The sequence below is a fragment of the Paenibacillus sp. FSL H7-0714 genome (assembly GCF_038003765.1).
Taxonomy (GTDB): domain Bacteria; phylum Bacillota; class Bacilli; order Paenibacillales; family Paenibacillaceae; genus Paenibacillus_AQ.
This window is the reverse complement of the sequence record NZ_JBBOPT010000001.1, coordinates 1,672,125-1,729,795: the sequence shown is the minus strand read 5'-3', so window position 1 is coordinate 1,729,795 and position 57,671 is coordinate 1,672,125. Positions and strand designations below refer to the sequence as shown.

54 protein-coding genes and 1 riboswitch (2 of these 55 cut by a window edge) are annotated in these 57,671 nt (G+C 44.9%); of the genes, 11 read left to right on the top strand and 43 right to left on the bottom strand.

What is annotated here, in order from left to right; all coding sequences use genetic code 11:
• The 8 genes from NST34_RS07655 to NST34_RS07620 form a co-directional block, all read right to left on the bottom strand.
• Positions 1-520, bottom strand: partial view of an alpha-L-fucosidase gene (locus NST34_RS07655; protein WP_341127507.1) — the start only. It extends 758 nt beyond the left edge of the window; the window shows 520 of its 1,278 coding nt (coding positions 1-520); it begins with the start codon at positions 518-520; its stop codon lies off the left edge, out of view.
• Positions 521-637: 117 nt separating this feature from the next.
• Positions 638-2,035, bottom strand: a complete 1,398-nt coding sequence (locus NST34_RS07650; RefSeq protein ID WP_076300067.1) for an ABC transporter substrate-binding protein — start codon at positions 2,033-2,035, stop codon at positions 638-640.
• A gap of 141 nt (positions 2,036-2,176) precedes the next feature.
• On the bottom strand, positions 2,177-3,013 hold the full coding sequence (locus tag NST34_RS07645) for a carbohydrate ABC transporter permease (RefSeq protein ID WP_341127506.1): 837 nt from the start codon (positions 3,011-3,013) through the stop codon (positions 2,177-2,179).
• Positions 3,014-3,028: 15 nt separating this feature from the next.
• Positions 3,029-3,958, bottom strand: a complete 930-nt coding sequence (locus tag NST34_RS07640) for a carbohydrate ABC transporter permease (protein ID WP_042125419.1) — start codon at positions 3,956-3,958, stop codon at positions 3,029-3,031.
• Positions 3,959-4,127: 169 nt separating this feature from the next.
• Positions 4,128-5,711 (bottom strand): response regulator transcription factor, encoded by a 1,584-nt coding sequence (locus NST34_RS07635; RefSeq protein ID WP_042186011.1) that lies wholly within the window; start codon positions 5,709-5,711, stop codon positions 4,128-4,130.
• Positions 5,704-7,434: a sensor histidine kinase gene (locus tag NST34_RS07630; protein ID WP_341127505.1), complete on the bottom strand. Its 1,731-nt coding sequence runs from the start codon at positions 7,432-7,434 to the stop codon at positions 5,704-5,706. The genes NST34_RS07635 and NST34_RS07630 overlap by 8 nt, the downstream gene beginning before the upstream one ends.
• A 67-nt stretch (positions 7,435-7,501) precedes the next feature.
• Positions 7,502-9,664 carry an alginate lyase family protein gene (locus tag NST34_RS07625; protein ID WP_341127504.1) on the bottom strand — a complete coding sequence of 721 codons (2,163 nt, stop codon included), beginning with the start codon at positions 9,662-9,664 and terminating at the stop codon, positions 7,502-7,504.
• Complete coding sequence (locus NST34_RS07620; protein WP_341127503.1) at positions 9,654-10,775, bottom strand: glycoside hydrolase family 88 protein; 1,122 nt, start codon at positions 10,773-10,775, stop codon at positions 9,654-9,656. The genes NST34_RS07625 and NST34_RS07620 overlap by 11 nt, the downstream gene beginning before the upstream one ends.
• Positions 10,776-10,984: 209 nt before the next feature.
• Here NST34_RS07620 and NST34_RS07615 point away from each other — a divergent pair, with 209 nt between their 5' ends.
• Entirely contained in the window at positions 10,985-12,247 is a 1,263-nt protein-coding gene (locus NST34_RS07615) for a TraB/GumN family protein (protein WP_341127502.1), read from the top strand.
• 210 nt (positions 12,248-12,457) lie between these two features.
• On the opposite strand, the gene NST34_RS07610 is transcribed toward NST34_RS07615, so the two are convergent.
• Entirely contained in the window at positions 12,458-13,744 is a 1,287-nt protein-coding gene (locus tag NST34_RS07610; protein ID WP_076284303.1) for a Gfo/Idh/MocA family protein, read from the bottom strand.
• A 146-nt stretch (positions 13,745-13,890) separates the two neighbouring features.
• Here NST34_RS07610 and NST34_RS07605 point away from each other — a divergent pair, with 146 nt between their 5' ends.
• Entirely contained in the window at positions 13,891-14,718 is an 828-nt protein-coding gene (locus NST34_RS07605; protein WP_341127501.1) for a helix-turn-helix transcriptional regulator, read from the top strand.
• A 3-nt stretch (positions 14,719-14,721) separates the two neighbouring features.
• Here NST34_RS07605 and NST34_RS07600 read toward each other — a convergent pair whose 3' ends face one another.
• The 4 genes from NST34_RS07600 to NST34_RS07585 are packed head-to-tail and all read right to left on the bottom strand — an operon-like array spanning position 14,722 to position 19,074.
• Positions 14,722-15,150 carry an RbsD/FucU family protein gene (locus tag NST34_RS07600; protein WP_341127500.1) on the bottom strand — a complete coding sequence of 143 codons (429 nt, stop codon included), beginning with the start codon at positions 15,148-15,150 and terminating at the stop codon, positions 14,722-14,724.
• Between the two features lie 12 nt (positions 15,151-15,162).
• Complete coding sequence (locus NST34_RS07595) at positions 15,163-15,813, bottom strand: class II aldolase/adducin family protein (protein ID WP_076298138.1); 651 nt, start codon at positions 15,811-15,813, stop codon at positions 15,163-15,165.
• A gap of 18 nt (positions 15,814-15,831) precedes the next feature.
• Positions 15,832-17,277: a rhamnulokinase gene (locus tag NST34_RS07590; protein ID WP_341127499.1), complete on the bottom strand. Its 1,446-nt coding sequence runs from the start codon at positions 17,275-17,277 to the stop codon at positions 15,832-15,834.
• Between the two features lie 30 nt (positions 17,278-17,307).
• Positions 17,308-19,074, bottom strand: a complete 1,767-nt coding sequence (locus NST34_RS07585) for an L-fucose isomerase (RefSeq protein ID WP_076284307.1) — start codon at positions 19,072-19,074, stop codon at positions 17,308-17,310.
• A gap of 238 nt (positions 19,075-19,312) precedes the next feature.
• On the opposite strand from NST34_RS07585, the gene NST34_RS07580 reads away from it, so the two are divergent.
• Entirely contained in the window at positions 19,313-20,083 is a 771-nt protein-coding gene (locus NST34_RS07580; protein WP_042193458.1) for a DeoR/GlpR family DNA-binding transcription regulator, read from the top strand.
• 43 nt (positions 20,084-20,126) lie between these two features.
• Here the strand turns inward: NST34_RS07580 and NST34_RS07575 are convergent, their stop codons facing one another.
• Positions 20,127-20,795: an SGNH/GDSL hydrolase family protein gene (locus tag NST34_RS07575; RefSeq protein WP_076284308.1), complete on the bottom strand. Its 669-nt coding sequence runs from the start codon at positions 20,793-20,795 to the stop codon at positions 20,127-20,129.
• Positions 20,796-20,904: 109 nt separating this feature from the next.
• Between NST34_RS07575 and NST34_RS07570 the strand changes: the two genes are divergently transcribed.
• Positions 20,905-21,879: an aldo/keto reductase family protein gene (locus NST34_RS07570; RefSeq protein ID WP_076284309.1), complete on the top strand. Its 975-nt coding sequence runs from the start codon at positions 20,905-20,907 to the stop codon at positions 21,877-21,879.
• A gap of 59 nt (positions 21,880-21,938) precedes the next feature.
• On the opposite strand, the gene NST34_RS07565 is transcribed toward NST34_RS07570, so the two are convergent.
• Positions 21,939-24,614: a YhgE/Pip domain-containing protein gene (locus NST34_RS07565; RefSeq protein WP_341061495.1), complete on the bottom strand. Its 2,676-nt coding sequence runs from the start codon at positions 24,612-24,614 to the stop codon at positions 21,939-21,941.
• A gap of 236 nt (positions 24,615-24,850) precedes the next feature.
• Between NST34_RS07565 and NST34_RS07560 the strand changes: the two genes are divergently transcribed.
• Complete coding sequence (locus tag NST34_RS07560; protein WP_339269667.1) at positions 24,851-25,378, top strand: hypothetical protein; 528 nt, start codon at positions 24,851-24,853, stop codon at positions 25,376-25,378.
• 92 nt (positions 25,379-25,470) lie between these two features.
• On the opposite strand, the gene NST34_RS07555 is transcribed toward NST34_RS07560, so the two are convergent.
• Together NST34_RS07555 and NST34_RS07550 are read right to left on the bottom strand one after the other, a co-directional pair.
• Positions 25,471-26,430, bottom strand: a complete 960-nt coding sequence (locus NST34_RS07555) for a glycoside hydrolase family 43 protein (protein ID WP_076284311.1) — start codon at positions 26,428-26,430, stop codon at positions 25,471-25,473.
• Positions 26,431-26,445: 15 nt separating this feature from the next.
• A complete protein-coding gene (locus NST34_RS07550; RefSeq protein WP_445667687.1) occupies positions 26,446-27,708 on the bottom strand; it encodes a glycoside hydrolase family 27 protein in 1,263 nt (420 codons plus the stop codon).
• A 326-nt stretch (positions 27,709-28,034) separates the two neighbouring features.
• Between NST34_RS07550 and NST34_RS07545 the strand changes: the two genes are divergently transcribed.
• Together NST34_RS07545 and NST34_RS07540 are read left to right on the top strand one after the other, a co-directional pair.
• Positions 28,035-28,991, top strand: a complete 957-nt coding sequence (locus tag NST34_RS07545; RefSeq protein WP_042131966.1) for an ArsR/SmtB family transcription factor — start codon at positions 28,035-28,037, stop codon at positions 28,989-28,991.
• A gap of 130 nt (positions 28,992-29,121) precedes the next feature.
• On the top strand, positions 29,122-29,280 hold the full coding sequence (locus NST34_RS07540) for a hypothetical protein (protein ID WP_036675694.1): 159 nt from the start codon (positions 29,122-29,124) through the stop codon (positions 29,278-29,280).
• Positions 29,281-29,543: 263 nt separating this feature from the next.
• On the opposite strand, the gene NST34_RS07535 is transcribed toward NST34_RS07540, so the two are convergent.
• From NST34_RS07535 to spoVAC, 15 genes are all read right to left on the bottom strand, one after another.
• Positions 29,544-30,314 (bottom strand): class I SAM-dependent DNA methyltransferase, encoded by a 771-nt coding sequence (locus NST34_RS07535; RefSeq protein ID WP_339801722.1) that lies wholly within the window; start codon positions 30,312-30,314, stop codon positions 29,544-29,546.
• A 100-nt stretch (positions 30,315-30,414) separates the two neighbouring features.
• Positions 30,415-31,335 (bottom strand): CvfB family protein, encoded by a 921-nt coding sequence (locus NST34_RS07530; protein ID WP_042185974.1) that lies wholly within the window; start codon positions 31,333-31,335, stop codon positions 30,415-30,417.
• Positions 31,332-31,679 carry a ribosome silencing factor gene (gene rsfS / locus NST34_RS07525; protein WP_042185972.1) on the bottom strand — a complete coding sequence of 116 codons (348 nt, stop codon included), beginning with the start codon at positions 31,677-31,679 and terminating at the stop codon, positions 31,332-31,334. Before rsfS ends, NST34_RS07530 begins: the two co-directional genes overlap by 4 nt.
• Positions 31,676-32,254 carry a bis(5'-nucleosyl)-tetraphosphatase (symmetrical) YqeK gene (gene yqeK, locus NST34_RS07520; protein ID WP_042185970.1) on the bottom strand — a complete coding sequence of 193 codons (579 nt, stop codon included), beginning with the start codon at positions 32,252-32,254 and terminating at the stop codon, positions 31,676-31,678. Before yqeK ends, rsfS begins: the two co-directional genes overlap by 4 nt.
• Entirely contained in the window at positions 32,226-32,828 is a 603-nt protein-coding gene (locus tag NST34_RS07515) for a nicotinate-nucleotide adenylyltransferase (protein ID WP_341127498.1), read from the bottom strand. The genes yqeK and NST34_RS07515 overlap by 29 nt, the downstream gene beginning before the upstream one ends.
• Positions 32,829-32,862: 34 nt before the next feature.
• Positions 32,863-33,156 (bottom strand): ribosome assembly RNA-binding protein YhbY, encoded by a 294-nt coding sequence (yhbY, locus tag NST34_RS07510; protein WP_076284314.1) that lies wholly within the window; start codon positions 33,154-33,156, stop codon positions 32,863-32,865.
• Between the two features lie 57 nt (positions 33,157-33,213).
• Positions 33,214-34,089, bottom strand: coding sequence for a shikimate dehydrogenase (aroE, locus tag NST34_RS07505; RefSeq protein ID WP_341127497.1), 876 nt, complete (start codon positions 34,087-34,089; stop codon positions 33,214-33,216).
• A 15-nt stretch (positions 34,090-34,104) separates the two neighbouring features.
• On the bottom strand, positions 34,105-35,232 hold the full coding sequence (gene yqeH, locus NST34_RS07500) for a ribosome biogenesis GTPase YqeH (protein WP_042185965.1): 1,128 nt from the start codon (positions 35,230-35,232) through the stop codon (positions 34,105-34,107).
• Positions 35,233-35,234: 2 nt separating this feature from the next.
• Complete coding sequence (locus NST34_RS07495; RefSeq protein WP_042193454.1) at positions 35,235-35,756, bottom strand: YqeG family HAD IIIA-type phosphatase; 522 nt, start codon at positions 35,754-35,756, stop codon at positions 35,235-35,237.
• A gap of 88 nt (positions 35,757-35,844) precedes the next feature.
• The gene (locus tag NST34_RS07490; RefSeq protein ID WP_341127496.1) at positions 35,845-38,082 is read right to left on the bottom strand and encodes a DUF4129 domain-containing transglutaminase family protein; all 2,238 of its coding nucleotides are present in this window, start codon (positions 38,080-38,082) and stop codon (positions 35,845-35,847) included.
• 1 nt (position 38,083) lies between these two features.
• On the bottom strand, positions 38,084-39,328 hold the full coding sequence (locus tag NST34_RS07485; protein WP_341127495.1) for a DUF58 domain-containing protein: 1,245 nt from the start codon (positions 39,326-39,328) through the stop codon (positions 38,084-38,086).
• Between the two features lies 1 nt (position 39,329).
• Positions 39,330-40,286, bottom strand: coding sequence for an AAA family ATPase (locus NST34_RS07480; protein ID WP_341127494.1), 957 nt, complete (start codon positions 40,284-40,286; stop codon positions 39,330-39,332).
• Positions 40,287-40,477: 191 nt separating this feature from the next.
• Positions 40,478-40,828, bottom strand: a complete 351-nt coding sequence (spoVAE, locus tag NST34_RS07475; RefSeq protein WP_036675923.1) for a stage V sporulation protein AE — start codon at positions 40,826-40,828, stop codon at positions 40,478-40,480.
• 2 nt (positions 40,829-40,830) lie between these two features.
• The gene (spoVAD, locus tag NST34_RS07470) at positions 40,831-41,862 is read right to left on the bottom strand and encodes a stage V sporulation protein AD (protein WP_076284319.1); all 1,032 of its coding nucleotides are present in this window, start codon (positions 41,860-41,862) and stop codon (positions 40,831-40,833) included.
• The gene (gene spoVAC / locus NST34_RS07465) at positions 41,859-42,362 is read right to left on the bottom strand and encodes a stage V sporulation protein AC (protein ID WP_076284320.1); all 504 of its coding nucleotides are present in this window, start codon (positions 42,360-42,362) and stop codon (positions 41,859-41,861) included. The genes spoVAD and spoVAC overlap by 4 nt, the downstream gene beginning before the upstream one ends.
• 548 nt (positions 42,363-42,910) lie before the next feature.
• Here spoVAC and NST34_RS07460 point away from each other — a divergent pair.
• The gene (locus NST34_RS07460) at positions 42,911-43,984 is read left to right on the top strand and encodes a M42 family metallopeptidase (RefSeq protein WP_076284321.1); all 1,074 of its coding nucleotides are present in this window, start codon (positions 42,911-42,913) and stop codon (positions 43,982-43,984) included.
• A gap of 79 nt (positions 43,985-44,063) precedes the next feature.
• Here NST34_RS07460 and NST34_RS07455 read toward each other — a convergent pair whose 3' ends face one another.
• The 4 genes from NST34_RS07455 to NST34_RS07440 form a co-directional block, all read right to left on the bottom strand.
• Positions 44,064-44,963: an aldo/keto reductase gene (locus tag NST34_RS07455; RefSeq protein ID WP_341127493.1), complete on the bottom strand. Its 900-nt coding sequence runs from the start codon at positions 44,961-44,963 to the stop codon at positions 44,064-44,066.
• Positions 44,964-45,097: 134 nt separating this feature from the next.
• A complete protein-coding gene (locus NST34_RS07450; protein WP_042125359.1) occupies positions 45,098-45,412 on the bottom strand; it encodes a DMT family transporter in 315 nt (104 codons plus the stop codon).
• Positions 45,413-45,757 carry a DMT family transporter gene (locus tag NST34_RS07445; protein WP_042125357.1) on the bottom strand — a complete coding sequence of 115 codons (345 nt, stop codon included), beginning with the start codon at positions 45,755-45,757 and terminating at the stop codon, positions 45,413-45,415. It abuts the gene before it with no gap.
• 86 nt (positions 45,758-45,843) lie between these two features.
• Positions 45,844-45,952, bottom strand: a riboswitch (guanidine-I (ykkC/yxkD leader).
• Positions 45,953-46,073: 121 nt separating this feature from the next.
• On the bottom strand, positions 46,074-50,144 hold the full coding sequence (locus tag NST34_RS07440; protein WP_341127492.1) for an S-layer homology domain-containing protein: 4,071 nt from the start codon (positions 50,142-50,144) through the stop codon (positions 46,074-46,076).
• A 273-nt stretch (positions 50,145-50,417) separates the two neighbouring features.
• Here NST34_RS07440 and NST34_RS07435 point away from each other — a divergent pair, with 273 nt between their 5' ends.
• Entirely contained in the window at positions 50,418-50,753 is a 336-nt protein-coding gene (locus NST34_RS07435; protein ID WP_341061480.1) for a hypothetical protein, read from the top strand.
• Positions 50,754-50,822: 69 nt separating this feature from the next.
• On the opposite strand, the gene NST34_RS07430 is transcribed toward NST34_RS07435, so the two are convergent.
• The 7 genes from NST34_RS07430 to NST34_RS07400 form a co-directional block, all read right to left on the bottom strand.
• A complete protein-coding gene (locus NST34_RS07430; RefSeq protein WP_341127491.1) occupies positions 50,823-51,236 on the bottom strand; it encodes an HIT family protein in 414 nt (137 codons plus the stop codon).
• 37 nt (positions 51,237-51,273) lie between these two features.
• Positions 51,274-54,105: a glycoside hydrolase family 3 C-terminal domain-containing protein gene (locus NST34_RS07425; RefSeq protein ID WP_445667686.1), complete on the bottom strand. Its 2,832-nt coding sequence runs from the start codon at positions 54,103-54,105 to the stop codon at positions 51,274-51,276.
• A 152-nt stretch (positions 54,106-54,257) separates the two neighbouring features.
• Positions 54,258-54,683, bottom strand: coding sequence for a hypothetical protein (locus NST34_RS07420; RefSeq protein WP_341127489.1), 426 nt, complete (start codon positions 54,681-54,683; stop codon positions 54,258-54,260).
• 96 nt (positions 54,684-54,779) lie between these two features.
• A complete protein-coding gene (locus NST34_RS07415) occupies positions 54,780-55,457 on the bottom strand; it encodes a hypothetical protein (RefSeq protein ID WP_341127488.1) in 678 nt (225 codons plus the stop codon).
• Positions 55,458-55,718: 261 nt separating this feature from the next.
• On the bottom strand, positions 55,719-56,081 hold the full coding sequence (locus NST34_RS07410) for a rhodanese-like domain-containing protein (protein WP_341127487.1): 363 nt from the start codon (positions 56,079-56,081) through the stop codon (positions 55,719-55,721).
• Positions 56,081-56,500, bottom strand: a complete 420-nt coding sequence (locus tag NST34_RS07405; RefSeq protein ID WP_076284329.1) for a rhodanese-like domain-containing protein — start codon at positions 56,498-56,500, stop codon at positions 56,081-56,083. Before NST34_RS07405 ends, NST34_RS07410 begins: the two co-directional genes overlap by 1 nt.
• Before the next feature lie 4 nt (positions 56,501-56,504).
• A complete protein-coding gene (locus NST34_RS07400; protein ID WP_341127486.1) occupies positions 56,505-56,825 on the bottom strand; it encodes a rhodanese-like domain-containing protein in 321 nt (106 codons plus the stop codon).
• Positions 56,826-56,926: 101 nt separating this feature from the next.
• Between NST34_RS07400 and NST34_RS07395 the strand changes: the two genes are divergently transcribed.
• Both NST34_RS07395 and NST34_RS07390 read left to right on the top strand, forming a co-directional pair.
• Positions 56,927-57,211 (top strand): ArsR/SmtB family transcription factor, encoded by a 285-nt coding sequence (locus NST34_RS07395; protein ID WP_042185935.1) that lies wholly within the window; start codon positions 56,927-56,929, stop codon positions 57,209-57,211.
• A gap of 6 nt (positions 57,212-57,217) precedes the next feature.
• Positions 57,218-57,671: the beginning of an FAD-dependent oxidoreductase gene (locus NST34_RS07390; protein WP_341127485.1), read on the top strand. 2,117 nt of this gene lie beyond the right edge of the window; only the first 454 of its 2,571 coding nucleotides appear in the window; it begins with the start codon at positions 57,218-57,220; its stop codon lies off the right edge, out of view.

Below are 57,671 nucleotides of genomic sequence, written 5' to 3'. Positions count from 1 at the left end.
CTGCACCGTCGAACCAAATCTCCGTAAGTGGGCCATAGCCCGTAAGTAGCTCCTGCAATTGCAGACAATAGAAATCATCATACGCTTGCGGATCCGCATAACATGGCTCATGTCTGTCCCATGGAGACAAATAAATGCCGAAGCCTAGTCCAAATTCACGGCAAGCCTCCTCGCACTCCTTGACAACATCGCCTCGCCCTTCTTTCCATGGGCTGGAGGCAACAGAATAAGTACTCGTTGCAGTCGGCCACAGGCAGAAGCCGTCATGATGCTTAGCGGTCAGTATAAAATAACGGAATCCAGCTTCTTTAGCTGCACTAACCCATTGGCGGGCATCCAGTTGAACTGGGTTAAAGACCGTAGGTGAATCGCTACCTTCTCCCCACTCCTGATCGCAAAACGTGTTCATTCCAAAATGGCAGAACATCCCCAGCTCCAGATCCTGCCACTCCATCTGTTCCTTAGAAGGCAAAGGTACTTGCTCTTCGGACTTGTTCTTTGAAGAAATGCTTTCCATCATTTTTATACTCTCCCGTATATTTGTGTAAGCCCAATGTATAAATAAGGGCTTTGGAAAGCCGGTTGATGACCTTCCAAAGCCCCGTCCCCAACTTGGGATACCTCGCTTATTGCCTATTTACTTGATGACACCTTTTTCGTTGATAATTTTCGTTGCTTCATCAACCATCCATTGCTGCACCTTATCAATCGATTCATTTCCAAGCATGAATCTGCTGAAGCCGTCATCGATAATTTTGGTCAATTCGGAAGTTGCCGTCGTCATCACCTGCGCACCGTCAAGGAACTGAATTTCTTTATCGAAAAGTGTGTATTTGAGTGAATCCATATCATACATATCTTCTTTGCCAGCGACCAATTTAGTCAGCAAGGTCTCATTGTCAGCTTTTTTATATCCGGAGAATTCCAGTCTGTTATCACTAACAGCCGTCGACATAAATCTCATCAATTTGAAGGAAGCCTCTTTGTTCTTTGAAGTTGCGCCCATCGCCAGCATGTTGCCGCTGGTGAAGTATTTGCCTTCATAGTCTTTCGGTTCCGATCCTGCAGGAGGCACCGGTACCGGAGCAAAGGCTGTCTTGAATTCATGCGGATACTGCTCGGTGTTACCTGGATCAGCAATCGTCCAGTTGCCAGCCAAGATCATAGCAGCTTCTTCATTGAAGAATTCGGTACGATAGTTAAGCTTAGCGGCAAGAGCATCTGCATAAGATTTCGCAGATTTATCAGCAGACTCCATATCTTTACGCAGCTGGAAGAAATACTTATAAGTCGGATCCGCGAAGATCGTCGTCCCGTCATCATATACGAACGGGTCTTTCATCATCGTTTGAGCTGGAGCGTTCATGTACAATTCCCAGGTGTGGAAATATGTGCCGTAACGTTTGTCCACGCCTTCGCCTTTGGTCAGTTTTTTGGCATAGTCGCGGTAGTCATCCCATGTCCAGCCAAAAGTAGGTACAGGCAGACCCGCTTCGTCCAGTGCATCTTTATTCAGCATCACGTAGTTGCTGCTCTTCGTATATTGCAACCCATAATAGTTGTTGTCGACCTTAGCATTCACATAATATTCATCCTCAGGAACGAGGTTATCTTTCTCATAGAATTCATTCAGCGGGGCAAGCGCTCCCCGAGTCGCCCGTTCAAGCACGCCTCCCAAGCTTGGCACCTGAACAACATCAATCGCTTCACCGGAAGATATCAGGAAGTCGAGTTTCTTCAGCATCTCCACAGAATCACCGGGAACGAGTGTCACATGCTCTACTTTGATGCCTGGGTTCTGATCCATAAATTCCTGCAGCATAGCATCGGTACCAGCCGACTGGGCTTCATTATCCCAGTTATAATACTTGATGGCGACTTGCTTATCCACCTTGGTGTTCCCGGCATTCGTGCTAGCTTCAGCATTCCCGTTCTTTTCCGAGTTTCCGGAATTTCCACAGGCGCTTAGCGTTAAGGAAACCGCCAGCATGGAGCCCAGTACAACGGATAATCTTTTCTTGCTCTTTGTTTTCATTTTACTTCCCCCCGCACTGAATTTTAAGTATAGTGCCTTGTTCATTTCTTATTATAGGCATCCGCTTTACTGGCCAAGTGCACAATTTTGCTGTTGTAGGATCACATTTTTGACTTTTACTATCTATCGTACACCCGCAGGTCAGCCCTTTACGCCGCCAAGGGAGATTCCGTTAATGACTTGCTTTTGCAGGGCAATGAACACGATGACGAGCGGGATGATCGCCGAAACAGCTGCCGTCATCATAATCGCATAGTTGTTCGAATAATCGTCCCGGAACAGTGTCATACCGAGTGGGATAGTGTACAAATTCTTATTTAGTAAGAAGATCAGCGGATTCTGGTAATCATTCCAGGTCCAGATAAATTTGATGATCGCCACCGTAGCGAGCACCGGCTTGCAGAGCGGAACAATGATAGACCAGAATATCCGTAAATGGCCTGCACCGTCAATTCGCGCCGCTTCAATGTATTCGTCGCTGACACCAATCATAAATTGCCGCAGCAGGAACGTGAAGTAGATGGAGAACATACTCATTAAAATAATTGCAGCATGAGTATCATAAAGACCGAACCAGCGAATCAGCAGAAAGCGCGGAATCAGTGTGGCCTGGTCAGGTATAATCATGAATGACAGCAGCGCCAGAAACACCATATTTCGTCCTTTGAACTTGATTTTGGTCAAGGCGTACGCCGACATAGATGAAATGATAAGTGTAATTAAGGTTGTAATAATCGCAACTTTAAAGGAATTTAAATAGAAATGAGAAAAAGGTACTCGTCCCATCCAAACCATCTTGAAATTATACGCTACATTGATCTTCTCGGGAATCCATTGGATCGGAAAGCGCATAACATCTTTCTCATATTTAAAGGCTGCGGAAATCATCCAGATCAGAGGAATAAGAAATACAATGGACAAAGCCCCCATGATGCAGGTAGTGATCACTCTGGACATATTTTTTCTAATCAGTTGCATGTTAATCTCCCCCCTTTATTCTTCATTTCTCATTTTCCAAGTAGCTGCGGTGATCAAGCCTATGACGGCGAATAGCAGCCAGGAAATTGCAGAAGCGTAGCCCATGTTGTAGTATTTGAACCCTTCCTCATAGATCCTGAACACAAGCACGGTAGAAGAATTGTTCGGGCCACCTTCGGTCAAAAAGGCGATGATGTCGAACACCTTAAACGAGCCAATCAGCATGGTTATAAGCAAGAAGAACGTGGTTGGACGCAGCATCGGAACCGTAATGGCAAAGAATTTCTTCAGTGCGCTGGCTCCATCTATTTCGGCGGCTTCGTAGATTTCATCGGAAATATTCGTCAAGCCGGCCATATAGATAATAATGGTGTAACCCAGACTCGCCCAAGAACTGATAATGGCAATCGATAACAGCGAGGTCTTTGGATCCACCAGCCATTTTGGAGGACTGGAAATTCCAAGCTCCATCAAGAACTGATTGATCGGTCCAAGGGATGGATGGAACAATGCGCTCCATACGGCGGCAATTGCAATAATCGAAGAAATATAAGGGATAAAGAAGGCAACTTTGAAATAATTTTTAAGAAATACACTATTTTGAATCAATGCCGCCAGCACCAAAGCAATCGCAATCGGTATCGGCACGGTCATAATCATATAAATAGCATTGTTCTTCAAAGCTTGAATGATGCTCGGATCATGGAACATTTTGATATAGTTATCCAATCCGATAAACTCGATCCCTTGAACTCCCGACAATAGATCCCATTTCGAGAAGCTTAAATAAAGTGAGAATCCAAGTGCAAATACATTAAGAAAAAGCATTCCGACAATTTCCGGAGCTAGAAACAGCCACCCGGTCAAAGCCTCTTTCCGTTGCGGAGTCCAGAACTTCCGCTTCTCCTGCAGAATTTTTGGCACAGGTTGTTTTGCAGCCTCCACGTTGTATCACCTCGACAATTTGATTTGTCATTATAGTAATATATCCGCCTCCCGTATGAAGGAGTGATTATGACCCGAGATGTGCAAGATTTTGACCTTTGTCTTTCGACAACAAAAAAACCGCCCAAGATGGGCGGCGGGTTTATTCGGTAGGTTGAGATTTGCACTCTCAGCGTACCGAGTGTTTGGATTTATATTCGCTCGGCGTTGTTCCCACATACTTTTTAAATACTTTTGAAAAATAGGTTCTGTCCGAATATCCCAGACCAACGGCTAGTGATTCCAGATTCTGGCTGGAGATTTTCAGCATTTTGGTCGCAACCTTCATCTTGTGCTGATGCACATAGTCCGTAAAGGTCAGACCTGTCATGCGTTTGAAATAACGCGAGAAATAGCTCGGGTCCAGAAAGAGATAACGTGCCATATCGATTGAAGTGATGTTATCGCCAAGATGCTGATCGATAAATTGCTGGATAAGCTGCAGCTTGGGCTCCTGCGGGGGAGTTCCCGCCACCTGCTGTTTGTTGCCTGTAATCTGCACAAGCTTTCTTTCCACCAGTTCCATCGTATCCTCCAGTGTGCGGGTTTGCACGAGATAGACGAACAGATCCTCATCGAATGTTAGGCTAGTGAACATCAGCTCGATACCTCGGAGCATAAAGGATAAATCCCGGACGAAATCGCCCGGATGGATAGCCATAACTTTTGCAGTCCTAGCGATTTCCTGAAGAGTGCCACGGATGGCTTCAAGATCATTTTTAATCACGGCCCGTTCCATCTGCGGGATATAACTATCCAGAAATCCTTGAGGAGCAGGCTGGAAGCGAGGGGTAGCGATTTGCAGAGTATCCAGAACTGTGTATTCCGCACTCGCATAGAACTCGCACTTGTCCTGGACAATTTGCCGATGAATCTGTCCAATCGCCTGCAGCTCTATTTTCTCAGTGACTGCGATGATGCCCGGTTGAATCTTAAGGAGATGGGAGCACTCGGAACACAATCGCTGTAAATAATCATGAAAATAAAGACTGGCATTCTGCGCCAGATTCACACGGTAATTATACAGAATCACAATATTCTTCTGCTCCAAAAAAGGCGTAATCCCCTCACACGCTTCGGACAGCTCTAGGGCTATATTGTAGATGGCATATAAAATAAGTGGATACTCGCTCTGCTTGTACCTCTTCTCGAAACTGGAAAAGTGAATGCTGACCGTGCCCAGCATGAACCACGGATACGTCCAGGATATGCCGATTTGCGTCGCATAGGCTAGCGTGGTTTCGGGCGGAGCGCCGCCAATCACCCTTTGCAGCAGATTCTGCCGGAATAACTGGCTATTGTATCCCGTTTCCCCATGCTTGATTAGCCCGATCTTCGATTTAAGCAAGCGTACAGACTTGGCAAGGCTTTTCTCCAGTTGCTCGTCCGTAAGCTGGTCCTTAATTAAATAGTCATCCACCTTCAGCTTTACCGCTTGCTGAGCATAATGGAAATCCTCATGACAGGTCAGGAAAATAATTCTGACCTCCGGCTTCATCCGGGTAAAGTAATCGGCCAGCTCAATCCCGTTCTTTTGCGGCAAGCCAATATCTGTGATCACGATATCAGGTTGTACTTCCTCAAACATTAATAACGCCTTGGCACTGGAATAGGTGCTGCCGACAATCTGCAAGCTATGTGCTTCCCAGTCAATCATCTGCTGAAGCACCTTGAGCATAGGAACATCATCATCTATGAGCATCACTTTATACATCAATATCCCTCTCTCTCTCCGACAGATTAACCTGATGATTGCCTTGCGGCAAATACAGAGAAACGGACACCCCACCTTGCGGCAAATTATGCAGCGACAAGCGGGTATCCTGACCATAGGTCAGCCTCAGCCTTTGAACCACGTTAATTAAACCGACCCTTTGATAAGTTCCATCCTGTTCATCGTCCTTGTAGAGCAATCTGCGGTTCAGTCCTGCCAGAATTTCTGCCCCTGCTCCGCAGCCATTGTCTTCGACTTCAATCATAATCCCATCAGGGATCGTTCGCGCACGGACGACAATACGCGGTGCCGGGTGGTCTACTAGACCGTGAACGATAGCATTCTCTACGAGAGGCTGCAGAATAAGTTTAGGTACGATGAGCTTCTCTGTATCCGCTTCCAGATCGACCTCCAGTTCAAGAGGGATTTCGTTGCGGATCTTCATGATGTCGATATAATGACCAAGCAGTCTGCATTCTTCCCGTAAGGTAGCCGGTTCATTGACCTTCAGATAGGCACGGAGAAGACTCATTAGCGAATCAATGATCCCGCTGTGCAGCTTATCTTTAACCAAAATAAGGCTACATTTGATCGAATTCAACGTGTTGATCAAAAAGTGGGGACGAATCTGCATAAACAGCGCCTCAAGTTCCATCACTCGCTTCTGTTCTTGCTCCAGCTCGATGTCGTGAATCAATCCTTGCAGTTGATCCAGCATAGTATTCAATGTCTGCCCTAGCTCAGCGATTTCATCCTTGCCCTTGACCTCCAGCCTGACATCAAGATTCCCCATCCCGAACTGGCGCACAACGCGCTGCAGCTTCATGATCGGACTATGCAATCTTTTGGCAATCAGCATGGAAGTAGCCGAAAAGACAATAAACAAGAGAAGCACTAAACCAATGCCACTATAAAAAGTTCGCGAAATCTGGCCCGACCATTCTTTCTCTGAAGCTTCATAGACCAGCTCCCAATTGGATTTGTCGATGGCTCTGGCCGTACGCACGCTCCCTCTAGCTTCCTTGCCATCTGGGGCTAGCTCTGAGTTCCCGGCGATCAGACCTCCTCTGGAATCAAACAACGCCAGCTTGCCAAACTCGACCGGCCCGAACAATTTGTTGAAATAGGCATCGGGAATCGAGATGAGAAGCACGGACACCTGCTGTTTCTCCCGGCTATCATAGATTACTCTGGCAATATAGTAGCTACTGCTTTTACCGGAACCGCTGTCAGCCATCCCAAGCCATTGCAAGGTCTCCGGTTCGTGAATATTGACACGTCCCATCAGCTTGTCCATGTTGGCATTAATCACGGATAAATTCTCAGTCCCAGAGGAGATCACAAAGTGTTTCCGGTTAACCAAATACATGCGAATGTTATTATTTAGCGGCTTAGAGTTGATGAGCGAAAACACATCCTGAATTTGCGTAAAATGTACGTAATCCTGATAGGTGTTCAATCGCTCGGTATCTGCAAAGACCTTCAGATTGGCGCGAAAATTGGTATCGTTTACAATAAAATGCGATGCAAATGTCACATCATCAATGGTCTTGTTTAGTTCGTCAATCATAACGTTCAGAAAGTTATCGTTGCTGAGCTGCAACTTCTCTACCATCGTATCCCGAATAAGCACAAAGGAGATGATCGATACTGCAATCAGCGGAATAAAAATCAGCAAAAGAAATGAAACCTGGATACGTCTATAGTAAGTGAATTTGAACATGTTTTCTCCGCGCCTCTCTCATGCTCTTTTCTTTTATTCTATCAGCCCGTTATCCAGTATACATGCATTATCTGATTACCGTGACTTTCTTTTGACCGTTTGCGAAAACTATAAGCACCACTTCACCAAATATTTGTACACCTTCCACTACATAGGAATCCAAGTGGCTGGATGGAACCTCATGGCTGATCACGATAATATGCTCCTCATTCCTTTCAGGGAAGCTGATGCGGCATGCCTCCGCCTGCACGGCATCCACAGGTTCACCCGTATGGCGGTAAATCGGCACCTGTTCAACCAGTGGACAGAACGGCTCACCGGAAGGCTGCGGGTACAGCATCTGCATCATCGATACCGTTCCTTTTCCCGTTCGAGCGTAAACGGCATGCTGATTAGGTTCCAGCAAATTGTATTCGCGGGAAATTACCCCGTCATCAATCTTGCCCTGAAGTCCTTTAACATTAACGGGAATGATGCAAAGATTGGCTTCCTGCTCATTTTTTGTACGGCAAATGAATGTCTCGTCTTCCATCTGAACCGCTCCGGGTGCAAAATGAAAATGCTGGGAAAACGTATGCTCCTGACGGCAGCTAAAGCTGTCGACCAGAAGCCAGTAATAAGGCTTGATGAATATGATCCTCCTTAGCAGGTGTACCGGATCATCCAAATGACGGTAGCCATCATGGCTGCCCTCAACATAATCAAAGTCCGGATTGCTGATCCATTTGCTGCCTGTCGGTTTCGCAATTTGGGAGAAGGACCATGTATCCGTGATTTCAGTGAATCCAATTCCGTCAACAGTAGTCGTATTATGGGCAGCGCTTTCTTTTAACGCTTTTCTAAGTGGTGTGTGATCACTATAGTTGTATCTGCCCAGATCGGTAAGCATATCCCGCCCAAAGGCATGCAGATCGAAATGTAGCAAATCCGCGTGACCATGTCCACCACCAAGCGGTCCGCAGTGGAAATATAGGTACAAGTCCTGCTCGTCCCAACCCGTTCGCATCATATAATGACCGGAATGTGTGAAAGAGCGCGACAAGTAAGGCGGTTCCTCCGCAATCAGCTGCTCGTAGCCTTCAACTCCATTCATTCCGAACAACCAGGCATTGTCATAATCCATATGATCATATCCGCCAAAGCGGAGCACAGAATCCTGGAACAACCAACCTGCATAAGTCAAAATCGAACGGACATCGCTGTCATCGCTATCCCCGAGCATCGGCTGCCGATGATTCGGTTTGGCCCAATACAAGGAAGCGACGGCCATTTGATGAACTTTTTGCTGAAGTTCATCCTGTAGCTCCAGTCCATTCATGCGAGCCAAGCGGATGCAGTCGAGAAAACATACCAGAACCTCATGGTGATAGGTAGGCGATTGCTCCCAATGGATACCGTCCGCCATGACCTGGATTCTAGCCGTCTCCCCCAATCTCTCCTCACCTAGCTGTCGCCAAATCTTTGCCCTAGTGAACTCAGGGAAGTAGAGCGCGGTTTGGAATAAGCCACAAGTCTCCAGAACGCCCCAATTGCTGATATTCTTCCAGCCCGTAAACGATAAAGCTAAATATTCGCTGTGTTCATGAAGGGATATCATCACTTTCGCCAGAAGCGTCGGTGTGAGCAGCGGACTATCCTGTATATAGGACAACGCTTTGATCCAGTTCGCACAGCGAAGACCTGCTTCAATGGTGCGCCAAGTCAACGTATCTTTCGTAGGCATGTCTGGAACAGGATTACGGTCCATCCAATCTTCAAGTTGACAGCAAAATGTTCTCGCATACTCCTCATTACCTGTTATCGCATACGCTTGTCCTAATGCCACCCAGTAGCGGTGGCGATTCAGCATATAAGCCCATTCTACATCCTTGTCCGGAACATAGCCCCAGTCAATTTCTTCCTCAAAGGTAACCGGAATGCGGCTGCGTTCCATGTCCCAGGGAAAGCGGAAGAGAAACGTCTGCTCCACAACTTCATCCGCTGTCTTCAATACGGCTTTCAGCTCATCTGCGCAATATTGCTGTATATAGTCGATATGCTGCTGTTTCCGTCTATCCTCTGCCTGCCAGCCCGGCGTGCTCCGACTAGTCATATACCGATGTAATTCAGTCAGCGCATCGTCCTGCCGCACTTGACTGAGCGCATCCTTCACGGAAGCTAGAGCGGGTAACTCAAGGTCGAGTAGCGTAAAGACAGCATAGGGAGAGGTTGATCGGCAATCAGCGTTCATACCAGTACCCCCTAGTGCCTTTTTGCAGCCGCAGCAACGCTTCGAGGTAGAAATAATCTCCCCAGATCATGAAATCATCCGGAGACAGACCGCCGCGTACATGGTAAGAGCCGTGCTTCAGCAGCCCCTCCGCGTCTTCACCGATCGTGGAATAGTTCTGCACAAGTGAAGTCATCGACTGTATTAACCCCTGCTGAAAATAAGCCCGTTCGGGATCTTCCTCCTCCATTAGCTCCAGCAGTTCCTGTAGTCCAGCCGCAACAATTGCAGAGGCCGAGCTATCCCGGTACGTATCCGCAGCCACTGGAGCATTAAAGTCCCAGTAAGCGACATGATCCTGTGGCAAATGCTCCAGAAAATAGCGGGCCATCCGCTTGGATGTTTCCAAATACAACGGATCCTTAGTATAGCGGTAAGATAATGCAAAACCGTAGACGCCCCAGGCTTGCCCGCGTGTCCAAGTCGATCCGTTAGTATAACCTTGGTGTGTAGCACCGCCAATCGGCTCTCCGGTCTTCTGGTCGAAGAAAAACGTATGGTAGGAGCTGTCATCTCCCCGCACCAGATAACGTTTCGTTTTATCCGCCTGCATGACCGCTACCTGCCGATATAGGGAATCACCGGTCTGTTGTTCCGCCCAATACAGAAGAGGGAGATTCAACAGACAATCAATAATGATGCGCCCTCCTTCCTGGGTATCTCCCATAGGTCCCCAAGCCTGAATATAACCGCCGCCTGTGCGCCAGCGCTTCAGTAATAAGTCTGCCGCCTGCAGTGTCAACTGACGCGCGGATTCGTCTTTATCTATAATCCACTGGGCCTTGGAGGATAACGAATACAAAAATCCGATGTCGTGATGATCAAGCACCGTCTTTGCCGCGAAACGGCGGCGGAAATCCTCTACGGTATGAGATGCCGCGATACGAAAGCTGTCATCCTGCGTATATTCATAGCACAACCACAACATGCCGCTCCAGAATCCATTGGTCCAGTCGTCATTGTTATTGAGCTGGTAAGTTCCATTCATGCTCACATGAGGGAATCTGCCCCCGAATCGGTCTATATTCTTACGTACCTTCTCTATCGCATCTTCAATCGCATTGCTCCACATAAGTTCCTTGCTCCCTTCGGGCTCTTCGTTTCTTATGTTTCATGATAAGGAGAGTCAACAGGATCTAATAGGGGCGATTTTTGCTTTGATGTGCATTATTTTGACTTTTGTACGAAGTAACAAAACGTATAACTATTTATGGAAAAATACGTTAGAATCAGAAAGTGACTTACAACTTTCATTTTTTTTAGAAACGGAGTGTCCTATTAATGAAAAAGCTAGGTGCATTATTTTTATCCATTTTCATGGTTATGTCTGTCTTTACCACTGCCCATGCGGCTGAAAAGCCTGTCGGTGTGTGGATTGATGGAACAGAAGTAAAGTTAGGCAATTCTAACCCTGTTGTAGAAAAAGGAACTACCTTGGTTCCTATGCGTCCACTTCTAGAGAAGCTTAATGTAAATATGAATTGGAATAAAAAGACCCAAACCGTAACGGGGACCAAAAATGGACTAGCTCTCTCACTGACTATCGGCAGCACCACAGCAACGGTAAACGGGGAGAAGAAAAAACTAGAGGTGGCTCCTAAAACCATCAACAATGTCACCTATGTTCCTGTCCGCTTTATCGGTGAAACGATCGGCTATAAGGTAGAATGGAATGCGGCGCAGCGCACCATCACCTTTGTAGCTAATAACGAGGCTGCAGGGAGTACCGGATTCTTATGGAAAGTGGAGAACAACGGTAATACCGTCTATCTACTTGGCTCTATCCATGTGGCTAACGACAAAATGTACCCGCTACGCCCAGAAATTGAAGCTGCTTTTGAAGCGTCTCAGTATCTTGGGGTCGAGGTTGACTTAACCAAGGTTGATCAAACGGAGATGCAAAAGTTCCTTACGGAGAAAGGTTCTTATACAGATGGGACCAAGCTCAAGGATCACGTATCCGCTGATACCTATAACAAAGTTGTTGCGCTTCTGAAAGCGAATGGTCTTGCAGGAAATGCATTCGATTCCTATAAGCCATGGGTCGTTACTCAAGGTATCTCAAGCCTACAAATGCAAACAACAGATTATACACCGGATACAGGTATCGACCTATATTTCACACAGAAGGCAGGCAAATTGAATAAACCTATCATTGAATTGGAAAATATGCAATTGCAGCTGAACATGTTCAATCAATTCTCAGATGGATTGCAAGAAAAGCTTCTCCTTGATACACTCGATAGCCTCAAGCAAACGGACAATGCTGCAGCAACGGCTTCGCTGGATGCATTATCCCAAATGTGGATGCAGGGGGATGAACAATCCCTCGTAGCTATGACACAAGCGGTCGCTAAGGAGCCAGAATACTATAAGGGTCTTGTTTCGGATCGGAATGCCAACATGGCGAAGCATATAAAAGAGTATTTGAATAGTGATAAAAAAGCGACTTATCTTGTCGTTGTTGGTGCACTACACATGCTGGGTGATGATGGCATTGTGACTCAATTGCAAAAAGACGGCTTTAACGTCGTCAAACAATAAATACTAGTGTCAAAATAAATACTAGTGTCAAAATAAATAAGGCTGTCTCTTAGTCATCTACAATGACTTTGAGGCAGCCTTTTATTTTTACTTTTTTAGCTCAATCTAAAAATAGTAGTAAATTGACGTGAAGACAGAGCGGAGGGGTGGAGGGATTCTGGAGAAACGCCAGTGTTCGCCTTTAAAGACCCATTTCAACTGCTAATCTTTCTACCACTTGATTAACTGATCCACCTTCACCGGAAGTCCAGTAGCGATCGAACGATTAGCTGCAATCCCGGTCATAATAGACAACGCCCCATCCACATGGGAAGCTGCACGATTAAACCGATCCTCCACAGGTCGTTCAAAAATATCACGGAGCATGACCGGATCTCCACCCCCATGTCCCCCAACGCCTTCTTCAATTTCAACTTCATAAGGCGGCGCAAAATGAGGGAATACAGTGATTTGCTTGTCCTTTAGTGCCCCTTCATCTTCTTTCTTCCCCCCGGCGTTTACATAGGACTGTTCAACAACCTTAACTTCCATCCGCCCCTTCGTCCCATTAAATACTACAATGAAGCCTTCCCAAGGCAAATAAGCATTAAGTGAATAGTTCATAATCGTCTTGTTTTTGTATTTGACCATGACTGCCATCGTATCCTCAATGCTGATATTATCACCGAATACACTTTGATCTCGCAGGTACCCATCTTCATGCTCGGCATCCAGATACATTTGCTTAAGCTGCTCGTTGTCTTTTAGATGAAGCGCAAAGGGATCATTTTCCGCTGCACTACTACCATGGGCACGCTGATAAAACTCTGTCACCCCGCGCTTCTCCGCATTCTCTCTGCCATAGAACCTTAAATCTCCCATGGCATAGACCGTATCCGGACGAGAGCCCAACCAGAAATTCATCAAATCGAAATGATGTGTTGATTTATGAACCAACAGCCCTCCGCTGTTCCGTTTATCCCGATGCCATCTGCGGAAGTAATCCGCCCCATGCTGTGTATTTAGCAGCCACTCAAAATTAACGGATAACACTTCTCCAATCGCCCCATCCATGATCAATTCACGGATTTTGGTATTGTGCGGGGCATAGCGGTAATTGAACGTAACACGCAGTTTTTTCCCCGTCCGCTCAATCGCTTCAAGAATTTCCTGACATTTCTCTTCATCTACCGTCATTGGTTTCTCCGAAATCACATCACAGCCAAGCTCCATCGCCCGGATAATATAATGGTGATGTGTGCGGTCAATACTCGTAACGATAACTACATCCGGCTTAGTCTCTTCAATCATACGATCAAACTCATGTGCTTTATAAGTAGGAACCGCATGATACTGATATTTCCCTTTCAGTAATCGATTCGCATAATCCATTCTTGCCCCATTCACATCGCAAAAGCCTACAATTTCTGAAGTTTCACGATAATTCGTAGTTATCTCACCATAGAAGAACTCCGCTCGGCCACCGGTACCTACGAATACATATTTCTTATTCGACACAAGGATCACTCCATCGCTATTGATTTTGATGCCGTTTCTTCTTATAGTTTATAGTATAAAATACATTCAAATCTAAGCGATTATTAGCAAAAATAGCGAAAACTTTGCATATATTAGCTTCATTATCTGAAAGGGGCAAATCTACAATGGAACAGGAGCTAGAACCTCCATTTATCATTGAACAAATCAAAAGAGCCGGCCCATTCAGCATGGATTCCGACCATTATCACGATACATATGAAATTTATTATTTACTCGCAGGTGAGCGCAGCTATTATATCAACAATCTGATTTATACCTTACGCAAAGGTGATCTGATATTTATTAACAAAAATGAACTCCATCGCACCACTTCTAAGGGCTCAGTACGCCATGAGCGAATATTGATTAACTTTGAGGAGGACTTTCTGCAAAAAACGTTGGCGAACTACGACCTAAATATTCCTTTTTTAACTACACAAAGCTTACTTCTGCGTCCCGGAGTACATGAACAAGGAGCCATCGAATCTATCCTCTTCTCCATGCTAAAAGAACAGGAAGAACATCGATCACAGCAAATCCCCTATCTTCAGACACTTCTCATCCAGTTATTTATTGAAATGAACAGAGTACAAGAAATAAGCCGCGAGCCCATCGCTCCTGAGAGCAGTGAGAAGCAGCTTAAAGTCTACGAAATGATCGATTATTTACAGGCACATTATGTTGAAAAGCTTACATTAGAGCAGCTATCCGAAACTTTTTTCATCAGCAGTACCTATCTTTGCCGTTTATTCAAACAGACCACTGGCTTCACCATTGTTGAATATCTAAACTACATTCGGATCAAGGAAGCCCAACGACTCTTGCAGAGCACTAACACTAAAGTCACTGCCATTGCAGAGAATACAGGCTTTGACAGCATCGCCCACTTTGGGCGGGTATTTAAGCAAATCGCGAAATGCTCACCTCTGCAATACCGCAAGCAGAATCGCTGATCATCAGGCCTTGATTACACCTTTTTTGATAATAATATTTCCATAAAGTGCTTCTTCACCTGTGACTACAACAGCATAACTTTGCTTAGAACGATTGTAGAAATCAAACCGCTCCTCATATTTAATCGTCGCTTCAGCGTCATGTTTGGCGATTATCGACTCGTACGTGGACCAGATCACCGGCACCGTAGGATCTCCCTCAACCACAGTCATAAACGCCACCTGATGTTCCACATAATGATCAAGGGGCAGCAGTTCCAATATTGCATCCAAAAGATCAGGTATCCCAATACCATCATATCTTAGTACTTTTGAGTTTAAGGAGTGTCCTGGATAATTAGCATCTGCCAGTACAAGCTCATCACCATGACCCATTTCCATCATCACACGTACCAGTTCCGGAGATAGTAGCTTAGGAATTTTTTTCAACATCCAAGCACCTCATTACTTCCCATAAAAAGATCTCAAAGCAACCAGCTCATCAATCCGATGCTGTGGCAGCTCTCTCTCCCCATCAATCATACGTGTAATAAAGGTAATCTTGGCTGTATATTCGAGTCTCTCCATATTCAGATAAGCCTCCATAACATCCGTTCCCCAAGTAAGTGCTCCGTGATTTTCGAGCAGGACTGCTGTTTTTTTGCCAAGAAAAGGCATCAGTGAGTCCGGGATTTCTTCTGTTGAAGGTGTTCCGTATTCCGCCAAAGGAATATCCCCGATCATGATAACCGACTCTGGCATCATCATTTTATCGAGCGCCTCACCTTTAATGGCAAAAGCGGTAGCATACGGGGGATGTGCATGAACCACTCCATTCATCTCAGGTAGCTCATTATAAATTCTCAAATGCATTTTGGTTTCCGTTGAAGGTCTGTATCCTTCCGCCGCTTCAAGAACTTCACCTTGCAAGTTTACTTTTACAATCATATGTGGCTCTAAATATCCCTTGCTTACCGCTCTGGGGGTAGTGAGAATTTCATTCTCTGATAACCGTGCTGAAATATTCCCATCATTTGCGGCAATGAAATCTTTATTAAACAAATTCCTGCCAATATCACAAATCTGCGAACGTAGTTTTTGTTCCAAGTTATCCATAAGTTCTCTCCTCGTATCCTATTTTTTAGAGTTTTTCACCAAAGAAGGCTGGTATGTCTTAAAGGTAAAAGATCGTGCCACGAACTCTTTCGCCTTAGAAACTTCCAATTTCCCCAGGGCAGCCAGCTGGACAATGATATTGCCAATTCCGCTGGCCTCCACTGGCCCTGCAACGACTTCTCTACCCGTAGCATCAGCGGTGAGCTGGCATAATAGCTCATTTTGAATCCCACCGCCAACCATATGAATGATAGTGATTGTCTTGCCGGTGATCTCTTCCATTTCTTCAATCGTTCTACAGTATGATTGCGCAAGGCTCTCAAGGATAACGCGTATAAACTCAGCTTTCGTATTAGGCGGCTGTTGCCCCGTTCGCTCACAATATTCCTGAATCCGCTGCATCATCACACCAGGTGTGCTGAAAAGCTGGTCATTCGGGTCAATGATCGCTGGCGCCCCATTAATCGTTTGGGCTAATTCAACCATTTCACTTTGACTAAAATTCTCTCCTGCTTTCGCCCAATTCCTCTGGAGCTCCTGTAGAATCCATAGTCCCGTTGTGTTTTTTAGCAAACGATTAGAATTGCCGTAGCAACGTTCATTTGTGAAACCATATTCATAGCTTTTCTCTGAAATGACCGGCTCAGGCGTCTCCATACCAACCAACGACCACGTACCACAGCTTAAAAATGCTGCTTCATCCTTACGAATATAAGGGATTGAAGCTACTGCTGAAGCCGTGTCATGTGAAGCGCCGGCTATCACTTTCATCGGGCCTATATTAAGCTCCTCTTGAATAATCGGCAGGATAGATCCAATAACTGTTCCCGCATGAACCTGTTGTGGAACTAGACTACTCGGAATCCCAAGTCTGTTAAATAATTCAGAGGAGAGCTCTCCCGTTACAGCATCCACTAAGCCGCTTGTACTCCAGATCGTGCTTTCTGCTGCTTTTATACCAGAAAACAGGTAATGAAATAGATCTGGCATCATTAAAATCGTATCCGCGGTCTCCATAAGAGAATCATTATCCTGAAAATCAGAGAACAGCTGATAAAGTGTATTAATGACACTTGGCTGAAGACCGGTCATACGGAATTGCTCTGCAGGTGACAGTAGCGCTTCCAATTTAAGAAGGTGAGCCTCCATCCTCCGATCCCTGTAATGATGGGGGGAATAGAGCATCATTCCTTTTTTATCAATAAACCCGTAGTCGACTCCCCATGTATCCACACTTAAGGACGTCAGTTCTCCATGTTGCCTAAAGGCTTTTTGAACCCCTTGCTTCATTTCATGGAAGAGCCTTAGAGTATCCCAATATAAATGCCCGTTGACCTGTACCGGCGTATTCTCAAACCGATGAATTTCTTCCATTTGCAGCTTATCGCCATCATATATCCCCAGCATAACTCTTCCGGAACTGGCGCCGAGATCTATGGCTAGAAGCTTAATCGTATCACCCATTGTTCACCACACCTGCTTCACAGGAAGATTTTAATAGAGGGGTCCAAAGTTCTGACATGCTCTGTAATCTGCTCCCTCCAGATCTTCGGTACCAAATAACGACCATACCCGAGGTCTAAAAATACGTGATTCCTCAACGTTATGCATGCTGACCGGAATGCGCAGAATAGACGCCAGCGTAATCAAATCTGCCCCAATATGCCCATAACTGATCGCTCCATGATTTGCGCCCCAATTATTCATGACATCATACACTGATTGGAAAGAACCACTATTGGTTAACTTAGGTGCAAACCAGGTTGTTGGCCAAGTCGGATCTGTTCTTTGATCCAGTGTATGGTGAACATCTTCAGGCAGCTCAACCGTGTGCCCCTCTACAAGCTGAAGAACAGGTCCAAGCCCTTTAACCAAGTTCATCCGTGCCATAGTAACTGGCATCCCGCCTTTAGTTAAATAATCCGTAGAGAAGCCGCCCCCACGGAAATATTCTTGAGAAGCCGGGCGGAATTGGGTATGGCTCAAACAAGCTTCTACCTCATCCTCCGAAATTTCCCAAAAAGGTTTAATCGCAGGTTTACCGTCTATCGTCTGCTCGCCCGTCCCATCCAGAGCAGCCGAACCAGAGTTGATCAAGTGTAGTATTCCGTGTGCTGCTTCACCTTCCAATTGATGACCCGTTACTCGCTTAACAGCATCTGGACTCCAAAAGGTTCGGACATCCGCAAATATTTGTGCAGTATTCGTAAGCAAATAATTGAACAGCATCGTTACTCCGTTCAGGCTATCATTCTCTGTCGCTACGATATAAGGTGTACGTTTGCCGTTCCAGTCAAAAGAGGAGTTCATTATCGTCTCCATGAAATCTCCGTTAGGAAAATGATCCGTCCATTGGCGCTGCCCTTGGAACCCACCCACAATCGCATTATGACCATTGGCCTCTTCCTCAAAGCCCAGCTCAGCGAGAACAGGATTGCCGATCATCAAATCACGGGCGATCAAGGTCATTTTCACACAAGTCTCCCACTGCTTCTCTTTCTCATCATCACTTATTTGCAGATGCTTCGGATTATTATCGGCACCAACTTGGCAGTTTTCTTTGGTCCACGCGAGTGCTCGCTCATATTCCTCTTTATCATAAATCTCCTCTTCAAAGCGGCGTACATATTCTGACATATCTATATATTCATTACGCATTCCCAGATACTCTTGGAAGAACTGTTCATTCACAATCGATCCAGCAATCCCCATCGAAACAGAACCCATTGATAAATAGGATTTACCTCTCATTTGAGCGACAGCCAACCCAGCTTTGGCGAACTGCAGCAATTTAGTCTGCACATCCGCTGGAATCTCCTCACTGCTAGACTCCTGAACATCCTCACCATAGATACCAAACGCCGGAATTCCTTTTTGTGCATAAGCAGAGAGAACAGCAGCTAGATATACCGCACCTGGGCGTTCCGTTCCGTTAAATCCCCAAACCGCATGTGGGATTGAGGCATCCATATCCATCGTTTCAGAACCATAACACCAGCAAGGGGTCACAGTAATCGATACGCCAACATTAGCCCCAGCAAATTTCTGAGCCGCAGCAGCAGCTTCTTTAACACCACCAATCGTAGAATCGGCAATGATGCACTCTACGGGGCGGCCATCCGGATAAAATAAGTTCTCTTCAATAAACTTAGCTACCCGCTGAGCCATACCCATGGTTTGAGCTTCTAACGATTCGCGCACCCCTCTTCTTCTGCCATCAATGGTCGGGCGGATGCCAATTTTCGGATAGTTTTCTATCACTGCTGTTCCTCCTCAAGATCATCTTAGTATCATCGGTAATGGACCTATTTCTCCTTCATCATAAAATATGGAAACGCTTTAGTCAACATAAAACAACATATTTATAGATAAATTATGTGGTTTTATGTGGTATTGATACTATTATACTGTGGTATTATGTGAATATGAGGTTATTTTTTTGATTTATACAACAATGTAGTAAACTAGGAAGTAGATGATGATTGAGGTGAGTGAACGGATGAAAGCATTTGAACGGCGGGATCTAATCATTAATGAGCTGTATAGACAAAAGAAAGTCCATGTCGCTCAGCTGGCGCAAAAATTCAATGTCTCGGAAGAGACCATTCGGCGGGATCTGGATAAATTGGACAAGGAAGGACTTGCCAAGAAAAATTATGGCGGTGCAATCCTTAATGCCCACACGAATGAGGACCCTCCCTATGTGAGTAGACATCAGGTAAATATAGAGGCCAAACGTACGATAGCTGATCATGTTCTCCAATTAATTAATGATGGGGACAGTTTGGTGACGGATACGAGTTCAACAGTTTTTGAGGCTTTACGGAGAATTATAGAGGAGAAAAACAATCTTACGATTATTACGAATTCTTTGGTTGTATTATCCGAATTTCAACATTCTGGGCAAAAGCTAATTTCCACTGGTGGAATACTAGGCCCCGAGACTAGCTCCTTCGTTGGACATACCGCCTCACAGACTATTCAAAAATATAATGTGGACGTAGCCATATTCAGCTGTAAAGCGTTGTCTATGACTGGTGGGCTCAGCGATTCGAATGAAGAAGAAAGTGAACTAAAGATTCTGATGCAACAGCAGGCGAATAAAGTAGTTTTGCTCGCAGATCACTCTAAGTTCGATAGGACTGCGTTCATTAAATTATTTAGTTTCGATCGAGTGGATTATATCGTTACAGACGAGAAGCCTTCTGAGGAATGGATCGAGTTTCTGAATAACTATCATATATCTCTTATCTATGCACCCGCTGAGTAATCAGTAGGTGCATAAATAAAGATAAGGGGGAATCTTTATTTCACTAGTCGTTTAAAAGACCGCTTTTCTCTACGATCTTCAGCCATTCCCCAGCAATAAGATCATGCCCAGCCGCTGTCGGGTGAACGCCGTCCCACAGCCAGTAGGCTGCATCTATTCTACGAGTACCTGCATCAAATGCTTCCTGTAAAGGAACAAACACAGCATTAAATTCCTCTGCAAGCTGCTTAACAACACCCTGATAATGAGTAATCCGCTCTTTCCATTCGTCCCATTGTTCTGCCGGAGCTCCGGTATTTAGAATAAAAGGCTCACACAAGACCAGCTTCGTTTGCGGAAGTACTTCCCCAGTTTCTTCAAGCACATGACGGTACGCACGTTCAAAGCGGTCCGTTATACCACTTGGTTCCCCTTTCATTGTTCTCCAAAGATCATTTACACCAATTAAAATACTGATGATATTCGGCTGAAGGTAAATCGCATCCTCATTCCAGCGTGCATATAAATCGGAGATCCGATCCCCACTAATTCCACGGTTATAGAACACGAGATTCTGCTCAGCCCGTTCGTTGCCTAGCTTGCCGCCAATGATATATGCATAGCTATGTCCTAGAATATGATTGGGATCTTCATCACGACCACGGTTTCCATCCGTAATAGAATCACCCTGAAACAAAATCACTTTTTTAGCTTTAGAAGTTGGAATAGTCATTACTACGATTCATCTCCTTGATCTCGTCTTTTACATGAAACATTCAAGTTGAATGTTCCATAGGATACAAGTAAAGTTAACATATACAACTCAAGGAGGGAAGAAAATAATGAAATACAGAAGACTAGGCAATTCAGGACTAAAAATCAGTGAAATCGGCTTAGGTAGCTGGCTTACATATGGAACAGCAGCAGAGCAAAAGGCAGCAGACGCCTGCATCAGCAAAGCTTTTGAATGCGGTATCAATTTCTTTGATACTGCTAATGCTTATAACCGTGGTGAAGGCGAAAAAGCAATGGGCGCTGCTCTTCGTGCTTATGAAAGATCATCTTATGTGCTGAGTACAAAGGTATTCTTCCCCATGGGGGATGATGTGAATAATCGTGGTTTATCACGTAAGCACATCATGGAGCAATGCGAAGCTAGCCTTCGCCGTTTAGGAACCGATTATATTGATGTTTATTTTTGTCATCGCTTTGACAGAGAGACGCCTGTGGAGGAAACTTTACGCGCGCTGGACGACCTAACTGCACAAGGTAAGATTCTGTATTCGGCAGTGAGCGAATGGAGCGCAGCTCAAATTTCTGACGCCACCGGCATTTCGCGCAGACTAAATCTGCGTCCGCTTATTTCCAATCAGCCTATCTATAACATGTTCGAACGTTACATTGAAGATGAGGTACTTGAGGTATGTCAGCGTGAGGGCCTCGGACAAGTGGTCTTTTCCCCACTCGCTCAAGGTATTCTGACAGGTAAATACAAACCTGGACAACAGCCTCCGGCAGGAACCCGCGCAGCTGATGATTCGGTAAATGGCGTCATTCGCAGCTACTTCCGCGATGATGTACTGACTGTTGTCGGACAGCTGGATGAACTAGCTAACAGTCTTGATTTGAAGCTGTCGCAACTAGCGTTAGCTTGGACCCTACGGCAACCTGGTGTAAGTTCTGCAATTATTGGGGCCAGTAAGCCAGCGCAGGTGGAAGAGAACGCCCAAGCTGTTGATGCCGTTCTATCTCTAGATACTTTGGAGAGAATTGAAGAGATTCTAAAGCCAGTAGCCGATTTCGCTCCAGCGAGATAATCTAAAAGAGGTTGTACCAAAAGCCACAGCAATTGGCTTAGGTACAACCTCTTTTTTTCTTAAGAAATCAATTTGGATTCTTCGGCTTGTTCAGCCGCCTTTTCGATATAACGCTCCAGCGGCTTTTTGAGCGTTAGCGCCAGTAAGAGTGCTATTACACCGAATAGGATCAAATAAAGACAATCGCGAATCGCCACTTCCGGCAGAATCCCCCCTACCGCCTCCCGCATCAAACTAATCGCATAAGTAAATGGCATAAACGGATTCAACATTTGAAAAAAATGGCCTGTTGTACTGATTGGAAACGTACCACCAGAGCTTGAGAATTGAAGCACCATGAATACGATTGCTATCCCCTTCCCAACATTGCCGAATACGGAGACAAGTGTAAATACAATCGTCACGAATACGATACTAATTAATACTGCAAAAAGGACAAACCACACCTTGTCCACCACATAACATTTCAGAATAAAGATATTACCAAGTACAGCCACCAACGCTTGCAGAATCCCAACCGTAAGAAACGTCAGCAAACGTCCAAAATACAATTGATACCGCTTGTACACAATTCCCTCAGTGTCCACTCCCGTACGGAGAAGTGAGATTAGGAGTGTGCCACCTACCCATAAGGAAAGTACAACATAAAAAGGAGTCATAGCCGAACCATAATTCGGAATAGGATATAACTTATTCTCTTTTAATACTACCGGATTGGCTAAAAAATCACTTTTGCTCTTAATATCCCCTCCGAGCAGCTCAGCAATCTCACCCAGATCCACCTCATCTTTGATCTGACGGATGGTAGCTGCCGCTTTACGAATCGAATCTTCCAGTATCGGAAGATCATTTCGCACCATATCCGCTGCGACCGCTACTCCCTTATCCGCACGGGGGAGACCTGTACGTATCAGATCAGAAATCTGGTGCACCCGTTCCTCGACAGCCGGCAGATCCTGACGGACGAAATTTGCAGCTTGTTGTATTTTTTCTCCTGCAACAGGCAAGCTGCTCTGAATTAGCGGAAGTGTATCACGAACAAAAGTACCAAAGCTCTGTGTCTTATCTGCGACACCGCTAGCTGCTGTATGTACCGCTTCACGAATAGCTGGTAAGTCTTGCTGTAGACTAGCCAAGCTTGATTGTCCGAACTCAATCGCTGCCATAGTCTCCTCAAGAAGGGTACCCAGCGCCGATAGACGATCCGGAACTTGATCCAGGGCAGTGGCTGTAGTCTCAGCAGCAGTGGATATTTGCTCTAATGTATTTTTTATAGCAGGGATAGTTGCCGCTTCATATTCGGAAATAAGCTTCGAAATGGCTACGTTCCCTTCGCCAGATTTAAGACCCAATTGCTTAACATTACTCGGATCAGGCTGACCCTCATTTTGTAGATCCGTCGCCAGTGAGTTTACCAAAGAAGTCTGTCTGCTTAAGGCATTGTTTACAGCCTTCAAGGTGCCAATCTCAGCATTAGTTACTGTTCCTGGTGAGAATGTATTCAGTGCCGATAACAAAGAAAGCGTATGATCCATCACGTTACTTCCCGACACCAGCTGAGCGGAAACTGACTCAAGTTGCTCGCGTACCGCTTGCGGGTCAAGATCTTCTCCCTGCAGCAGTTCAGCAAGCTGAACTACTGCGTCCTCCGTATTTTGCAGCAGGTATATATTTTGTTTGAGGGCGGCAGGTACCGCTTCAAATGCAGCATTACTCTTCTCTAAGAACTGTTGAAGCTCTAGAACAAAATCATTTCCAGCAGTTACAATTTTGTCGGCCTTAGGTAGCGCAGTTAGGGCAGTGTTAACAACTTTATTTGCTTCCGCAAGACCTTCCGACGCCTTGTCCATGATTTGTTCAACTTCACCAAAATGATTATCAAGTTGAACGATTAGCTGTGCTGCTTGTTCAATTTTGGGTAGCTTATCCTGCAGCTCCCCTAAATGATCTGCAACATTGGCAATTTGAGGCCAATGTTCAGCTATTTTTTCTAAAGCCAATCCCGCCTTTTCCACCTCAGGCAGCTTATTCTCCAGCTTAGAGATGCGCGTTGCCGATGCATGAATTTGCGGCCATTGCTCCTCAATTTTCAATACATGTTGCCCTGCCGTTTCAATCTCGGGGAGACTTGCCTCTAACTTAAACAACCCTTTTTCAACCTTGCGTATAATAGGCAATTCAGATTGGAATTTTGAATCAATTTGCTTTAAAGCCGTAAATACGGTTTCGCTAATGGTTTCCGTAAAATTCTCACTGATCTGTGTTGTAATTGAAGAGGCACCTTTATCTGTGATTTTAGGGGCAATCGCATTTATCTTCTCATTGACGGTATATTCAATCTCTGGTTTCACGATCCTGCCTTCGAGGATTCCTGTCATTCTTTTGGAGAAATCAGCAGGGATAACAATACTAGCATAATAATCTCCACGCTTCACACCGTTGTGTGCAGCTTCTGCATCTACGAAGGTCCAGCCTAAGCTTTTATTATTCCGAAGACTTTCCATGACATCATTGCCGATATTGAAGCTCTTATCCTTCACAGTGGTCCCTTCATCCAAACTGGTTACAGCAATCTTAATGCCAGAGGTATTACTGTAGGGATCCCACACCGCCGCAACGTTAAACCAATCATACACAGAAGGTAACACCACCAAAGCAGCGATCAGGAACACGGCCACAGGAACCTTAAATACGTTGCGCCAGTCGTTCCTATAAATCCGTAGTATTCCACCCATTCGTTGCTCCCCCTAATCTGTATGTTTTGACATTTTAATATGCCCGAGGAGACAAACTTTTACTATCATTTTTAGTGGATTCATGACCGGCATCGTTTTTCAGAAATATTTTTTTTAAAATTGCAACAAAACCTGCTCGTTTAACGTAATAGAAGTATATAGCCCGTTTAGGAAAAAACGTAGCGGGTAATAAGATATATACAACCTTTTTACATATCTCAAGGGGGAGATTTCTAATGTTTAAGAAAAAGTCAGCGTATGTGTTACCGGTTGTTGTTCTATTGTTTCTTTCCCTAATTACTACTGCTAGTACCGTTGGAACACGAGTAGATGCGCAAGATAGTGGCAAGACTCAGCAACAGACGGTATATATCCATACTATTCAATCCGAGAATGGCAAGCTTTCCATTACAGCCGATGAAATAAACTGGTATCAGGGTGCTGATGCTGACCGAGTCTTTGCTGAAAGAGACCCAGAAGGTGCAGCAGAAATTGGCGGGGCTCCAGACGGATATTATGTTGTTAATGATGTTGATACACTGACAACCTATCCGATCGCGGATAACGCAAAAGTCACCATGCAGATCTTTGATCACACTGGTAACATTGAGGACTTAGACATTCAGTGGAACGAAGCTATCACCTTACAGCAATTTATCGATCAATTTAATAAAACGGATATTTTCGATCTAAGCCAGTTCCCTTATCACCTTACGATTCAGGACGGCGTAATCACTTCCATCGTGCAACAATATATACCTTAAGCAGCAACACGTAACATATGAAAAAGAGGGTTACCCAGCGGCCATTTACGTGGCTAATGGGTAACCCTCTTTTTTTGCAAAATGGACTATTTTTATTGCGCATCCCTAACAGGAACTCCAAAATTCGGCGTGCCATCTTCATTCCAATGGAAGATCTGAGCACGAGTATGACGGTTTGGATCATAAAGAGGATCGCCAGTAATTTCTTTATAATTGCGGCAGTGGTAGATGAGCACATCTTCCCCATTTTCATTGACAGTGAAGCTATTATGGCCTGGACCGAATTGTCCATTTTCTTCATTCGTTTGGAATAAAGGATTTGGTAGTTTAGTCCATGAAGCTGCCTCCAGAAGTTCGCTGTCTTCATCCGCTACTAATAGTCCCATGCAATAATTGAAGTCTGTAGCACTCGCCGAAAAGCTGATAAAGATACGACCATTTCGTTTCAGTACTGCTGCGCCTTCGTTTACTTTGTACCCTATAATTTCCCAGTCATGCTCTGGAGTAGCAATCATAGTCTGAGGACCTGTAAGTGTCCACGGGTTGCTCATTTCAGAAATATACAGATTAGAATTACCCTCAATATTCAGGTCCTTCTGAGCCCATACGTAGTACAGTTTTCCTTTATGCTGAAACGTTGTCGCATCCAAAGCGAACGATTCCCAAGCAGTCTTCACTTGACCTTTTTCTACCCATGTTCCTTCTAAGGGATTAGCAGATGCATTCTCGAGCGCAAACATACGGTGATCGAACAAACCATCCGTCGTCTCCGTAGTCCGTGCTGCAGCAAAGTAAATGTACCATTTTCCGTCTATGTAATGAATTTCCGGCGCCCAAATGTTAGCACTAAGCGGCCCCGTCTCATACTTGCGCCATGCTACAACTGGTTCTGCAGTAGTTAATCCTTCGATGGTTGTCGATCTTCTTACTTCGATCCGGTCGTATTCTGGAACAGAAGCTGTGAAATAATAATATCCATCCGTATGTTTATATACCCATGGATCAGCACGTTGCTCCACCAATGGGTTGTTGTACTCTCTACTCGTATCCATAATCTCTCTCCTCTATTAAAGCTTTAACAATGCAGAACCATGCGGTGGAAGAACCTGCGTAACCCCTTCATTAGTAACTTCCAGGTCATGGCTTTGCCACAGATTACGTATCGTTTTTGGAACTGAAACATTTAGCTTTTGGAACGATACCTGAAGTGTCGACTCTTTGTCACTGAGATTAAACAACGCTACATAGTGGTTACCCTGTTCATCCTCAGAAGTCCAGATTGCATACTCTTCGTTCCGCTCTACTTGTCTACCACCCTTACCAAAATGATGCAGGTGAAGCACTTCCCTATTGGTTAACAAAGATAATGTCCACTCATCATTGTCTCTAAGCTCTCCCCCGAACATTAAAGGCGAACGGAAAATAGTCCAGAGCGTCATCATGGTAACCTGTTCGTCAGGAGTAAACCTTGTAAATCGGTCTCCCCCGCCATCAACGGAACGAATCCCAAGATGACCTAGCGGCAGCATATCACAGTCTGACCAATGGCCAGGCTGAACGTAAGGAGCCCATTTTTCGCAGCGCTCGAACATTCCACGCAGCAAATGCCAATGATCCCAATAATCGTCGGTCATTCTCCACAGGTTAGCATGTTCAGCTAAGTGTTCAGCCTCTTCTACCGGAGCAGGTCCAGGTGAAAGACTAAGCACCATTTCACGACCACAGCGGTCGATAGCCTTACGGATCATGGCAACTTCGTCTTTGTGGTATCCATAAATACGTGAAGCGGCAATATCATCCACCTTCACATAATCTACACCCCAACTGGCATACAGCTGGAAGAGAGAATCATAGTAAGCCTGACTGCCTTCTTTAGAAGCATCTACTCCATACATATCTGTATTCCACGGACATATAGAATTGGGATGTGCGATATCACGTGCGGTTTGCTCAGATTCTAGAATGGAACTTGCCGCATGAACGGCCTGTCGAGGGATTCCACGCATAATATGGATGCCGAATTTCAACCCTAATCCATGCACATATTCAGCGAGTGGGGCAAATCCTTTGCCTCCCTTTGCGGAAGGAAAACGATTTTCTGCCGGTTGAAGTCTGGAATACTCGTCCATGACCAACGGTACAAAGTTACGATATTGCGAAGAGTTCGCTCCAGGCTCATACCACTGAATATCCACAACAACATATTCCCAGCCAAATTCCTTCAAATGAGCAGCCATATATTCGGCGTTGCCTCTTACCTCTTCTTCATTAACACTAGCTCCGTAACAGTCCCAGCTATTCCAGCCCATCGGGGGCGTTGCAGCTAACATAATGATTTTCACGTCCTTTTCTAAGACTTTCAGTTTAAAAATAGCATAGACAAAAAGACTTGTAAACATATTTATTTAAACCTTTTAATACTTTTATAAAATAAATAGTGAAAGTAACATGATTCTGCTGTAAAACCATCTTATTTCGTGAATTAGTTTCATTAATTTTTAAATTAAATTAGATTAAATGCAAAAAAAGGAAAAAAACCCCCTTATTTTTATCATTCTACAAAATAAGGAAGGATACTTTATTTATATGCTATATTAGTTTATAATTTCATAAAACAGTATTCATTTATGACCATTTGGAAGAAGGTATTGATAAAATGATCTATATTAAAGATTTAATGAGTGGTCTTGAAATATTCAAGGCGCTTAGTTCTGAAATCAGAATCCTCATACTCGAACTTTTAGCTACCAATCAAGCACTGAATCTGAATGAAATTGCCAAGAAGCTGAACCTCAGCAATGGCGCAATCACGATGCATATTAAAAAGTTAGAAGAAAGCGGTCTCATCGAGATAAACACATCTGTGGGTAAACACGGTATTCAGAAGGTCTGCTATTTAAATAAGGATAAGCTTATTGTTGATCTTCGCAGCAAGGATGTTGATAATCTCTACGAAGTAGAAATCCAAGTAGGACATTATAGCAACTATCAGGCTGTTCCGACCTGCGGACTTGCTACCAAAGACAGCATTATCGGCGACTTCGACGAACCCCGTTATTTCGCTGATCCTCAGCGGATTGAATCCGAGATCATTTGGATGGCTGAAGGCTTTCTCGAATATAGAATTCCGAACTATCTTAAAGCAAATCAAACGTTCCGCGAAATCCAATTCTCGATGGAGATTGGCTCTGAGGCCCCTGGATCTAACGATAACTATCCCTCCGATCTTTATTTCTACTTAAATGGAATTGAAATCGGCTACTGGACTAGTCCTGGAGATTTCGGAGACACGCGTGGAACGTTTAATCCAGACTGGTGGCCTCCACATTTAAACCAATATGGTATGCTCAAACTGATCCGTATTAATAATGAAGGTAGCTTTATTGACGGTTGCCGGATTTCTGACGTGACCCTGGATGATATTCAGCTTGATTACAAGAGCGAGCTTACTTTCCGGATAGCCGTAACGGACAAGCCAGTAAACAAACGCGGGCTCACCATTTACGGCAAACATTTCGGCAACTATAGCCAGGACTTACTGGCGCGTGTACTATATGATGTTCATGAAGTTGAAATTGGCGCTTCTCGTACTGCCGTTACCTTATCAGAGTAAAACATTCCCTAAACAAAAAGACCTTAGAACCAGCAATAACTGGTCTAAGGTCTTCTTTTTCTTTGTATATTTTTTTGAGTTTGACTCATAATAACCTTGTCTCCCAAACCACCGAGAAGGAGTGTTTCGAATGCGTGAAGGTCTAATTCCCGCTGTTCTTGGAACCGTCGTAACCGCTTCTAGCGCCGCTTTTCTTGGAAGCAAGTATAAGATGGCAGCAACAGGCGTACTTGGATTTGGTCTGGCTCATGTCGTATTGGGTGCCATTGATCTGTTTGAGCATCGGTAAGGATTGGAAGATGCCGGGTGGCATAAACACTACCCGGTTTTTTTGATATACATATTGGCGCAATTGCAGCTACTTCTTCATACACGAATCATGAATCATGAATCCAACATTCTATGAAGCATACGGACTCAGATGACGTTATTTGCTTATTTTTAGCCTCTCGTTTTCAATAGCAGGAACCACACCAAACTCATAAAAAGAAGGGCTGTCCCATCAGCTATTTTCATAGCTTTTGGGACAGCCCCTCTTAGTATGTTGAATATTTATTTTATAGCAATATAAAATAAACGTTCCGCATCATCATCCGCCTCTATCCACTCGAAATCGGCGTAAGTCTTCACATCACTAAATCCAGCCTTAAGCAGTTCATCCTTCATCCACTGGGGATCGTAGGCACGCTGAATATGTGTCTCTTCGAAACGGCGATATACATCACTCCGTCCCTCTTCGCGAGCGAAAATGGACAGATGATGTTCTATTTCGCGGCGAGGAACATCCATCTCACAAGTCCAAATATAAGACACCGATGGTTCGTCCAGAATAAAGGGCTGCTCTTCTTCATAACGGATCAGTGTGTTTGGGTGATGCACATCGAACAGAAAGGTGCCGCCTTGCTTTATTCCTGCAAAGGTACTAGCAAAGACAGCTCTGATATCGTCTTCTTCCAGCACATAATTCAGACAATCACAGAAAGAAATCACAGAATCCACAAGCTCTGGAAGCTCCCATTCCTTCATGTTTTGTCTAATCCAACGAACACTACCTTCGCGCAAGAAACGCCGTCCCTGGGGATGCTCTTCCATTTTGCGCTGTGCCACTGAGAGCATATCTGAAGATAGATCGATTCCGGTCATATGATACCCTGAACCCGCCAAAGGAATAGTGATACTCCCGGTGCCGCAGCCAAGCTCAGCCACGGTTACAGGCTTACCGTATTTGCTCCATGCGGTTTCAGCAAAGGAGATCCAATCAGGATACGGCATATCTGCCATGAGCTCATCGTATACATAAGCAAATTTCCCATAGGAAGACACTAGTACACCGCTTTCTATTACAACATTTAATATGATTCTATTATTGACCCATCAAGCATAAACGCTCTAGGCGTCCCCACAAGATCTCTTATGTTTTAAATTATTCGGTTGTTTCTTCATTTCCCTCGGTTGAACCTTCCTCTTCCTTAGGAGCAAGATACGTCCAATTCTCTTTTTGGGTAATATGGCCTTCCTTCATCAGCTTTCCAAGCGCACGCTTAAAGGCTGATTTGCTAATTCCGAAACGCTGCTTGATAATATCCGGTGGTGTAGCATCCGAATAAGGCATCGCTCCACCCGGACGGGCATGCAAGAATTCCAAAATCGTGGCAGAGTCTACATCCATGCCTACTTCTTTACGGAGACCCATAGAAAGGTTAACACGTCCATCCTCGCGGATATGGGAGACACGTGCTTCAAACTGCTCCCCAAGACGTAGTAGACGACTCCGTTCAGAAGAGTGGACCATACCGATAATACCAAAGCCTAAAACCCCAGCATCTACAAGAACAAAAGTCCCCATCTGCAGCGGTTTGTACACCCGGGCTGTCACAGTCTGTCCCATCCAGGATTCAGGCGCAGGAAGAGCTAGCGGAGCTAGTTCCTGTTCTCCAGCTAATTTAGCACGAAGACGCCCCTGTTTATCATGCTCCATAATCGCATACACATAGTCGCCGATCTGAGGGCGCAGCTCTGGAAGCTCTGGAAGCTCACGAATGGGCAGCAGCAGCTGCCGTCCGAGACCCATTTCCAAGAAGCAACCTAGACGCGGATGGATATCAGCCACTTCCAATAAGGCCATTTCGCCCAATGTCAGAAACGGTTTCTTCATCGTTGCCGCTAGGCGGTCCTCGGTATCGAAGAAGATAAAGACTTCAACTTTATCGCCTGTCTTAACCTTCTCGGTAAGCTCAGTATAATGCAGCATAACATCCTGATCTCCTGCATTCAGGAAAAATCCGTATGGGGATACCTCTCTTACTACATTAAGTGTAACTGTAGTTCCTGCAATCAGGCTCATACAGTCTCCACTACCTTCGCATCCGACCACAGACGCTCAATATTGTAGTATTCACGTTCATCGCGGTGGAAAATATGAACAATAACATCTCCAAGATCCATCAGCACCCAGCGTGCTGAATCCATTCCTTCGATCCCCTTAATTACTCCGCCTGCTTCATGGACCACTTTGCGGACTTCGGTGGCGATGGACTGAACTTGGGTATCCGAATTACCGTGACATACAACAAAGTAATCACTAATCGGTGAAACAGTACGCAGATCTAATGCCACTACGTTCATTGCTTTTTTATCTTCCACAGCCTTAAGGGCCAGTTCTAACAGCTTGCTTGGTTGTACACTCATATTTTATCCTCCAATATTCTAACTAAATCATTACGCGCCAGTACCGTTAACGGAAAGATCACTCGGCGTTTTTCCAGTAGCAAACTAATCGTAGAATCAAATCCAGCGACTAGTCCTTCTTCCAAACTTACTTTAGCCAGCTTACGTATCTTATCAACGCCTGGAAAATCGCGGCCTGGCTCGATATAGTCGGCGAGACAGACAATTTTCTCAAGTAAACTCATGTCTTCACGACCTGAGGTGTGAAAACGGATCGCATTAAGAATATCTGGATCTGTGATCCCATAATCTTGCTCTGCTACAAAGGCACCTACTTCTGAATGCCACAGCTGCTTGTCATGCTTCAGAAGATTCAAGTTCAGATGATTCTGCTCGATAATCTCCTTCATTCTCTCCACAGGCCAATACTTGGCCACATCATGCAGAATTGCTGCTGTCTCCGCACGCTCAGGATCAGCGCCATATTGCTCAGCTAGTTGAATGGATGACTCCATGACGCCCAGTGTATGCTTCCAGCGCTTTGCAGGCATTTGTGTCGAGACCGCCTCAATCAGAGCTTCGCGGCTGTATGCCATACAATCCACTCCTTTGAACATATTCGAACACTGCCTCAGGTACCATATAACGAATGGATTTTCCAGTTGCAGCCCGTTCTCTTAACATCGTTGACGAAATATCAACCAGAGGCATATCTGCTAGCAGTACCTTTTCTGCTATATAAGTTGGCAATGCATCTAGATCAAGAGGTGTTCCCGGACGACCTACGCCGATAAATGTAAGCCGCTGCACAAGCTCTTCAATCTCGTTCCATTTCGGTAAATACTGGACCATATCCGCTCCGATGATGAAATAAAGATCGAAATGCGGATACGCCTCTTGCAGCCGTCTTATGGTCTCAAACGTATAGGAAACGCCACCTCTGACAACTTCCCAATCTAATGTGCGAAAAGATTCATGATTGTGTATCGCTTCCTGCACCATTGCCAGCCGATCTGCTCCAGATACCCCTGCCTCATGTTTATGAGGCGGAATATGTGAAGGCATAAACCATACTTCTTGAAGTCCATAAGTTTCTCTAGCTGCTTCCGCTGCCATCATATGACCAATATGAAGAGGATCAAAGGTACCTCCCATAATTCCAACTTTCAAGAGGACGACCTCCTTGGTAGTATGCTTTCAGGTATTAGCGGGGCAGCTCAATGGTTTTGTTATCACGCGATTCTTTGTACAAGACAATGGTCTTTCCGATCACTTGTACAAGCTCAGAACCCGATTGTTCGGCAAGTTGCGCACCGATTTCCTTGGGATTCTCAATATTGTTGCTCAGTATACTAATCTTCATAAGTTCACGCTTCTCAATAGCTTCTTCAATGTGGCGTACGAGGTGATCGTTTACTCCACCTTTGCCCACTTGAAAAATAGGATCGAGGTGATGCGCCAATGAACGAAGATACCGTGTTTGTTTACCAGTTAACATAAATGAATAACTCCTTAATTAACATATATTATTACCCTAAATTGATGAATCCATTTCTTACTCTTTTCCACCCAGACAATGGAGTATGGTCTGTCGCATGATTTCCGTTGGAGCAGGCTGCCCTGTCCAATACTCCAATGCATAAGCCCCCTGATAGACAAACATCCCGAGGCCTCCATGAATCGTACAGCCTCGTTCAAGTCCTTCTAACAATAGACGCGTGCGCAATGGATTATAAATCAGATCACTTACGACCATCCTTGCACGAAGCAGTTCAGGATCTATAGGTGTCTCATCCATATGAGGATACATTCCTACGGAGGTTGTATTGATCAGTACATCAACGCCATCTAGCATTTCCGCTACTTCATTCATGCTAATCCCGATCACATTCCCTTTGCTCTGGCACTCTGCAGCCAAGTCCTGTGCCTTATCAACACTGCGATTAGCGATAAGGATAGAAGAAGGCTTCTCCTGAAGCAGTGCGGCAACAATTCCTCTTGCTGCTCCACCGGCTCCAATCACCATAATCTTCGTACCTGACAAATCAGAAATGGCTTCCGCTTTAAGCGAACGTACATAACCGATTCCATCCGTATTATATCCGGTGAGTATCCCGTTATTATTAACAATCGTATTGACTGCACCAACGGCTACCGCACTTTCATCTAATAGATCCACATAAGCCATCACCGCAACCTTATGCGGAATCGTCACATTTACGCCACGGAATCCAAGCGTGCGAATCGCTTGCACCGCATCCTCCAGATTCTCTGGAAGGATATGAAGCGGCACGTAAGCACCCGGAATTCCCAGTGCTTGCAGTGCTGCTTCATGCATAATAGGAGATTTGGATTGTATAATAGGATCTCCCATTACGCCCAGTAAAATATTCCCGGTATTGTAGCCCTCGGTTGCAGTTATCAAAGACACTGTAATAGCCTCCCGTTAGATCATCGAAGGGCGGGTAAGCACCTTCACACCACGCGGAACGTGGATAGCCACGACTGCGCCCTCTGTCCCGTTGACCTTAATCCAGCCCAAACCTGAAATATATAGATCGCTCCGACTGCCTTTATTAATTCGGAACTCATGACGTTGCCATGGTGGCAGCTTGTCCATCCGGTCACTTCCTGGAGGAGACAACATTTCACCACGATGGTCCGCATAAAGGGAATCTGCACGTTCCAGTTTGGTGCGATGGATTTTTAAAGTACCACTAATAAAGCAAGTGAACGATTGATGCGGACCTTGCACGAAATCAAAACGTCCCAGTCCACCGAAGAATAGCGTCTGTCCTTCATTCAACTGATAGACAGCAGGCTTCAACGGATTGGCCGGCATAACTGCATCCAGATCCTGACGCTCAACTAGTTCACTATAACGCCATGGATACACGATCCCTGGCGTATCTATAATATAGTGGCCATCATCTAGCGGGATTTTGACCGTATCGAGTGTTGTACCAGGGTAACGCGAGGTGGTTAACTCCTGCTCCAAATCACTATAGTCCGAAATCAAACGGTTGATAAGCGTGGATTTCCCTACATTCGTAGCACCCACTACATAAACATCACGCCCACCACGCAGTTCTGTTACGGCTTCCAGTAAACGGTCAAAGCCTTGATTACGTTTCGCACTACAAAGTACGATTTCAGCTGTCCGCAATCCTTCTTCTTTACAGCGTTGTTGCATCCAGTTACGCAGTTTATTCCAGTTCGTAACCTTAGGTAGCAGATCACATTTATTCACTGCAAGAATAACTGGGTTATTACCGACAAACCGCTGAAGGCCGGAAATCAAACTGCCTTCAAAATCGAAAATGTCAACAATATGAATAACAAGTGCATTCTTCTCCCCTACTCCACTCAGCAAGCGAAGAAATTCATCCTGGTTCACAGAAACAGATGAAGCCTCGTTATAATTCTTAATCCGGAAACAGCGTTGGCAAATCACAGGGTCCCGATCTAGTGCGACTTCCGGAAGGTATCCTGGTTGATCCTTATGCTCCGTCTGAAGCTTGATACCACAACCGCTACACTTCTCAGTACGCTGTGTCTCACTTTGTTCGTTCATTACTATTTTTCCTCCTCGTGCCACAATCCTTTTTTACGAAGCCGTGTCAGAGCAACTCGCTCTACCCGACGATTAAATCTTGTGCCGAACCCTTCATCCTTAACGGAGATTGGCAGCACCAATACGGTATACAGGCCAAGCCGATTGCCGCCGTATACATCTGTAAGCATTTGGTCTCCCACCACAATCGTCTGCTCCGGTGGCAACTCCATCTGCTTCATCGCTTTGAGAAAAGGAGCATTACTCGGTTTACGAGCCTGATGCACAAATTCAATATTAAGCGGTGTAGCAAAGCGTGACACCCGTTCCATGTTGTTATTGGATACGATGATGAGCTTAAAGCCCACTTCCTTCACCTTCTCAAACCATAACAACAGCTCCGGAGTAGCCACAGGCGCTTTGGCACCGACCAGTGTGTTATCCAGATCCGTAATGATTCCACGGTATCCCTGCCGATACAGCTCTTCTAGAGAAATATCGAATACCGTATTCACCCGGAGTTTGGGAACTAACATTTCAAACAATACGTTCACCTCGATTTCATACAAAAAACTATAACATACTCCATGCGCTACGCAAATAAATCTATAGCAATGATTTACTGCATAAACGCTATTTCTTGGATCTTATCGTTCTCCGCAGCCGCAAAGCTTCAGTATACACGCTCTGCCAGTCTTTGTCTTCAATAACATCAGGGCTATACTTCGCTTGTTCAAACATCGTTAGCAGTGAAGAAAGATGATTGGCCACAGCAGGTCGTTCCTGACTCCAGCGGACTACGGCTTCACGCAATGTTTCATGCTCTTCCTTCATCATTCCCTTACGATGCAAATACCTTACCCAACGCTCAGTTTCAGCCACAACTTTCTGATCAGGCGTTAAAGGTCGGCCCATTCGCATCTGTTGAACGAAGAAGCGAAGCTTAAAGCGAATATGCCAAACTTTAAAAATAGTCCAGGATAATAATACAACCACTGCCGCCAAAATCACCCATAAACCCACATGGAAGCCTTGATCTGCTTGTGCATTAGTCACAGGTGCAGGTGTTGGTTCTGCCATTTCATCTTGATCTTCCGGGTCTGTCTCAGGTATTTGCTCATTCTTAGTCAGGAGAGGAGCATTAAATCCCGGTGTAGCTTCAACAGGAATCCAACCATACTCACCAAAATAGACCTCAGCCCAGGAATGGGCATCTGCATTGGTAATCGTGTAATTATTATTTGCCGCACCCACCTGCTGCGCCAGATTCATAGGCATTTCTGGCTGTTCTCCAGGTGCATAACCCTTAACCCATCTTGCAGGGATGTTTAGGGAACGTGCCATAGTGACTAGTGCCGTAGAATAATAATCACAGTAACCTTCCTTCAGCTCGAACAAAAATCCATCTACAAAATCCTCACTTGAAACACGTGTTATATCCGGCTTGTTGGTATATGGAAAGGTTTGTTGTAAGTATTGTTGCAAAAGTGCTGTTTTTTCATACGGAGTTGTTCCTTGGGCTGTAATTTCCTCGGCTAGATCTTTAACTCGTTGAGGGAAGTCATCAGGCAGCTGAAGGAAGCTTTCCTCCAGATCATTACCTTTGTATAGCTCCTCATAGGTCTTTGCTGTCAATTCCTGAACAGGAATGACGGGAACTTCAGAAGTCAGCTCGAAGGTCGAAGGATAGTCTAGTTTCTTCTTATCCATATCCCATAGAAGCTCACTATCACGGTCTCTCCAGAAAAGACCTTTCCCGGCTGCCTCACCATTTAATGAATCCACCGAAGTTACAGAATAAGCACCGAATAACACCGGAAATTCATTATTGTTAAGCACTTTAACCGTCTGTTTCAGTGTGCGGGTAGTGACCTTAGAAGCCACACTTTGCTCCAAGGATTTCCCCGTCTCCACCTCTTCTATAGGTCCTCGCTTCAATCGATCCTTATCCGACCATCCACTTCCAGAATAGATTCTGCGTGTTTCTCCTCGCATATAAACACGCAAATCTGAAACCACTGTCATCACCGGGGTATAATCGAAGTTAAAGCCCCCGCCCAGGTTGTCATCATTCAGACTATAGCCAGACGAAGTATTGTTAACAGAGGAACCTGAGCCCGTATTGGAATTCGTTGTACCAGTTGTGCTCTTACCAGAAGATTTCCCAATTCCATTCCACTCTTGCCACGCTGTATAAGGATCCGTCAAAGTAGGCCTTACATCCGGCATATTCACACCGATTAAAATAACCAGAGAGAAGACGATTGCGATATTCATGACTATTTTCGAGGGATATTCCAGCAAATGTACCCATCCACGCGGATAATGTAGCTGAAAACTTCTCAGGTGCTGGCTGACAAGCCATCCCATCCCCGCAAATACCGTCCAAGCCACTTCCTGCCACAATACAATAGATGTAAAGGAATCAAGCGCAGCCAGCGCTACAATGTTCATTCCTATAAACCATAAGATACGCTTCTTAGAGGATACCCACCAAGACGATAGCAACAGCAAGGCAGAGGCACCAAGAGCAAACCAGATATACGGCACCATATACACACTAATATCCTGGAGCTTATCAAGAAGGGTTGTGGCCCATGGATCAGGAACATAAATTCCGTAATTAGAAATGATGCGATAAACGATATAGATAATAGCTACTGCTTCCATAATCAGTCTGAATTGAACTTTAACAGGGATAAAAATCTCAATGACGGTGATCGTTAATAGGGCAGCCCATACAGAAGCAGTGGTTTGATTTAACCAGATGGGTTCCGTATAAGAAATCCACTGCTGTGCAATAATCAATAGCCAAAATAGGCCGACGGAACGGTGCCAGGAGAATTTTATCTGATTCCACCAGGTTCTCATATCATCCTTCCCCTCCTAACACTGAGGGAAGCTCTTGAAGCGAGCTAATACCATAACCGGTTATTCCGCGAGACCTAAGGACGTCTATCCAATCGTTACCACTATTTATCTCTGCGGAATTTCGCACATGAATATGAGAAGCAGTCATTCCTCTGCTGTCAGCCCAGCGTAGTGCATCAAGTACAGGCTGTCCACGCTGTGGACTAATTAACACGAAGTAAGAGCCTTTAGGAAACATACGGTATCCTTTTTCCAATCGGGAGATAAGCGGACCTCGTCCCTCAGCATTTAGATCGATTAAATATTGAATCATCTTCTGACGCTCAGCAGCACCTTCAACTGGTGCGAACACCTTCGTCGTCTTATCCAAACAACACAGTCCAATTCCAATTCTCTCCCGAATGCCAAAGCCGAGTAGTGATGCCGTCACCGAAACTGCTAGTTCGAACTGATTCGTATTCATATAAGCTGATGTGCTTCCATCAAGGACTATAATGGTTTTGGGAATCGACTCATGCTCAAACTCTTTGGATTTCCAAGAGCCTGTCTTAGCAGTAGCGTTCCAGTGAATTCGCGTCAAGCGATCACCATATACATAGTCACGGACGCCATTAATCTGTGTGGTTTCACGCCGAGATTGAACAACGGATGTCTGCGGTCCAGATAGCCGAGATTTTCTCTCATATAACTGCCAGCGCGGAACGTAGATCGCACGAGGCAAAACCTGAAATTGTCCTTCCGATAAAAATGTTCCCTTATGCTCGACAAGCCCAAATATATCTTGGCTGATAATATCCGTATTAGCGAATGTGTATGTTCCACGCTCTAAGGCTGGTGTCTGAAACTTTAGTTCCCCAATGCCTCTGAGGCTTGGGATCACACTTTCTTCAAATACCCACGATTCTCCATTATGCCGCTTAAGAACTTCCCTTACAACAACGTAAGGCAAGGGCAAAATCCCGGGGATTGTAACCTTAAGTTTTACACGAAGATGCCCTCCGGCAGAGAGCAAATCTCCCTTGTCTTGTTCAGAATAAAGACTGCGAGTGCCCTTAGCTCGCCGAACGCCTCCTAAACCTCCAGCAATCAAATATGCAATAAGTACAGAGACCATGATAAACAACATAAATGCTGTTTTCCCGCCCTGAAAAAGTACATATAAGAGTGTAATACTCCAAATTACAAGGATGCTTGCAAGCTTAGAGGGCTGAATGATGGCTGCAACCGACGACAAATAACGTCTCATATCATTGCCTCATCGTAACAGGCACATGAATGCTCTGCAGAAGCTTTTGAAGCAAAGATTCTACGCTAATATTATCTAGGCGCGACTCAGGACGCAGCAATATTCGATGACCCAAGGCAAATGGAGTAAGGATCTTCACGTCATCAGGCAGAACGTAATCTCGTCCTTGCAAAAAGGCATAAGCTTTACAAGCCATCATAAAGGATAGTGAGGCACGTGGACTCGCACCCAGCATTACAAGTGGATGTTCTCTTGTCTGCCGCACAATATCTAACAAGTAATTCAGCACATGATCGCTCATGAAGATATCTCGAATCTCTTCCTGAATCCCTGCAATTTGTTCCATGCTTGTTACGGGCGAAAGCCTGTCCACCGGTTGGCCTTCCTGATGGCTCAGCAATAAATTTTTCTCCGTCGCTGCATCAGGATATCCAAGGCTAATTCTCAGCATGAAACGATCTAATTGGGCTTCAGGCAGTGTATAGGTTCCCTCAAAGTCTATCGGATTCTGGGTAGCGCATAACATGAAAGGATGAGGAAGTGGATACGTCTCTCCATCTACGGTAACGTTTCGTTCCTCCATCACTTCCAGAAGTGCGGATTGTGTCTTCGTAGTAGCACGGTTAATTTCATCGGCTAGTAAAATATTCGTCATCACCGGACCAGGCCGGAAATGAAACATCTCATCCCTAGGATGATAGACAGAAACACCTGTAATATCACTCGGAAGTATATCTGGATTACACTGAATACGGCGATATTCACCGGACATTGATCTTGATAGTGCGCGAATTAGCTGGGTTTTTCCTGTTCCCGGTACATCCTCGATCAATACATGACCACCAGCAAGCAGAGCGGTTAACAATAATTGTATTTCAAATGATTTTCCAAGTATGCAGGATTCCAAATTAGTGCGTACAGCATTCATGGTGTGCATCGATTCTTGACGTACGGGCATATATAATCCTCCTAGCCAGAATAAGCAGTATTATTTATATTTTACATGATTAGAGGACCCAAAGTACATTGTTGAAGATCACGAAGTGAGGATACAAAAAAAACCATAAGATGAAACATCCTACAATTTAAAAATAACAAAAAAAGATTGCCGTCTTTTTCTGACGACAACCTTTTCATATAGCATCAACTTTACCCCTTCGGCCGTACAACTAAAGCTGCCAAAAAGGAGAACACAATAGCTGACGAGATGCCGGCACTTGTAATATCAAAAATACCCGTAACTACACCGATCCAGCCATCCCGCTCCAGCTCCGTTAATGCCCCGTGAACCAAGGAGTTCCCAAAACTTGTGATCGGAATGGTTGCCCCAGCACCCGCAAATTTCACAAGCGGGTCGTAGATACCAAAAGCATCAGCAATCGCTCCGGCTACAACTAAGGTACTCATCGTATGTGCAGGTGTCAGCTTCAATACATCGAACATCAGCTGCCCTATAACGCAAATGGCTCCTCCAATCAGAAAAGCCCATAAGTAAATCATCATTATGCTTCACCTCCACTCTCTATAGCTACGGCATGAGCAACACATGGAATACTCTCTCCCTGCTGATAAGACAAAGGTGATAAAAGTGCGCCCGTTGCCACTATAAGCACCCGTTTAAGTTCACCTTTTTTTAACCGCTTAAGGATATGACCATAGGTTACAACCGCTGAGCACCCGCAGCCGCTTCCTCCAGCGATCACATATTTCTGTTTCTCCAAGTCGTAGATAAGCAAACCACAATCGTCAAAGGTTGTTTGCTCCATAGGAATTCCTTCTTTAGCCAATAGGGTCTTGGCTATAGGTAACCCTACGGATGCCAGGTCGCCGGTAACAATTAAATCATAGTGCCCGGGCGATAGACCTGTATCCCGAAAATGCGCAGTAATGGTATCCGCCGCCGCAGGTGCCATAGCCGTCCCCATATTAAAAGGATCTGTCAAACCAAGATCCATAATACGTCCAAGCGTGGCCGATACCACGACTGGATAGTTACCCGAACCGTCATTCTGACCCACTACAGCACAACCCGAACCTGTAACTGTATATTGCGCCGTTGGGGGTTTCTGCGAACCATATTCCGTTGGATAACGAAACTGCTTCTCCACCGTACAGTTATGACTTGATGTTCCCGCTAGCGCATACTTACCGCCTCCAGAATCAACAATCATTGAGGCAATCGCAAGGCTCTCCATAGAAGTAGAGCAAGCACCAAAGACTCCGAGATAAGGCACACCTAATTTTCTTGCCGCGAAGGAGCTGCTGATAATCTGGTTCATCAAATCTCCGCCGACAAAAAACTCCAGCTTTTCTTTATCGATATTTGCATTAATCAGAGCCAGCAGGGAGGCTTTCTCGAAAAGAGCACGCTCAGCCTTCTCCCATGTCTTCTCGTCCATTTCCAGCGAATCAAATATAAAATCAAAGTCTGAAGCTAAAGGACCTTCTCCCTCTTCTGGCCCTACTACAGCGGAAGAACCCAAAATAACGGGACGGTTCGTGAACTCCCAGGTCTGACTACCAAGCTGTTTCATGTATGTGCACCCCCGTCTACGCCCAAAAAGAGATAGACGATACCAATAATGAAAGCAGCTACGGCACCAAATACGATAACCGAACCTGCAAGCTTAAACATATTGCCGCCTACACCAAGTACAAGGCCCTCAGCGCGGTGCTCTAGAGCTGCAGAGCACATACTGTTTGCGAACCCGGTCACTGGGACTGCAGTTCCTGCACCAGCCCATTGAGCCATTTTGTCGTACACGCCAAAGCTGGTCAGAATTACAGAGAGTAAGATCATCACCGCGACTGTCGGACTGGCGGCTTCCTTGGAGCTCATATCGAAAATTGCCATAAAAGCCTCCTGAACACCTTGTCCAATAACACAGATTATGCCGCCAGCAATAAACGCTCGTATGCAGTTTTTGAATACGGGCCTGGCAGGAACAAAGGGCTTGGACAATTTCTCGTAATCTTGTGGAGTCAGGGTGTCAAGCTTCAGCTTGACACCCGATTTCTTAGTTTTCGCCGGCATTGAGGCACCTCCTGAAAGTTAGGCGAAGGGGGCTGACAAGCATCATAGTACTCACTTTTAAGCCCCTTAAGTTTTTCTTCGCTTAGAAGTTTTCCTTATTGTTTGCCATCCTCCGCTTCGTTATGTCCCTCCAGTTCAGGAAAAATACAGTAACACAACAATCAACAGTAAGAAGAGAACAAAAATAAGTACTGCTTCTCTTTCCCTTGGATTGTGGCGCCAGTATCGTCTGCGCGTTCCGTTTACTTGTAGGCTCCTACTTGACAATCCTCCCTGCACCCTTCTTTTGGGTACGCTGCCCGCAACCCTCATTCGTCTTCGCATCCTTTCTAAGGCTCCTGCCACCAAAGCCTCTAATGCATAGTATTCGTGGAGCTCGTGCCCGGTGTTCATTGTCTCTTGTCATGGACAAGTGAGCCCAGAATGTTCATACTAGGTTGCAGGAAGAAATAACGATGTGGTCCATTATGGATAACATCCGTTTCTCGTAGAAATATAAGAATGATGTATAAATGAGTTCTTATATTTTAATAAAGGAGTGAATTCATATGAATCAAGAAACATTGGACATGTTCAAAACACTTACCGAATTTCCCTCAGCCCCAGGATTTGAGCGCGAACTCCGCGCTTACGTCAAGGATGCTATGACTCCTTATACTGAAGAGTTCGTACAGGATCGTCTCGGTAGTTTGTTCGGCGTACTGCGCGGCGAAGAGAACGGGCCAAAGATTATGGTCGCTGGGCATTTTGACGAAGTAGGTTTCATGGTAACTGGAATTACTAACACCGGTATGATCCGTTTTCAACCACTTGGCGGCTGGCTTCCCTCTGCTGTTGCATCCCAGCGCCTACATATCATTACACCTAAAGGAACGCTGACCGGAGTTGTTGGCAGTACGCCTATCCATTTGCTAAGCAACGAAGAACGTGGTAAGACTGGCGAAATCAGCAAAATGTATATTGATATCGGTGCAGACAGCCGTGAAGAAGCAGAAAGCTTTGGCGTTAGACCAGGCCAACAAGTTCTGCCGATTTGTCCTTTTACTCCCCTTGCTAATCCCAAAAAAATCTTGGCGAAAGCTTGGGACAACCGTTACGGCGTAGGTCTCGCCATTGAACTAGTTAAAGCATTGCACGGTAAAAAGCTGCCGAATACCGTTTTCGCTGGTGCCACTGTACAAGAGGAAGTAGGTCTTCGGGGTGCGCGTACTGCGGCTAATCTCCTGTCACCAGACATCTTCTTCGGTCTGGACGCGAGCGCTGCTGCCGATATGACTGGTGACAGTCAGGCATTTGGCCATCTGGGCAAAGGAGCTCTCTTACGTATTTTTGATCCTACGATGGTTACACATCGCGGTCTGATTGAATATGTACAAGATACAGCGGATACCCACCGGATCAAATATCAGTATTTTGTATCCCAAGGCGGAACAGATGCAGGTCAGGTTCATGTTAGTGGAATTGGCGTTCCTTCCGCAGTCATCGGAATATGCTCCCGCTACATACACACCGCTTCATCAGTGATTCACAGTGATGACTACGATGCTGCTAAAGAGCTTCTGATCAAACTGGTAGAAGGCCTTGACCGGACTACACTACAGACAATTATTGAGAACAGCTAATCGCACAAGAAATGACAGAAGAAGCCCTCAAACACTTTTACAGTGATTGAGGGCTTCTCTTTATGTGAATAGAACGGATTTAAATCATATCTAGCGGTACTTTCCAAGAAGGTATTGGGAAAGCTTCGTCCAGCTTCCAAATTTCATCGTCACTTAGCGTAATCAAGCCTGCAGCAGCATTCTCAATGACGTGCTTACGAGAAGAAGCTTTTGGGATAGAAATAACATCCTCTTCACGCATCGTCCAAGCTAGCATAATCTGAAGCGGAGTTGCCTGATGTGCACTGGCGATTTCCTGAACGACTTCACTCTCGATTACTCCTTTTCGGAGTGAACCAGCTTGAGCAAGCGGTGAGTAAGCCATTACCGGGATCTTGTGACTTCTCTGCCATGGCAGCAGTTCAGTTTCAATTCCTCTGGACCCTAAATGATATAGAATCTGATTGGTTGCACAATGAGTTCCCCCAGCAATACCAAGCAGTTCTTTCATATCGTCGACATCGAAATTGGATACACCCCATCTTGCTATTTTTCCTTGAGAGACTAGTTTCTCCATACCTACAACAGTCTCTTCTAGTGGAATATCTCCCCGCCAATGCAGCAAATAAAGATCCAGATGATCCGTATTCAAGCGTTTCAAGCTTTCTTCACAGCTGCGGATAAGGTGCTCATTCCCGGCATTATGTGGATAGACTTTTGACACCAAGTAAACTTGATCCCGAATACCTTGAATAGCCTCACCTACTAAAAGCTCCGAGCGTCCGTCCCCATACATCTCAGCCGTATCTATTAAATCCATGCCTAGCTCCACGCCTAATCGCAGGGCAGCAATCTCTTCCTCCCGACGGGAATTGTCGTCACCCATATTCCAAGTTCCCTGCCCAATTCTGGGAAGTGACGTTCCATCTGGAAGCAGCATGCGGTTAGATTGGTTCATTCTTGCGATTTCAGCCAAATGTTCGATTGAATCCTTAGTCATATTAAAAATCCCCTTATTGAAGTATTGTATACTTACTTTATACGACCTATAAGAACCTTTCTAAACATCTGAATCGTGTCCAATTTATAACTAATCTCTCTTTTGAAGAGAAAAAGTAAAGAATAAATACCAGCCTAAGCTATCAGCTTTAGTCCCACAGCGGCCCCCAGAATCATAATAATACAGACGATCCGGCGCCAGTCTTTGGCCTCTCCATACAATATCATCCCCAGAATCGCTCCGCCGGATGCGCCTATCCCCGTCCATACAGCATAAGCTGTTCCCATCGGCAGACTCTTCATAGCTAAAGACAGGAACAGAAAGCTTGCTCCAAAACCAAGAAAGAGCAGCGCGAACGACAGGAAATTCCGGTGTTTATTCAACCTATTAATCATAGCTACTCCAAACATTTCAAACAAACCAGCAACGACCAGAAATACCCATGCCATTTAAGACTCCCCCTTTACTTCGGCTTCTTTGGTCACCATTTTCAATCCTATAACGCCTGCCAGCAAAATAACCACTAGAACCAGCTTCATCAACTTGAACGGTTCTCCGAATAAAACCATGTCTGCAACTACTGTACCTGCAGTTCCTAGACCAACAAACACGGAATATACCGTGCCGACCGGCAATTTGGTACTCGCTGAAATCATCACATAGAAGCTTATTATTATAGCTACCACAGTTATCAGCCACTCCCACATCGTGGAGGCATGTTTTAAGCCGATGACCCACATGACCTCAAAAACAGCTGCACCAACTACCTTTAACCACTCTGAATTGTTCTTCATTCCAAGCCCTCCTTCAATTCACTAACTTTATAATTGCCCACGAAACAAACAAATAAGCCCGGAAGGTCATCGTCATTTATAACGATACCTCCCGGGCTTTTATCCCTCCGTGTAGACACGAACGATGCTGTTCGTGCGTTTTCCCTCGGACCAGACCAGCTGTGCACCAGCTGCGGAACCCTAGAAAACAATAACTATTAAGTTACATCGTATGGTAGCAAATCGGGGTGATAAAATCAACCTTTTCTAAATAAAAGTTTGACAACAATTCTGAAATAGGCGTGAACCAGTCGATCCACAATCCCCCTGCATCTTACTAAGCGTTTGTAAGTTTAAGGATCTTCATCAATTGGAACAATAGCATTGCACTCTCTTGGCGCTCAGTTTTTTTACCCAACTGGAATTGGAACGGACCGTCCGTCGGCAGAATTCCATTATCCAAGGCAATAACATAATAAGGTTTTACCCAATCCGGCAACTTAATAGGAAGTGCTGTCGAAGAGGTTTTATTAACAGTTGTGTTCATTTCGCCATATTTCAAGGCGTTGACAAGCATAACAATCATCTCTTGATGCGTAATTTCTTGATTCGGGCGGAATGTTCCATCTGTAAAACCGTTTATCAGACCAGCATCGATGGCAGCATTGACCTGCGATACATACCAAGCACCTTCCTTAACATCCTTAAAACTTCTAGAAGCCTCCAGCTTCGGTAAAATACCTAAAGCACGATTTAGCATGGTGGCAAACTCAGCACGCGTGACAACAGATTCCGCCTTAAAACTTCCATCAGAATAGCCATTGATCACGCTTCGGTTCGCTAAGGCTAAGATACTGTTTTTAAACGGATTGCTGTTATTCAGATCATTAAATTGTGTATGGTTTTGAACTACAGTATATACAGAGTTCCCTTTACGTTTCATTGTGACCTGCAAAACTCCATCCTTCCATTCCCAGATGGTCGGAACCGGAACGTAAGTCCGTGTGACCGAATCATAGGTCAGGCCAGTATAAACAGCGTTAGCATCTTGGGCTACGTTAAAATTCATCACATGACCGACATAACTTGAGAAATTGGAAAGAATACGATCCTGACCACTTCCAATCAATTTAACTTCATACTCCACAGGTCCTCCCAGCGTAACACTGGCAGAGCCACTCAGTTGAGTAGTCAATTTGGCCTTGTAGTCACTTGCTGCTTGCGCAATCGTAATGATAACACTCTGCCCCGAACCACTGTTCCCGGAAACTGCCAAGAACAAGGAATTTACAGGGAGCTGAATCTTGCCCGATGATGATTCCAGAATAAGTACAGCATCCTTAGAGTTATTATTAATACTTGTTAATAAACTTAAATCCATCTGAAATTGACTGCTTTGAGTTGGCGTTTTTTCATCAGCCTTGATAATGATTACTGGATTTTTCTTGAATTCAGGATCATTTATTGTCTTTGAAATAAACGCTGTTGCCACTTCTGTCATAGATGACTTGGTTCCATCTGTGTTTTCTTTGATTGTGGTTACTACCTTGGCACTGTCAGTAGGGACAGCACCCGTGCTGCCACCGCCGCCAGTTCCACCACCACCACCACCAGTTCCACCGCCGCCAGTACCACCGCCGCCGCTATCATTTGTAATAGGAGGTACAACGACTAAAGTCCCCATACTTTCAATTTTCTTGGCTGATTGCCGGGTTATAAGGAGTTTCTCCCCCGGATTTCCAACGTTACTTATAGTAATCGTAATTGCGGTTTTGTTTGGATCAACGATCCCGTAACCAAGTAAACGGGTTAGTCGCTCATTGTAAACACGAACGATATCTCCGGCGACCAGGTTATTCACAACGATATTATCCGCTTGCACCTGGTATTTGTGTATAGTAATGGACGATACCAAGATATCTGGTGTGACTTTATCTTCAAGAATTGATCTGCTATAGAATGGTGATATGAAATCATCATTTTCCATGAAAATACCAATTGCTAAAGCTTCCACCGGCACATTTCTTTCAGAAATAGTAAGGGAGTAACTCTTTAGCCCACCATTTACTACTGCGATGGCATCTCCAAGCTCACCTTCTTCATTGATAAAGTATAAGGAATAGCGGACACCTGGTAATTCAGCGATTCCAGATTTCCATGTCACTGTACCCGAAAATTTATTGATGTCCGGATTCGTATCTGTGACTGAAAAGTCCACAGGCAGATAACTCGGCGCATCATAGATTGGAGCCGTTGTATGAACATCAAGTGTTCTTTCACTTCCATAATCTACAAAACGAACAACCGGATATACCCCAATACTTACCGCTCCTGCGGGCAGAGTCGAATGGGATATTTCATAAACAAGGAGTGAATCTGTCGATAATTCTGTCTTCTTATAGATACCAATCTGCTTAAGTTTATTTCCATTCTGATCAAGATAATAGGCGGTATACTTCGTAATACCATCTTGGTTAGCAGGCGGTTCAAAAGATAAATAACCGTCAATCGCGCCAAGTGTCAAGTTTTCGTCCACGAAGATGGCATTAGAAGGCTGACGCCCCTCATTCATTATCGCCTGCATCTCTTGAAGGTTATTGAATTTATATAACCTACCTGCATCGGATACAAAAATAGTATGATCCGCATCAACATATGTGTGCTGGTTGAACATTAACAAATCATACAGTTTGGTAAAGCTGTCTCTGTCGTAGACGGCGCTGTTACTGAATACGAGGCTGCCGCGCGCGTAGATAATTTGCTCCGCATAGGTCCCGTACAGGGTAGACGTTTGATTCGCATCCATTCTACGGTTCCCAAAGTACAGACTACCTTCATCGAGAAAGAGCTTTGCATCATAAGAACCACTTTGTCCGTCTTTTCTCTCTATCACATCAAAATTATCAGAGTTGTATTTATAGAGAGAGAAGGTATCTCCACCATACAAAATATGTTGATCCGGGAGAAGCAAATAGGTGCTGGAGCGATTGATCCCAGTTTCCTTTTCATATACCGTATCTGTAACCGAGGTATAGACTGCCGAGGTTACACTGATACCGCCTCCAAATGTCCCGCCGTAATATAAAATTCGATTATTGTTATCAGGATAGACATCAAGCGGATAGTGCTTAGTGGTAATTTTGCTGACAGCAGCATCTGATGGAATACCATTTTGCAGATCCATAATATTGATATTGTTTTCACCTTTAAAGAGGATATAGAGCTTATTATTAAGTATTTTGATCTTACTCGGGTTGGAACCAATGAACATCTTCTTTACATCTCTCATATCTGCCTTACTGATAGTGACAAGCTCATTAGTGCTTGCCATAATAGCATAGATATAAGGAGAATTATCCGTAGTAGTCCAATCCGTAATCGCTTGATTGCTTCGAATAGAATAAGCATCTGTCGTTAACAGCGAAGTGGGTCTAGACGGGATGGTAAGTCCAATTCGGGTAATACTTTTGGCATTATCGAACCAGTTCGATTCACCTGCCAGATAAGCTTGACCGTTCGAGTCGAGCAAAGCAAATCTTTTGTCGGAAGGGAATAACGCCAATGGAGTATAGGTCTCCTTATCGTATACCCCTTGCGTAGTAAGAACATATGTATCTGATACATCCAATATAACAGCTTCGAGATAGGTGTAATCGCCATTCGTTCTCGAGTAGGTACCCGTGGTCTCTATCAAATTCCTTTTATTGAACTGATGCCCACCAAAATATACGGACTGATCATCCACAAAAATATGCTGAAGCGATATGGAATTTCCTCCAATCTCCATATCGTCGTCAATATCCTGGCTCAGCACGGCTCCGGTCTTAATATCTACAGCCGTTATTCCGGCATACGAGGATATTTCACCGACAAACAGCATATTGGAGGACTCATCAACTGCCAGAGCCACACCGTTATATAAAAAGTTTCGGAATAATAGACTGTTCGTCTGATTGGACTTGTCATATTTATAAACCCCATTACTAGTACCATAGAAAAGATATTTGGAAGTAGCAGCGACTGCGTTGGGGATTCCAGTTGTGATTATCGTGTTCGAGATTTGTTGAGTGGACAGGTCTACTGTCTTGATCATCGTCGCTCCGGAAAGCACGATCTGCAGAGATTGCCCATCCCTTGCAAGATAAGACGGGTTCGAGCCCACATTGAGCGTCTTCTCAATCTTAAGATCACTAAGCCGAATAAAATAAAGATTATTCTCCGCGCTGGAGATGGCATAAATATAGCCCGCTTCTTCATCCATTACCCAGTCTGTCAAATTAGCCGGAAGCGAAAGTTCTAAAGGCACCGCTGAGGAATCCGCACTCGCTGTGGGAACTCCAACCCCCAGTGAGTTAATCAGTAAAATAAATAATAACACTAGAATAAAATAATTCTTCCCCTTTTTCATGTTCGCGCTCCTTGTATTTTTTTGTAATTCTAGCAATTTTGATCATACTATAGAATACCAATATTTTCTACTTGGATTTAAAGCTACTGCCCTCTCGACACAACGCTACACATAGGCAGCACAATTCGTGTTCCAAGGATTGAACTGCAAAGAAACCAAGTTTCTGTTCAAAACAGTTAGCCGCTTATATTCTTTTTCACAATCCATTTATTCAATATTATGGTACAATTTAAGAGAATACAGCTTATAATGAACAACTAGGAGGGCGATCTAATGGTCTTTGGGATACTGTTTATTGGAGTTATTGTATTTATAATCACACTGTCCGTAGTTCGTAATGGTTCGAGCTCGAACAGTAACAGATTTGAGAGAAATAGACGAGATGACGCCGCCAGCATGTCTTTTATGGCAGCTAGCCATCCAGATCTGCTGGATACAAATAACCCGAATCATTCTAATCACCAACATCACCATCAACACCATCACGGGAGTGACTCCCATCACCATTCTGGACATGACAGCGGTCATAGCTGGGGCGGGGATAGCGGGCACAGCAGCGGGGGAGATTTCGGTGGCGGAGATGCTGGTGGCGGTGGCGGATGTGATTAGAGCGTTACTCTATAATAAAAGGAAAAGGGCATCCCTGATATTGCTTCAGGAATGCCCTTTTTATGATTGTTACTTTTTTAAAAAACCAATAATCTTTGCTTGCGTGTGACTTAAAAAATTCTCAGCACCGTGCGGGTGTATTGATTCACTCCAAGCGAATCCATCGCCTTCGTATCTTGGGATGAGGTGCATATGATAATGGGTCAGGTCGTTAAACTTCCCGCCATTTTGGCAAATGCTTATACCATCCGGTTTGAATAGATCCTTCAAGACGATTGACAGCTTCTTTGATGCGTCCATTATCGCATAGGAAGTCTCTGAGTCGATGTCTTCGAGATCCCAATAATGCTTTTTAGGAAGGATCAGGAGATGTCCTTCGTTAAACGGAGCGATATCTAGCACACAAGTAATAAATTCATTCTCATATACTACTTTTACGTTAGGCTCAATTCCGTTAGCAATCCGACATCCCAAACACTCCATATAGCACACTCCATCCCATAATCAAAGGTCATCTCTATTATTGATTAAATTGAAACCGGCTGATAAGCACCTCACCGTTAAAAACTACATAAACAACGCTAGTACCCGTCTCCACGGATACTTCGCCTTTCAATGTGCTCCACTGTTGCAGAACTCCACCAGAAGGGACGGTCACGGTTCCAACCAGTTTCCCAGCTGCGCTTCCGGTTCTGATCTCGATGCTGCCACCTTTTGCAGAGGATACCAAAGCTTCAAATGCTACTGCTCCATGATCGAACAATACGTCATTAAAAGCGATCCAGGCGCCCTCTTTTACCGGATGTACCGAAGCCCCGCCTGCTTTGCATTCGTCCAGATATACGCCTTCGTAGTCATCATAGTTCTCTGCTTTGGTGTTGTTATATAAATTACGGGAAGGAATGATGTCCCCTTTCACCGTTACTACTGAAGATAATTTAATATCAGCAGAAGAACGGCCGATCAGAATTGCGTATTCTCCATTTTCGACGCAATATTGTTCGCGTGTAACATCCCAGAATGCTAACTCTGTAACTGGTAATGCAAACTCTATAGTATTCGATTGACCTGCGGCGGTGCTCACTTTTTCAAAACCCTTCAGCTGCTTAATCGGACGTTTGACCCGGGAATTCAAAGCTTGCACATATAACTGAACAACCTCGTCCCCATCGACTGCTCCAGTATTATCCACTTGAACGGAAATGTTAAGCGTATCGTCTTGCTGCAGTTCCTTTGTGCTCAAATTTAGATTCTTGTAATTCACTTCAGCATAACTTAGGCCGTGACCAAAAGGATACAATGGCTTACCGTCAAAGTACATATAGGTTCTTTTACCTTTGATAATATCATAATCCATCAGCTCAGGCAGCTGCTCCACAGAACGGAACCAAGTCATATTCAGCTTGCCAGAAGGACTGTAATCTCCGAACAACACTTCTGCAACCGCATTGCCAAGCTCTTGTCCACTGTGGGATGTATACAATATTGCCGGGATATTCTCGTCAATCCAAGTGGAAGAAATCGGATAACTGCCGACAATAACTACCACTGTATTCGGATTCGCTCCATAGACTGCTTTGACCAGGCGCTCCTGCTCCTCCGGAAGTACAATATCAGGTCTGTCGATTTCTTCTTTTCCGTTAAGGAGTGGATGATTACCGACAAAAACCACTGCTACTTCAGCTGCTTTGGCAGCTTCTACCGCAGCGTCCAGTCCGTTTGTAACGATGTTCTTTTTGAAAAGACGAGCGTCCGCACTTGCGGCCTGATCAGCAACCTGCAGCGTGCCATCCTCAGCATTCACAGAGATCAATTTGTCATTCCAAGTCCGCAAAGAGACTTTACCCTCAGCTTCCGGGACGATGTTCAAGGATTCTTTTACAAACCACCCGTAGATTTCATCAGCAGATGCTGTAAGTGTCTCCGCTTCGCTTAAAGTTACATACTGTCCACGACTTGTCGCCTTCAGAGTATTGCTAGTCCAGCCCCAAGCGGTATGTTGGAACAATTCTCCGTGCTCTGCTATGTCATGTTGTACAGCCAGCCTTCCGTCCTCACCCGTGATTCCGATGGCTTGGCCGTTTGCAGCTGAGGTAAGAATGATTTGATCTGCGCCGCTCTCAAAAGTAACTTGTTTACCAGGCAGTTTCTTACTAACACCCTGCAGCGGGGTCACTCCATAAGGTAATGTGCCGGAATACCAGTCTCTGAAAGCTTCATCGCCAAGTGGACCAATAATCGCCATTTTGTTTAATTCAGTCTTGCTCAGTGGCAATGTTGCCTGATCATTCTTCAGCAGCACAATGGATTGTTTGGCAGCTTCCAAGGAAAGTGCGGCATGTTTTTTACTAAGAATTACGGAATCGTCGATTGCTGTGTATGGATTACCTTCAGCGGGGTCAAACTCTCCCAGACGGAAACGAACTCTAAATGTGTTAGTTAGTGCACGATCCAGATCTTCCTCTGCCAGCAGGCCTTGGTCTAGTGCTTCATGAAGAACCTTGATCGTCTCTTCAGTTTCTTCTGTTACGCTGTCAATTCCGTTTTTGATAGATTCCGCCATCGACTGTGCAAAAGATTCATAATACTTATGATCCTTCACAATCCCGAATAAATCACCAGCATCACTGACGATAAAACCGTCCATGTCCCATTCGCCTTTGACAACATCCATTACTGCCGGATGAAGAATAACAGGCACGCCATTCACCGAGTTATAGGCTGTCATCATAGACTGCGCGCCACCTTCTTGAAAAGCAGGCTTGAATGCTTCCAGATAATACTCACGCATATTTCTCGGATCGATGCTGGCGGAACAGTTTCCGCGTTCGATCTCGTTGTTGTTCCCTAGGAAGTGTTTAAGCGTTGCGACCGCTTTCAAATAGACCGGGTGATCGCCTTGGATTCCTTGCACAAGTGATGTGCTGAGTTGTCCAGTTAACTCTGGATCTTCACCGTAGGCTTCTTCCGTTCTACCCCAACGTGGGTCACGCTCCATATCCACCGTTGGTGCCCATAACGTCAGGCCATTCACCGTTGGATTCTTTTTGTAAAATGCTCTTGCTTCATCTCCAATGGCCGAGCCGATTTCCTTCATTAGCTCTGGGTTCCAAGTACAAGCCAGTCCGCTTGGCTGAGGAAAAGAGGTCGCTTTTCCAAGCCAGGAAATTCCGTGCGCCGCTTCTGTACCATGCTTATAGGCTCCAACACCCAAACGCTCTATGGCCGCTTGATACTGAGGGATCAGACTTACTTTTTCATCAAGCGTTAATCTGGAGATCATATCCTGCACTCGGTCATTTAAGGGTAAATCAATCTGTTGAAATGGATATTTAGATGTCACTGTTTCCATCATAATCGCTCCTTCGATTCAAGTTGATAGCGGTTTCATATGTTCTCGAGGTAGTTGTCTGTGTCTAACACAAATCTGGTCTATCAACTTAATCATAGAAGATTAGCTTGATAAGTAACACCTTAACAATCTAAGTGAAAATCAGGTCAAAATTAGAGATTTATCGGGTGTTTCGCTCGTACGTCTCCCTTGGTGAAGTGAGATGCGGATGATAACGGGACGAGGTGGATTGGAGAGGGCTGATCTGGGGTATTTTTACCCCTCTTTTGCTCAATTCCCGCCCCACGACACCATTCTAAGGGATTTATACCGTTCTTTTGCCCATTTTCCGTCTCACGACACCATTCTACGGGATTTATACCGTTCTTTTGCCCATTTTCCGTCTCACGACACCATTCTAAGGGACTTATACCGTTCTTTTGCCCATTTTCCGTCTCACGACACCATTCTACGGGATTTATACCGTTCTTTTGCACGTTTTCCTCCCCCCAACCCCATTCTACGGGACTTATACCGTTCTTTTGCCCATTTTCCGTCTCACGACACCATTCTAAGGGATTTATACCGTTCTTTTGCACGTTTTCCTCCCCACAACCCCATTCTACGGGATTTATACCGTTCTTTTGCCCATTTTCCGTCTCACGACACCATTCTAAGGGATTTATACCGTTCATTCACCACATATGAAAATCACTAAAAGAATGAACATATTCATAACGACAAACTCTACCGCTTGCCTGGGAAACTACCGGATTGAACCTTCCTTTTTCAGAGAGAGACTTCATATACTTTCTAGCCGTCCTAAGATCAATCCCAAGCTCCCTCACCAAATCAACCGGTCGAATGCACTCATTCGTGCGAACCGCAATCCGCAAAATATCACGCTCCAGTCGGCTAAACTCCTCCTGCTCCTCCATCTTCACAGCGAGGTACGGCATCAGCAATGGTCTTAACAAAGTAATCGTAAGTTCAGGACTCGCATCCAGATCATCATAAGGAATCGCCACGACCCGATAACCCGCGATTTGCAGATAGGTCTCTCGATTCAGCTCCTGCCTGTAGCGTGTTCGGTCTGTATTTTGCACATGTGGACCGTAGCCTTTAACTTCAAACGCAAACTTAACCTGGCCAGGCTTCCACACAAAATCAACAAAGTAGGGCTTGCTACGCCAATCCAATACTTCATATTCAGGATGAAGGTCATTGAAATGCCCCATCATAGGCCACCATACCTTCTCCAAAAACATCCGCTCACCATGGCCATGTCCACGCTCCAATCTCCCCCGCCGTTCTCCCGTTCTTCTACTAATATGATCCTCTACCCACTTACGATGCTCCTCCGTAAATCCCATACGTCACCCTCCTTCTTGGCATAAAAAAATCCCGCACCCAATATGGGTACGGGACGTGCTTCGTCCTATTACTCAAAAGTATAGTGTTCGCTTTCTGATGCTGTCAATAAACACTCTACATTCAATGCTAGATCCAGCAAAATTTAACTAATCCATCAAAAAAGCTAGTTGGTTTAAGTACGTTGCGTTAAAGCAAGGCCAGCTTAAGTAAGCTCATTTGGAGTTAGCTCTAATAGAGTTTGTTCAGAGGAATTAGTTCAGTTACCGTCGACTCAACTTCCCATTCCAGCTACTTACCCCGCCCTGCAAATGTGCAAGCCGAGCATACCCCTGCTTACTCAGAATCCGCGCTGCACTTTTGCTTCGCATACCGCTGCGGCAGTAGAGCAACACATCCCGATCCTTAGGGATTTCACCGAGCCGCTTTTCCAACTGAGACAGCGGGATGTTTTTCGCCCCCGGAATAAATCCACTCTTGTATTCATCCGGTTCGCGGAAATCGATCAGCAGCCTATTTTTGGATTGCTCCATTTCGCTCCGAAACTCTGCCACCTTCAATGTTCTTACACTTACACTTGCGCTTTTCCCAAATCCAAGACGGGACATCCATGAGCTTAAATCCATTATCCTTCACAACAACCTTTCACCGAAATGTCGGAGAGCGTTCTTTTATTCCCTAACAAATCACCATTTACCGCATATAACTTTCGAAAGCCCTGCTTATAAAGAATTCTCGCAGCTTTGTTTCTTTTATAGTAACTATCAGCAAGAATTAGAACCGAATCGTCAGTAGATAGACAATGTTGCCAGACATAGGCTAACCGCCCGATCGATATATTTATCGAGCCACGGATACTATCCTTCTCATAATCTACGGCATCTCTAACATCGAGCATTTTCATGTCCAGTGTTTGATCTGCTAATTCGCGAACGTCGCGGGCTTCCACATATGAGAGTGAACGGACTGGCCAAGCGGAACGTAAGAACCTTACAATACTAAAGGCAATTACTATACTCAGTAGCATCCTAAACATCATGTTCATGCTATTACCCCCGTACCAAAAAATCATCCGTCCAAGCGCTTAATCCGCCCATCATATTCACAACGTTATATCCTTTTTCGCTCAGCAGCTCACACGCCAGTCCACTACGACCACCACTTAGGCACATCACAATCGTCTCTCCATTAGGATCTAGTTCATCTATACGCATTAACAGCTGCCCGAGCGGAATATGCTTCGCACCGATCACATGTCCCTCCACCCATTCGGCGGGTTCGCGTACATCTAGCAGCGTAGGAGCCTCTCCATTCTTCAGACGTTCCACCACTTGCTGAGGGGTAATTTCCTTTGAAATTTTAAAAGACATCGAGCATCTCTCCTTCTCTTTTTTAAAAATAACTTGATTTTAATATCACTATATCATAATATTACGATATAAGGATATTATAAAGCGAGGAGTTCATAACCATGGACAAAAATTTCAAAGCCTATAACCAAACCGCCGAGACCTTAAAGGCTATCGCTCATCCCGTTCGCTTGTGCATCATTAAAGGTCTGCTTGAAAAAGGCAGCTGCAACGTTAGCTTCATGCAGGACTGTCTCGACCTTCCACAATCTACGGTATCCCAGCATTTGCAGAAGCTTAGAGCTCTAGGCATTGTCGAAACCGAACGTAATGGGCTGGAAATTAACTATTCTGTTAAAGACGAGAAAATCAAACATCTAATTCAGCTATTTTTAGGGGAGGAATAAAACATTATGAGTAAAAAAGTACTGATTGTCGGAGGAGTTGCAGGAGGCGCATCAGCGGCCGCCAGGCTTCGGAGATTAGATGAAGAGGCTCATATCATCATGTTTGAACGTGATCCGTACATTTCTTTTGCCAATTGCGGACTGCCTTATTATATCGGAGGTTCCATTCAGGATCGCTCCAAGCTGCTGGTTCAGACACCAGAGGCGATGCATAAACGTTTTAACATCGATGTTCGGATTCAAAGTGAAGTGGTGTCTATCGACCCTGTGAACAAGAAAGTAAGAGTAGAAAGTATAGAAAAAGGCTCCTATGAAGAGAGCTATGATGCGCTTATTTTATCACCCGGCGCTAAACCGATTCGTCCGAATCTACCTGGTATCGAGAGTTCCAAAATTCACATGCTGCGCAACATTCCCGACACCGACAAAATCAAAACCAAAGTCGCAGCCGAAGGCACTC

Bases quoted from the DNA above. Each gene is read 5' to 3' on its own strand.
- NST34_RS07490 (WP_341127496.1), bottom strand. From the start codon at position 38,082: ATGAGAACCTGGTGGAATCAGATAAAATTCTCCTGGCACCGTTCCGTC.
- NST34_RS07645 (WP_341127506.1), bottom strand. From the start codon at position 3,013: ATGCAACTGATTAGAAAAAATATGTCCAGAGTGATCACTACCTGCATC.
- NST34_RS07460 (WP_076284321.1), top strand. From the start codon at position 42,911: ATGAATCAAGAAACATTGGACATGTTCAAAACACTTACCGAATTTCCC.
- NST34_RS07560 (WP_339269667.1), top strand. From the start codon at position 24,851: ATGTTTAAGAAAAAGTCAGCGTATGTGTTACCGGTTGTTGTTCTATTG.
- NST34_RS07570 (WP_076284309.1), top strand. From the start codon at position 20,905: ATGAAATACAGAAGACTAGGCAATTCAGGACTAAAAATCAGTGAAATC.
- NST34_RS07540 (WP_036675694.1), top strand. From the start codon at position 29,122: ATGCGTGAAGGTCTAATTCCCGCTGTTCTTGGAACCGTCGTAACCGCT.
- NST34_RS07595 (WP_076298138.1), bottom strand. From the start codon at position 15,813: ATGGATAACTTGGAACAAAAACTACGTTCGCAGATTTGTGATATTGGC.
- NST34_RS07480 (WP_341127494.1), bottom strand. From the start codon at position 40,286: ATGCCCGTACGTCAAGAATCGATGCACACCATGAATGCTGTACGCACT.
- spoVAD (WP_076284319.1), bottom strand. From the start codon at position 41,862: ATGAAACAGCTTGGTAGTCAGACCTGGGAGTTCACGAACCGTCCCGTT.
- spoVAC (WP_076284320.1), bottom strand. From the start codon at position 42,362: ATGCCGGCGAAAACTAAGAAATCGGGTGTCAAGCTGAAGCTTGACACC.
- NST34_RS07450 (WP_042125359.1), bottom strand. From the start codon at position 45,412: ATGGCATGGGTATTTCTGGTCGTTGCTGGTTTGTTTGAAATGTTTGGA.
- NST34_RS07485 (WP_341127495.1), bottom strand. From the start codon at position 39,328: ATGAGACGTTATTTGTCGTCGGTTGCAGCCATCATTCAGCCCTCTAAG.
- NST34_RS07555 (WP_076284311.1), bottom strand. From the start codon at position 26,430: ATGGATACGAGTAGAGAGTACAACAACCCATTGGTGGAGCAACGTGCT.
- yhbY (WP_076284314.1), bottom strand. From the start codon at position 33,156: ATGTTAACTGGTAAACAAACACGGTATCTTCGTTCATTGGCGCATCAC.
- NST34_RS07635 (WP_042186011.1), bottom strand. From the start codon at position 5,711: ATGTATAAAGTGATGCTCATAGATGATGATGTTCCTATGCTCAAGGTG.
- NST34_RS07455 (WP_341127493.1), bottom strand. From the start codon at position 44,963: ATGACTAAGGATTCAATCGAACATTTGGCTGAAATCGCAAGAATGAAC.
- NST34_RS07430 (WP_341127491.1), bottom strand. From the start codon at position 51,236: ATGGAGTGTTTGGGATGTCGGATTGCTAACGGAATTGAGCCTAACGTA.
- NST34_RS07425 (WP_445667686.1), bottom strand. From the start codon at position 54,105: ATGGAAACAGTGACATCTAAATATCCATTTCAACAGATTGATTTACCC.
- NST34_RS07620 (WP_341127503.1), bottom strand. From the start codon at position 10,775: ATGTGGAGCAATGCGATTGAAGATGCGATAGAGAAGGTACGTAAGAAT.
- NST34_RS07600 (WP_341127500.1), bottom strand. From the start codon at position 15,150: ATGTTGAAAAAAATTCCTAAGCTACTATCTCCGGAACTGGTACGTGTG.
- NST34_RS07410 (WP_341127487.1), bottom strand. From the start codon at position 56,081: ATGGATTTAAGCTCATGGATGTCCCGTCTTGGATTTGGGAAAAGCGCA.
- NST34_RS07565 (WP_341061495.1), bottom strand. From the start codon at position 24,614: ATGGGTGGAATACTACGGATTTATAGGAACGACTGGCGCAACGTATTT.
- NST34_RS07605 (WP_341127501.1), top strand. From the start codon at position 13,891: ATGGAACAGGAGCTAGAACCTCCATTTATCATTGAACAAATCAAAAGA.
- NST34_RS07615 (WP_341127502.1), top strand. From the start codon at position 10,985: ATGAAAAAGCTAGGTGCATTATTTTTATCCATTTTCATGGTTATGTCT.
- rsfS (WP_042185972.1), bottom strand. From the start codon at position 31,679: ATGAGTGTACAACCAAGCAAGCTGTTAGAACTGGCCCTTAAGGCTGTG.
- NST34_RS07440 (WP_341127492.1), bottom strand. From the start codon at position 50,144: ATGAAAAAGGGGAAGAATTATTTTATTCTAGTGTTATTATTTATTTTA.
- NST34_RS07650 (WP_076300067.1), bottom strand. From the start codon at position 2,035: ATGAAAACAAAGAGCAAGAAAAGATTATCCGTTGTACTGGGCTCCATG.
- NST34_RS07580 (WP_042193458.1), top strand. From the start codon at position 19,313: ATGAAAGCATTTGAACGGCGGGATCTAATCATTAATGAGCTGTATAGA.
- NST34_RS07405 (WP_076284329.1), bottom strand. From the start codon at position 56,500: ATGAACATGATGTTTAGGATGCTACTGAGTATAGTAATTGCCTTTAGT.
- NST34_RS07435 (WP_341061480.1), top strand. From the start codon at position 50,418: ATGGTCTTTGGGATACTGTTTATTGGAGTTATTGTATTTATAATCACA.
- yqeK (WP_042185970.1), bottom strand. From the start codon at position 32,254: ATGGCATACAGCCGCGAAGCTCTGATTGAGGCGGTCTCGACACAAATG.
- NST34_RS07550 (WP_445667687.1), bottom strand. From the start codon at position 27,708: ATGTTAGCTGCAACGCCCCCGATGGGCTGGAATAGCTGGGACTGTTAC.
- NST34_RS07590 (WP_341127499.1), bottom strand. From the start codon at position 17,277: ATGGGTGATACGATTAAGCTTCTAGCCATAGATCTCGGCGCCAGTTCC.
- yqeH (WP_042185965.1), bottom strand. From the start codon at position 35,232: ATGAACGAACAAAGTGAGACACAGCGTACTGAGAAGTGTAGCGGTTGT.
- NST34_RS07395 (WP_042185935.1), top strand. From the start codon at position 56,927: ATGGACAAAAATTTCAAAGCCTATAACCAAACCGCCGAGACCTTAAAG.
- NST34_RS07625 (WP_341127504.1), bottom strand. From the start codon at position 9,664: ATGAACGCTGATTGCCGATCAACCTCTCCCTATGCTGTCTTTACGCTA.
- NST34_RS07415 (WP_341127488.1), bottom strand. From the start codon at position 55,457: ATGGGATTTACGGAGGAGCATCGTAAGTGGGTAGAGGATCATATTAGT.
- NST34_RS07530 (WP_042185974.1), bottom strand. From the start codon at position 31,335: ATGAGCCTGATTGCAGGAACTACAGTTACACTTAATGTAGTAAGAGAG.
- NST34_RS07630 (WP_341127505.1), bottom strand. From the start codon at position 7,434: ATGTTCAAATTCACTTACTATAGACGTATCCAGGTTTCATTTCTTTTG.
- NST34_RS07400 (WP_341127486.1), bottom strand. From the start codon at position 56,825: ATGTCTTTTAAAATTTCAAAGGAAATTACCCCTCAGCAAGTGGTGGAA.
- spoVAE (WP_036675923.1), bottom strand. From the start codon at position 40,828: ATGATTTACTTATGGGCTTTTCTGATTGGAGGAGCCATTTGCGTTATA.
- NST34_RS07545 (WP_042131966.1), top strand. From the start codon at position 28,035: ATGATCTATATTAAAGATTTAATGAGTGGTCTTGAAATATTCAAGGCG.
- NST34_RS07445 (WP_042125357.1), bottom strand. From the start codon at position 45,757: ATGAAGAACAATTCAGAGTGGTTAAAGGTAGTTGGTGCAGCTGTTTTT.
- NST34_RS07575 (WP_076284308.1), bottom strand. From the start codon at position 20,795: ATGACTATTCCAACTTCTAAAGCTAAAAAAGTGATTTTGTTTCAGGGT.